The following is a 57,671-nucleotide window of genomic DNA, read 5'->3' as shown; positions in this document are numbered from 1 at the left end:
AAGGGCTTATTTTACAACAATCTATGGCCACATTATTGGCAGCCTCTAAGCATGGCATATTAACCTGTCACGAAGATGTGTTACTGCATGACACTTATTTGTATGCATTAGAATCTCATGCGTTGCCTAGTCCGCTAAGTTACCAGCTACGCGATAGTTTAGGACGATATTTTCCTATTGCAGCCGATGGTGAGATTGATGAATGCCCTGTTAAAGATGGCATTATTTTCAATCATTTTGATAGTTCATTTGAAAGTGCGTTATTTCAAAGTGGTAGCCAAATTGCGATTTGCACTGAAACCCCAGGGCAACAAGAGTTTGATCAACGTGTTCTGGCTAATAGAGATGTAATGGCTTTATTTATCAATCACTTTGTTAATGAAAATAGTCAATAACCTCATCTGTGCTAATAAATGCCTATCAAGGACTAACACATTTTTTCCCCAAGGTTTGTGTGGAAATATGCAGCTACACTCATAGTAAATAATATACGTGAAGTTTATCGATGTAGGTTCAGTATGGCATTTACTCACCGACACGCAGCATTCTTTCGAAATAAAAAAGTCCTTGTAGCTCAGCCGCCCCATCCCTGGGTCGGATGGTCGGCTCGCAAATCACCATAATGAACCTTTCGAGTATTTTCTTAACCTGCTAGTTTTAAAGATTGAGTAGAATAAGATTATTTTTAAAACACTGACTTGGTTTTGCCCCTTTTCTTGTTAGCTTATTTACTCATACATAAGCTGTTAATATGATTCTGCTTTAGATTTTCTTATGTCGGACTACTGTCCATTTCTATGCATTTGTTGGAAAGTACTGTCAGCTCAGATCGACGAAGCTACTAAAAGTTCCTTTAATCTCGATTTAGGCAACAATACTGTTCTAGTGTTTAAGTTTCACCACAGGTATTAAGACAAATAGCGTTTAACCGATTTCATCAGCTTTTGAAATGATAGACACTCTAAGTGAGATGACTGCGGGCAGGTCGCTACATGGTTAAGGCTATCTCGTACCGCTTTCAGCCGTTTAATCTGAATATCAATATCTAAGGCTTTTTGCGTAAGTAAAGTGCGGTCGATGGCTAATTCATCGGATTCATCAAACATCGTTGAGATTTCATTTAACGATAATCCCGCAATGCGTCCAAGTGAAATGATATTCAATTTATTTAAAACTTTTGGGGCATATTGACGTCTCAGCCCTTTTCTACCAATAGATCGAATAAGTCCGAGTTTTTCATAATATCTCAGTGTTGAAGGGGCTAACCCAGATTCACGAGAGACTTCTGCAATATCCATAAAATTCGCCATTGACTTAAAGTCGACTTCAAGTTGTACCATGTCTGCCAATATAACAAACTCAAGAAAAAACACAAAGTGGAGGACTGAATGGAAACTTTTATTTGGCTACAAGCAATTTTGGTTGGTATTGGTGCTACGTTAATCATGGATGCATGGGCTTGGTTGCAAAAAAACATATTTAGCACTCCATCACTTGACTATGCACTTGTGGCTCGTTGGGTAGCTTTAATTCCTAGAGGACAGTTGGTACACCGACCTATTATGGCTACACCAGCTGTCAGGGGAGAAAAGCTTTTAGGTTGGATATTACATTACTTGATAGGTATTGTTTTTGCGTTGATTCATGTATTTATCTTGGGAGAAGCGTGGCTAACTGATCCAAGTATGACTCCTGCTTTACTCACTGGTGTTGTGACTATGGTGTTTCCTTTTTGCATCATCCAACCTTGTCTTGGTTTTGGGGTTGCAGCAAGTAAAATGCCGTCACCGTGGAAAGCGCGGTGGTTAAGTTTATTGGCACACAGCGTCTACGGAGTTGGCCTGTTTGGGGCTGCTTTAGTCTTGAAGTACTTAATTTAGTCTCTGTTCTGCAATAAGAGCCTGTTTTTCAAGTCGAGTAATGTTAATGCTCAGGTTTCTTCATGCTTGTTCTATGAATAAATCTCACAGTGTCGTTATCGGATGGGCAACAAGGATGTTGCTCACTTCCTTTATGAAATTTGCAATACTAAACCTTATCTGATGCCTGACGAATAGAACAAAAAATCTAACAAGGTATTGTCCAGAAACGAGTTTACTCTTGTTATTGTGTGACTTTTCTCGATTCATCAATGAAGCTTAATCGAAGAAACAAAAATTCAGGTGCAGATGAGCCAACGAGTATCCAAAACAAGGATGTTTTGGTTAAGCCCACATGGACGTGCTTGCGGCGTCTCGCTGGATCATCTGCACTTGTAGTCAATCTCAAACCTATGAGGATTTAATTGGAACTGTCCAGAAATGAGCTAACTTTTTGTGTTCATCGTTTTCCACAGCCATCAATGAAGCTTAATCGAAGAAACAAAAATTCAGGTGCTGATAAGCCAGCGAGTATCCAAAACAGGGCGAATTTTCACTAAGTGAAATATTTTTGAGCAAGAGGCATGGATGTTATTGGTTTGGTTAAGCCCACATGGATGCTGATTTTAAAACCAAAATCCGCCGTCTCGCTGGATCATTTGCACTTGAAGTCTATCTAACACCAATAAAATTTAATTGAGTTTAGGTTAAATAAATCAGCCCCATCATTGATGGGGCTGTAATTAATTAAATCGACATTATCTGACCATGTGGGATCGGCTGATTAACTCGCTTTAATATCATCCGCCTTACCTGTTTTAGGTAATGGGAGCACTTTTAACGGCTGATAAGGACTTTGTATTAGCTGCTCTTTTAAATAGCTGATGGCTTTTTCTAATTGCGCATCTTCACCTTGATAGGTTGCATGGGGTAAGTTGTTCACCTCAATATCAGGTTCAACCCCATGGGCTTCAACTACCCAACGACCGTCCATTGCATATTGTGGATACTCAGCAACCCTTGCCATACCATTATCAGTAACGCTGTTACGACCGGATAACCACACTCCTGCACCTGCAGTTTGCTTACCAATTAATGGCGCGATACCTAGGGCTTTAATTCCCGCAGAGAAAGTTTCACCATCTGAGTAAGTCATTTGGTCAGCCAGTACCACCAGTTGTCCGCGGAAAGTTTGCTGCATATTGGTGCTAGCGCTACCGTGGGTTGGTTTCCAAAATGCCCACGCTTTACGCAGTAATTTCTCAATAATCCAACTGTCAATATTACCGCCTCTATTGCGGCGAACATCGATGATTAATCCTGGTTTGTCGTAGTTGGTGTAAAACTCACGCGCAAAACTTTCGATATCGCCCGCGCCCATAGCGTATAAATGCAAATAACCAAACTCACCCTTTGATGATTCGGTAACTTTAGCTTGATTATGTTGCACCCAATCTAAATAACGCAATGTGGCATCAGTGTTAGTGTCGGTAGGTAACACCACGGTTTTATGTTGATTTCTGCCACGCTCTAGGGTTAATAACACTTGTTTGTTGGCTTGGTTACGCAATAGCTGTGTTACATCACCTAAATTTGCCACTGGCTTACCATTAATGGCTTTAATGATGTCACCCACTTGGGCATCAACTTCAATACGGGCTAATGGTGAAGCCTGGCTCGGTAACTCAGGATCATTTTGATAAATATGGGCTATCTCAACGCCTTTGGAACTCAGATTTAACCGTGCACCGAGTGACGCCGATTTTGCCGCATCTGCATCTTGCGCTATATCGCCACCGCGAACTTGCGAGTGTAGCGAGTTCAGCTCGCCCATCATTTGTTCAAATATATCGTTTAGCTCGTTACGTTCGGTGACCCTTTGCAGTAAAGGTTGATACTTAGCCTTAGTCGCTTGCCAATCGAGTCCGCGCATTTGGGTATCAAAAAATTGATCTCGGTGCATTAACCACGCATCTTCAAATATTTGCTGCCATTCTTGCATAGGTGAAATGCGTAATTGCCATTGATTTGTTTTGACCTTCGCCTGACTCACATCTGCAGGTAACTTCTCACCCGCTGCAACAATCAATAACTCTTTCGGATTGGCTTGTTTGCGCAGTAAAATAGTGGATTGATCATCAGCTAGAGTAAAGTCAGCGACATCTTCAGCAAATACGTCCACTTTTGGCGCGACATTATCGAACTTAATCCACTTTAAAGCGCTTTTATCATTCACACTATCAATAACATACAGACCTGATTTTGATTGTTGTAAACGGCTGTAATTGCCTGACTCAACAGGCACTTGCCATAGTCGTTGCGCCAAGCCTTGCCATTCAAGTTTTATGTCGGCTGTTTCAACTTTATCCTCATCATCTTTGTCATTTTGTACTGATAACTCGGTTGTTTTAGCAAACGGAAATAGTGCTTTTTTATTTAACGCTAGGGCAAAAACCTGGGTGCGTTTATCAAACACCGGGCCCATGTTTCTGTCGCCCCAAGGTGAACTTGGCGTGGCATTGAAATCACGATTAGATAAAAAGTACAGCCAGTTGCCATCTAAACTGAAGCTTGGTGAGAATGATTCATATTTATCAGAGGTCAGTGTTTGCGCTTTAGATTCATTAACTGAATACAGCACGACTTGCGGGCGTTGTTTACCGATTTCGGCTTTAGTTAATGCGATATATTCGCTGTCTGGTGACCAGACAATATCTTGATATGGCCCTAGACCTTCGCCATTGACGGCGATTTTGCTATTTTTACTCGTGGTTAAATCAAGTAGCCACACATTGCCCATATAATCGTCATGGGCCAAATATCGACCACTCGGTGACAGCTTTAAACTAGTACGTAGCGTATTGCCATCTTTAGTCAGCTGCTTTGCACCCTCGCTGCCATCGGCTGGGAATTGCCATATTTCTTGTTCACCAGAAGCATCACTTATGCCGTATACCCATTTACCATTTTTACTCAGTAATGCATCACGTACTCGACTCTCTGGTGCCGACGCTATTTGAATTAAACGACGATCATCTTTATTGGCTATAGCAACATGGCTACGAGCCGTTATCACCACTTGATCGCCTTTAGGGCTTAAGCTGGTTGAGGTAGCGTAATCCATTGGATCATTAACCCAGTGCTCACGTCGATGGGGAAAGTCACTGCTTAATTCAACATCCACAACCGAGTCTTTATTACTGGCGAGATCAAATAATTTGATGTCTGCACCCTGCTGAAAAACCACTTTACCTTGATGTAATTTAGCATCTCTGACCTGCCAATCGGTATATTGGCTATGTTGCTTAATGTCGCCTCCGGTTAATGACATAGACCAAATATTATCATTACCCGATGCATCACTAATAAAATAAACTCTGTCCTGCCACAACATGGGTTGACGTACTGACCCTTCATGTTGGGTGGTTAACTGCTGTGCTTCTTTGTCTTGGCCTAAACCAAAACGCCAAATTTCACCTTTGGCGCCGCCACGATACACTTTGGCATTATCACCACTGGCCTGCAGACCAAATTGGGTAAAATAAACATATTCGCCTTTAGCATCAATCACCCCTTCTATCGCATCGGCAAGCGGTAAATTAGTTACCGTTAACGTATCAGGATTAATGGTTTTTAATACCCAGAAGTTTGCTGGACCAAAGGCATTGTCTGTGGAATACAGGATCTCACCTGTGGCTGTCCAGCCTTGTAGTCTTATCCGCGAGTTTTCAAAGCTGACCCGCTTGGCCACGCCACCGGCCATAGGCATAACATACACTTCTGTTGCACCTTCGTAGTTAGCGCTAAATGCAATCCATTGTCCATCTTGGGAAATACTGGCATCGGTTTCTTCCGCCGCTTGAGTGGTTAACCGACTGGCGACTTGGCTATTAAGCTGGGTTTTCCATAAATCCCCTTCAGCGGTAAACACTAAGGTATTGTCATGTAATGCGGGGGCGCGATAATAACCATTACTGGCTTGCACCACTGATGAGAACGCACTAACACAACCTAGGGCAATCATGCAGCTTAATACTGAGCGACGAAGTTTCATTAAGGGTTTATTCCATATTATTTTTGTTAGCAGACAAGTTACCAGAATGTGACTTTTTTAAAAGCCTAAAAATGTAACTAATGGCAACAGATTAATCGCCTTTATTGCGGTGTCTTCATAACGCTAGACTACTTATTTTGAAGAGAGGAAGCTCAATGGAAATGATATTAAGTGGCAAAGGTATCAGTTGACGTGAAGTGCTGTGATAAATATCACCGCTAAAATAGGCTCTAAGAGACATGTGTCCCATAGAGACTATTTAGTTTGATTTATAAAACATCACTTTACAGTTAATTGCTGCTTAATCTTGTTGTAATCTTCATGTAGTGGATGATTAAGATTATTCAACTCAGGAAACCGTTGCTCCATCGTTAACATGTAGCGCTCAGCTTGTGACAATTTTTTTAATTTAACCAACTCAGTTAACCTTAGCATCGCTTTATCAGCGGTATCTAAGGTGATCATACCTGAGTCTTTTAAATATTGATTATTAGCAACTTGGGTAAGTTCACTGTGTTCTGATGGTTTGAGTTCCGACATCATTTTTTGCTGACGACTTTGCTCAACTTGCTCAACCACTTTAGCGGTTTCATTCGCTTGTTCAGCTTGCTGCGATAAACTTGTTTGCGACGATCCTTTACTGCTAAATCTATCATCTGCGCTATGAGTGTCGACGATGTTTTGCTCTTGGGCGAATGACGACAATTGAGGTGCTGTAGACATAGGTGCTGCTGAGGTATTAGGTGCAGTCGAGTTAGGTGATGACATGGGCGCAGACTTAAGCGCGGCAGAGGCTGTTATGTCATTAGCTTGGTTATCAGCCACTGGCATATCCAATGATAACGCCTCAAAATCTGATGAGTTTAGACCGGATGGATTAAGCTCTAATGAATTATAGTGCTGCTTCATCGGCATCATCATAAACAAGCCTGCCACCAGCACCACTGATGCTGCGGAAGACAGTTGCCAACGATATTGTCGCCAACCTTTTATGCTTACAACATTCGTTTCGTCCTGGTTTTGAACCGCTAGCGCTAGTGCCGCAGACTGACTTAAGCTTAATTCGGTTTGTGCTTGGGCTAAAATCGCTTCATCTAGTTGCGCTGATGGCTGCGGTTTGGGGCCTTGATGGTATAGCTTAGCGATTTCATCTTGTAAGGCTAAAAATGTTTCATCATGTTGTTGAGTCATCTTTATACCGCCTGTAATTTTTGAGTGACACAAGATTTAATACTTTGATAAGCATAGCGAATACGACTTTTAGTTGCTTCCACTGTCACTTGCGCAATATCGCTAATAACAGATGCGGTCAGGCCTAATTCGACATTAAGTAAAAAGGCTTCTTTTTGTACTGCAGGTAACAAATCAATACAGGCTTGTAATAATCTAGCTTGCTGTTGTTGCTGCAATTGGATATCAGGTTCTACATTTGACGCAGCGTTAAAGCTGTCCATGGTTTGATCTTCTGCCAACTCTTGCGTGTCATCCAAGGGCTTTACCGCGCGAACGTGATCGATAATTAAGTTATGGGCAATTTTATATAGCCAGGTGGTGAATTTAGCACTGACCTGATAATTTACCGCCGCTTTTATTACCTTGCCCCACACCTCTTGATATAAATCTTCCGCCAAGACGTTATCGTAAAGCTGACGCACAAAGTAACGATATAGCGGTCCTTTATGTTTGGTATAAAGGGCCTCAAATGCTTTTATATCGCCCGACTGGTAAGCTAACATCAATTGCTCATCGCTTTGCGCATTAACAAGATTTACGTCTAACTCAAGGGTTTCACTATTATTTGCTGTCATGCACACTCTCTTAAAAATCCGTTTGTTTACCCATAGGCTAGAGGTTAAGTGCCACCAGCCTAGGGGTAATAGTGTTAATTGGTTTGCATCGTTTTCGGCACTGAGCGAGTTACTGCAGGAGAAAGCGCTGATGAATACTCAGTTGGCTGTACCTTGTCATAAAAGCCTCCTTGTTGCCCGACCCCCTGTTCAACGAGCAATTTAGCCGAACGCATTAATTGAACAAACTCATGCCGATAGCCAAATCTATCTTCGCCTAATCCCGTTTGAGCGAGTGTTATCAACTTATCATAATCAGTATTATGCACATAATGATTATGGTTGAGTAATTGCCCAAATCCCGCTACTGCGGCGGCAAACCTGAAATCATCACTGGTTTGTTGAATGCCTTTAACTTCGATGTCGGCATAAATAGGTTGGCTGATTAACAGGCTGTCATTTGCAGCGAGTTTGCCCCCTGAAAAAGGTTTGTAACGCAGTTTTAAAAATGCTATTTCGTTACGGGTAAATGGCTTACCCACCTCCCCTAAACTCGGCTCACGATTTTGCTTATAGCGTAATGGCTCATGCATCAAACTTTCACTGTCGTTATAGCGTAGCTCGTAAATAGCTGTCACATTATGGCCTGCGCCAATTTCGCCGGCATCGACTTTATCATTATTAAAATCTTGACGTTGTAACTGGCGGTTCTCATACCCGATTAAACGGTATTCCGACACGATGGCGGGATTAAACTCGACTTGAATTTTAACATCAGATGCGATGATATCTAACGTTTGCGATAATTTATCATGTAACACTTTACGCGCTTCATTGAGGTTATCAATATAGGCATACTGACCATTAGCTTGATTAGCCAGTTGCTCTAATAAAACATCGTTAAACTGGGCAGATTGTGAGCCTAAGCCAAACCCTAATGTGGTTAAACCAATACCCTTATTTCGTTGTTGGCTGACGTAGTTTATCAAATCTTCTTGGCTGGTCATGCCGAGATTAAAGTCACCATCGGTTGCCAGTAACACCTGATTAATACCTTGTTCAATAAAATGCTGCGCCGCTAAGTCATAAGCGAGTGCCAACCCTTTACCACCATTGGTGCCGCCACCAGCTTGAAGGTTATTTAACGCCTGTTTTATCTGCTGGGTATTATTGCCTTCTGCGCCACTAAGCACTTGGTGTACGCCATTGGCATATACCACAATAGAGACTTTATCTTGCGCGGTTAATGATTGGGTTAACAGCAATAAGGCTTGTTGTAATAACGGTAATTTATCCGCTGCAGACATTGAGCCTGAAACATCGATTAAAAAGACTAAATTTTTAGCTTTTATTTGATCCGCGGCTAGCTTAAATCCTTGAATGCCTATGCGCAGAAGCTTTGCATCTTGGTTATACGGCGAGGGAGCTAATTCGGTATTAATGCTAAAAGGCGCTTCATTTATAGTTGGTATGGGATAGTCATAATCAAAGTAGTTCAGTAATTCTTCGACACGAACACTGTTCTTTAGCGGTAATATTGCACGGTTTATTTGCTGTCTCATGGTGGTATAACTTGCAGTATCAACATCAATTGAAAAAGTCGATATGGGCGTTTCTGCGGTGACCATATTGCCATTTTGCACATAGGCGGCAAAATTTCCGATGGCACCGATGCGATTTTCATTCGACACTAGATGATATTTGTCATTCGCGTTTTGATGAGTAAGTACCGATGATTTAACCCAATCTGATTTAGCCTGACGTTCAGCAATATCTGTGCTGGTTTGCGCTAACGAATAAGTAATCCCTTTACTGTCGTTAGGCATTTTTTGTTGCACGTTTATTCGCTTATCAATCTGCCCTGCTTCAAGTGGCATAGATTCTGATGAAATACCTTCAGGCCCAACAGATTCGGATTCAAGTTTTTGCTGACAGCCCACTAATCCTAAAGCACCGATGAGCAATAAGCCCATTTGCCATTTTGCTTGGGAATAACAGTGCTGTTGCGAAAGTAGATGCTGTGACTGGTTATATCTTGAGAGTCGTAATGAAGTAAAAATAGTCATGGTAAAACCCTTATTTGAATACGCTTGTGTTTTATAACGTAATCAAAACTAAAAAGGGTTTTTCTAAATAACCTAAACACATTATGGCTGCAGTAATTTATCCAATTCAGGCTTGAGTAAAGCTTTCTCATCATCAAAATTTTGAAGATGTTCTTCAATAAAAGCCTGTTTAAAAGCCGGCGTCGCCATAATTAAATCTATATTTGCGATCAACTTTTCACCCGCAGCTGTTTTTGAACAAGCCATATAGCCAAAGTTTGGTCGCATCACACCTTTAATCGGAATAGCTTGAAAATCAAAGTTCAGCCCCTGTAAATCCTGAATTAAACTGGCCTCTTTTGAGTACTCAATAACACCAACTACCCGCTCTTTTGTGAGCATTTCTAAAAGTTTAAGCGTCGAGCCCATGCCACTACGAAAATAAAAAAGACTCAGGATGGGCCAATAATATTGGGTTAATCGCTTCACCATATGAGCGTGATGTCACTACACCTATTTGACCTTTTAAACTTGGGGGTAAATTGGCTAAATCGATTTGTTGTGGAAATTGTGCCGCATACTTTTTTAACACAATTAATCTTAGCGGTGGAAATATACTGATCGGTTTTTGGCTAAAATAAGCCACTTGCTCACGTTCAGTTGATTTAAACTTGTTATACATGCATGCATTGCCAAGCTTATTTAAATCACTCCAAGAGCGAGTATAACTCGCCTGCTGTTGATCGAAATGAAATAGATTTTGGTTATGTTGCAATAAAATAGCAAACATTCCCATCGGTTGCTCTTGGGCTAAATCGTTTTGATTACTGTCAATTTCAGCTAATAAAATTCCCTGTAACGGACTAGCTTGGATTGATTGTAGTAAGGAGGGAAATATCGGGATCAATAACACCAGCTTTAGGCTTAAGCATAGACGCTTAATCATTTTAGCCGTCAATAGAGACTCTTTTTTAAAGATTGAATAGCTCACATAATACTCCTGCAAAACAGTCGTTAACGTCTATCCATTTTTAAATTAATAATCCTTTACAGCGGTGTTTTTGCTTTAACTTTAATTATTCAGGTTGCCCAAAGATACTGATTAACTCAGAAGTTAACAGTGATTTGTCATCTATAGATGCAAAATCATTATGAATAGAGATTAGCTCATTTTGGAAAGGTTTTCTACTCATCGCCTGATCAATCGCATCAATGAGTTGTTTACCATATTCTGTTTTAGAACAGACAATATAACCTGGTGAGGGTTTATCTATTCCTTTTATAGCAATGCTTATAAAATCGAAGTTAATCTTATTCTCAGTAATATGAGTATTAACAGAATCAGCATACTCGATAAATCCATCAATTCTATTAAGCGCTAACATGTCCACGAGTTTGCCAACTGAATTAGCCCCATCACGAAAAAATAATAACTCTTTTTGAGCCGAAATCTGTATGTCGAGCATTTTGCCATAAGAGCGACTTTTAGCCACCGCATAACGCATATATTGCTGCGGCTCAATAGTCGATAAATCAAAGCCTGCTGAATATTTATCGGCATCAGCTGCACGCACAATTAGTCTTAATGGTGGGTATAGGGTAATAGGATATTGGCTATAATAAGCAATTTTTTGCCGTTTTTCGGTTTTGACTTTGTTATACATACAGGCATTGTCAATTTTAGTGATCTCTAACCAACCGCGGGGCATACTCATTTGTTGAAAAGAAAAGGCAATATTTTGTGAGCTGTTTTGTTTCAATAGGGCCAACACAGCCATAGGTTTCATTTGCGTCACATCAATAGCGTTTTCAGAAAACTCACCTAACATTGCAGCTTTCAGTTCAGCGTCATCAGCAAATGAGTTTGATAAAAGCAGTCCAAATACGACTCCACCAGCAAACAAACTTGATGCCGTTTTTATGAATGAAGATTTAATTAATGAGTGTTTGATAGTCAAAGTTCAGCTCTAAATTAGTGATTATAGTCAGTCAATATAAAGTTAAACTACTGATAAATTTAACTCGTTTTTTAAATTATTCTATGATGATTATATTTCGGCATACACCATTCCATTATTGCCAAACGGAATCCTTGATCCACAAATAACAATATAACACCTTTTGGGTATCATTTTAGTAACAAAGCCGGATAACTCACACTTTTTTGATCTTTATCATTTTTATGAGCAAGCGGTTCAAACCTCACTCTATAGAGTTTTCTATTTTACAAACTAAGTGTTAGCCGCACGAAACACTAAACAGCAGCGAAACAAAAGTCATCATGCTATTATCTGTCCCCTTTTTTATCGCCTTAATATTAATGCTGTAATCACTTCGCCACTAACTGGGTAATGATGAGCTAAATATACCAATAAATAGTACATTAAGGAGTAAACATGCAAGCCCTTGTTGCTGTAGTTATGGGTTCTAAAAGTGATTGGCCAACGATGGAAGCTGCGGCTGAAATTATGGATAAACTCCAAGTGCCTTATCATGTTGAAGTGGTTTCAGCTCACCGTACTCCAGACAAGCTGATGGACTTTGCCAGTACAGCTGTCGACAAAGGTTACAAAGTCATTATTGGCGGCGCGGGTGGCGCGGCGCATTTACCTGGCATGATAGCTTCAAAAACACGTTTACCTGTTCTGGGTGTCCCGGTGCAAAGTAAAGCATTATCAGGCATGGACAGTTTATTATCTATCGTACAAATGCCAAAAGGTATTGCCGTAGGTACTTTGGCAATTGGTACAGCGGGCGCATTTAATGCAGGCTTATTAGCCAGCCAAATCCTTGCAATAACCGACAGTGAGCTTGCTGCTCGACTTGAGGCGTTTCGTGAAGAACAAACTCGCATGATTTTAGACAATCCTGATCCGAGAGAAGCGTAATGAGCCAACAACATACTGTTTGGGTGTTAGGTGATGGTCAATTGGGTGCAATGCTCAGTCATGCAGGTCAGCCTCTAGCGATAGATGTTCGCCCGGTTGACATCATGGCGCCAACAGGCGACACCTTACCCATTGATGCATCACACATCATTACCGCTGAACGTGAACAATGGCCAGAATCAAGCACTAGCTTACAACTCAGTACTCATGCGCACTTCATCAATGGCCCTGTATTTGGGCGCCTAGCCGATCGTTTCACTCAAAAAAGTCTGTTAGATGAACTCAAGGTAGCCACATCACCTTGGCAGCTAGTTGACGATAAAGTACAAGCCGACGACTTACATCAAGCCTATGGCGATCGTGTGTTACTAAAGCGTCGCACCGGTGGTTATGACGGTAAAGGTCAACATTGGTTAAAACAAGCTGAAGCGACCAGCATTCCGAATGACTGGCGCAATGAAGCCATTGCCGAGCAAGCGATTAATTTTGACGAAGAAGTGTCTTTAGTCGGCGTGCGAACTCAAGATGGCCGCTGTTTATTTTACCCTTTGACATTAAACTTGCATCAAGACGGTATTTTAATGGCGTCAATTGCGCCATTAGCTCGTCTTAGCCATTTGCAAGATGAAGCTGAAAGCATGCTTTCAACTATCATGAATGGCCTTGAGTATGTCGGTGTTATGGCCATGGAATGTTTCCGTATCGGCGAACATTTACTGGTAAATGAACTGGCTCCACGGGTGCATAATTCAGGGCATTGGACTCAAACGGGTTGTCATATCAATCAGTTTGAATTGCATTTACGTGCTCTATGTAACTTGCCCACTCATACCCCACAAGTAAACTTCCAGTGTGTAATGGTGAACTTAATTGGCATTGAAAAAGACGACCGCTGGTTAAGCCTGCCTAACGCTGAACTTTTTTGGTATAACAAAGAAGTTCGCCCAGGTCGTAAAGTGGGTCATTTGAATCTATCAATACATAATACTGCAGCGTTAAATGAAACCATAAACCAATTAAAATTATGGATGCCAACGCAATATCAAGCACCACTTGATTGGATATTGGCTGAGTTTGCTTAAGGTTTATTAAACCTCAGTGAAATACAAGAAGGAGCCTAGGCTCCTTTTTTTATGTTTGATCATTTGTGGTCTGGCGTCGCTGCAATTTAATCACACGGCGTCTAAGTGATATTTCAGTCTATTTTTATTTTTAATCTGATAAAGATATGGATCACATAAATGATACGTTGTAACATAACTCAAAATTACTTCGAGATCATTAACCGTGCTTCAACAACAAAAACTGCCTGTGACGGTACTTTCTGGTTTTCTGGGTGCAGGTAAAACCACCCTGCTTAGCCATATTCTGAATAATCGTGACGGTAAAAAAGTCGCCGTTATCGTCAATGATATGAGTGAAATTAATATTGATGCAGCCACAGTCAATAATGATATATCGCTTAATAGAAGCGATGAAAAGCTGATCGAAATGAGCAATGGCTGTATCTGTTGTACATTACGTGAAGATCTTCTGATCGAGATAAGTCAATTAGCTAAAGAAGGTCGATTTGATTACCTAGTCATTGAATCAACAGGCATATCTGAGCCATTACCTATTGCCGAAACCTTTACTTTTGCAGATGAAAATGGCGTATCGCTGTCAGATATTGCTACGTTAGACACTATGGTTACCGTTGTGGATGCGGTGAATTTTTTACGCGACTATGAGGAAGCGCAAGATATACAAGAAACAGGGCAATCACTTGGGGATGAAGATGAAAGAAGCGTTGCTGATTTACTTATAGATCAAGTCGAATTTGCTAATGTTATTTTGATCAGTAAAACAGATTTAGTTGAATCACCCGAACTAGAAAAACTTATCGCGATCCTCAAAGCCTTAAACACCACAGCTAAGATTATTCCCATGTCAGAGGGGAAAATTGATACTAGCCTGGTTCTTAACACCGGCTTATTTAACTTTGAACAAGCCCAATTAGCCCCAGGCTGGCTTAAAGAGATGCGTGGAGAACACATTCCTGAAACAGAAGAGTACGGCATAAGTAGTTGCAACTTTCAGGCGCGTCGTCCATTTCATCCCGACAGATTTCATCAGTTTATTCACAATACTGAACCGTTTGGAAAACTACTCAGATCCAAAGGCTACTTTTGGTTAGCGTCACAACCAGAATTTGTCGGTCAATGGAATCAAGCTGGAGGAATTGCACGATATGCTATTTCAGGAATGTTTTGGAAAGCAGTACCAAAAGAAGATTGGCCCACTGATGAGGAGTCTCTCATGGAAATACAAAAACAATGGCTTGAACCTTTTGGTGACATGCGTCAGGAACTAGTCTTTATTGGTCAAAAATTAGATAAAACTGCCATGATACAAGCATTAAATGACTGCCTGCTAACTGATGATGAATTGCTAAAAGGCCAAGATGATTGGGTGACACTCAATGATCCCTTCCCACAATGGGGAGATGATCAATGAGTCAGTTAGAAGCTGTACACCAAGAAAAAATTCATAGCACTCTCTCTCGGCGCTCAGTAAAAGGAGATGACTTAGCTATTTTTACAGATATTTACCAACCAGAAACGAATATCGTGATTTGGCAACGTAGCATATCTGAAGCCTTATCTTTAACCGTCAGAACATTTGTTAATGCCAGTACCACAAAGCAAACAATATTGGCCGTAACGCCACAAGATACCCAACAAAAACTCTACGATATATTTGGTCAAACCGATGCGGTTACTTTGATCAGTCATGACATTTCTCAGCTAGTAGATATGTTTTGTTGTTTATTTGATCAAAAGCGTGTCGGATTAAGGCTAACCATTTTAGACCATGCCATGTGTCCTCGATTTCATGTCGATCGTATCCCTTGCAGATTAGTCACCACGTACCAAGGCATAGCGACTCAGTGGCTTGAGCATAAAGATGTAGTAAGAGGCAAACTAGGTGCGGGTAACCAAGGTCATACTGATGAAAACTCAGGACTATTTGATCATCAAAACAAAATTCAACACTTAAACACCGGTGATGTGGCATTACTAAAAGGTGAGCTTTGGGATGAACATCAAGGGGCAGGATTAGTTCATCGCTCCCCACCATTAGCGGTTGGTGAATCTCGTTTACTGTTAACTATCGACTTCATTAATTAAGGTTTGCGGGTCTTTTAAAGCCAACTTCACAGCAATTTGCTGCAAGGCATTCGCTTAGAAGACTCGCCATCGTTTGCAAGAACATAGCAAGGGAATCATCGCCAAATGAAACACAGCAGTATTAGCATGATTAAGCGTTATTGGCGTAACACCATCATACTGATAATAGTGACTTGCTCACCCGCCAGTTACGCTAATCTTGATGCCCATGTCCATGGATTAGCACAAGTCACGATAGCGATAGAAGACCAGACGATTGAAATTGAAATAAGCGCTCCAGCGGCGGATTTAGTTGGTTTTGAACATGTGGCAAAAACGGAGAGTGACATAAAGTCCGTTGCGGATTTAGCAACAAAACTGGCTAAAGATGCCGATTTATTTGTGCTTAAAGCCGGAAATTGTAAACTTGTAAATAGCACTATCAATACCTCAAGCATGACAAACCAAAACCAAAACAGTGGCGTGACAGATAAGGTAAATAAGCCATCACATAATGACGGCCATAGTGAGGTTATTGCTCACTATCATTATCACTGTAAAAAAATAGAAAATTTATCCACTATTACTGTTACAGTATTTGAAAAATTCCCTAGTGTTGAAAAAATACAGGCTATGTGGGTTACCAGCACTCAACAAGGTGCTATCACCCTAAACATTAAAACAACATTATTAGTTTGAGATAAAAATGGTACATAACCTAGACGTCATTATAAAACATGCTGAACAAAACTGTAAAAGTCATGGTGCGCGATTAACTATCAAAAGAAAACAAGTATTGGCTTCATTAGTTCAATCCGAAAAAGCGCTGTCTGCATATGACTTAATCGAATTATACCTCACCAATTTTGGCGAAAAAATCCCCGCCATGTCCGTGTATCGCATACTGGATTTCTTAGAGAATGAGAACCTAGTCCATAAGCTCAATTTGGCCAATAAATATGTCGCGTGCTCGCACATTACCTGTAGCCATGATCATGGTGTTCCGCAGTTTTTGATTTGTAGTTCATGTAATCAGGTAAAAGAAATCACCATAAATAAATCAACTATCGCCGAACTTAAAAGTAATGTTGAGCAGGCCGGTTTTCACTTAGTTACCCCTCAATTAGAAATGAACTGTATATGTCATACCTGTTTATCAACAGCGGCTTAGCCCGATAGTGAGATAGCCCTCTTAACGAGTAAAGCAAAGTGTTTTACTCATATCTGCTGTATTTACAAACCGTTCACAGGATATAACAATGAAAGTCGTTCAAAAAATAACAGACCAGTTTTCAATTGGTTTGTCGCTATTATGCGCTGTACATTGTTTATTCTTACCATTATTACTGGTACTACTGCCAGGATTAGGGGCACTGCAACTCGACAATGAAGCCTTTCATTTATGGATACTCATCGCCGTTATTCCCATTAGCCTAATTGCATTGTCTTTAGGGTGTAAAAAACATAACAGTTTCAGATTGTTGATACTAGGCAGCACAGGGCTTATGTTACTTTTATTTGCTGCGATTTGGGGACATGAGTTAGTGGGAGATACTGGCGAAAAAGTACTGACATTAATTGGCTCCAGCCTTGTGGCTATTGCGCATTTTGTCAATTTAACCCGCTGTAAACGTAATCAATCACTGTGTAATAATGCCTAATGCCCGCTAAAGTCGCGTAATAAGGCTAATTTGCGTTAAGTCTGGATATTTTGTATCGGTGTACAAACATGATAAAGCTTGATCAACGTCTAATTCGATTTTGGACATTTTCGAGTTACGAAGTTCCGACAACGTTAAACTTTCAGATAGATTTTTCTATGTGAAAATTATTTGTTTACTAAAAATCTATGGCCAATTTTACTAAGCCAATACAACCTTTTACTCCATTAACTTGGTGAAAGTCTTATTAGGCGGGATATGACAACATGACAATTATCATATATTAAGTGTATAGCATTGCTGTTCCAACCAACGACCAAACGCTGTTATATCAGTCCTGTTAGAATTTAACTCACTATAGACAAAGTAAAAGTTATCACCAGTTTTCAATTCATGCATAGGAATTCTGACAAAATTCTGTTTATGAGATTGATCTACCGTCATATAGTTATTAATAAGCGTAATACCTAAATTGTAACGTGCCGCTTCTGCCGCGAATAGCACATGGCTAAATTGATTAACTTTTAGATCACTAGGTAGCTCAAACCCACCGGCTTTACACCATCGTAACCAATCATCGGCGATGTTTTGATTTGTGTCAGAATATCGCACAGACAATATCGGATGTTGCCACAATGCCTCAGGGAGTGGCTTATCTCTTATTTTTTCCCAAAGCTTTTGACCGCAAACAGGAAATAGCTTTTCAGTAAATAACAATTTACTTACAAAGTGACGTTTTGGTGGATTTACGGTAATAAAACAATCTGCGAATTGGTCATTAAAATCCGGCTGATCTGTGACCATATCTAAGGTTATTTCTATCTCTGGATACTGTTTACGGAAATCTTCTAATCGAGGGATTAACCAATTGACGGCTACTGAACTATAAAGTGCTAAACGAATATACCCAGGTTTACCGTGTCGAATAATCTGACTGGCATTAGACAGAATAGCTAGTGATTGACTGACTTCGGTGAAGTAACGCTCTCCAACTTCGGTTAATGAAACTGTCCGGCCTTGCCTGTAAAACATGGCTTCACCAAGATACTCCTCAAGCATTCGTACTTGATGACTCACCGCACTTTGAGTCACATTAAGACTTTCTGCTGCTTTTGAAAAACTATTAAGCCTAGCAACTGACTCAAAACATTGTACTGCGCGCAATGGTGGCAACTTCATTATTATCTCAGCTAATACTAAGTAATTTTATATCATTATACGTCATATCATTATATGAATATACTTCCTACTTAAGCACCTGATTTGCGTAATGGTATTTAATTTTTTACATTTTTAGAATAAATCGAGGGAAAAAATGCCGAAGATGAGTGTTGGGTTTGGAATGTTTTTATTGATTTTAGGAAATATTGTCGCCGTCATTTCGGATGCTTTAATAAAAAGCCTGCCGACTGGGGCTGCAGTGTATCAATTTGTTCTATTTAGACAATTAACAGCAGTATTGATGCTTTTGCCATTTTGCTTATTCAATACAAAAATCAAATTATTTAGTCATTTAAAATGGCACTTTGTACGTGGCCATGTTTGGTTATTTGGTGCCATATTCATGGTATTGTCTCTTCAAGCTCTACCTCTGGCAACTGTTAATGCAATTTTTTATACTGCCCCATTACTTATGTTACCGTTGGGTTTTTTATTTTATAGAGACACGTTAACCACCCCTACTATAACCGTATCGATAGCAGGGTTTATCGGCATTCTCGTCGTTGTACAACCGACACAAATTAGTTTGGCGGCTGTATTTGCACTTATAGTCGCGGTAACAATGGCTACAAATAATCTATTGGTTCGTAAACTTCCTCAGCACCACACTGTCGCTCAGACTTTATTCTTGACCAATCTAATGGGAATACCTTTTGCCTTTAGTTTAGCAATTTGGGAACACCAACCTTTGGATTGGTACCCGCTATTAACAGCGGCAAGCTCAAATTTATTCATTTTGATTTATGCAGGTATATGCGTCTTGGTATACCGAACAGTTGAAGCACATAAAATTTCTAGCGCTGAATATACTGGCTTATTAGGTGCCGTAATAGTGGGCATCATGTGGTTTGATGAAGTTCCTGATTTAAGTTTTGTGATAGGTTCAGCATTAATCATCTTACCTTTAGTTTGGTTAGCGACACTTGAATCTGTTAAGTATAAGAAGGAGGTTTGAATAAAGTAATCAAATTATTTCAAATTAAACGTCAAAACAGGCCTTAAAAACACATCAGATTGATGTGCAATGTTAACAATAAGTGAAGATAATTATGACTGATACTAAATTAGTGTTTAAAGATTACTGTGATTTATGTTTTGAAGAGTGCATTGCATTATTTGATAAAAATTGTCCCGAATTTTTCGCAAATAATGAAAGACAGGATTATGTTGAGTTCCTCGAAAAGCAGGGAAAAACTTATAAAGTTGGACAAATTGAAAGTGAAATCGTGGCCGTTTTTGGCTTGAATATCGACGAAAAAAATAACAGAGCAAATATTACATGGATCATGACTTGCCCATCAGTGCATGGGAAAGGTCTTGGTTCTCAAATGGTATCTTATGCAAAAAAAATCGCAGTTGATAATAATGTTACCCACATCGACATCGCAGCCAGTCATCTTTCGGCTGCCTTTTTTGAAAAATTTGGTGCAAAAAAGACGACTGAAATTAAAGATGGCTGGGGACCTAATATGCACAGAGTTGATATGGTGCTACCACTGCTCTAATGTCTAGTTATTAATTAGTTGGGTCAGAGTAATTAGTTGGGTGAATTAGTTGGGTCAGAGTAAACTTTAAAAAGGGACTGATGGGCACATGTTATTGAATGGCTTTTTCTTCCCTAAATGGCGTGCTCGATGATTATGTTCGAGGTTACCCAACTTTGTCCTTAAGTTTGATACTTTAATCTCCTTTATGCCTTTAATTCAATGTTTTACTTTGTTTTTATTGGTTTGGTTACTGAAGCCCACAACTTCAATCTAACCAATTGCCTGCCGCAGGCCTATGTGCAGATGATCCAGCGAGACGCCGGCTCTTGGTTTTAAAATCAGCATCCATGTGGGCTTAACCAAACCAATAACATCCATGTTAAACAGCCAGTTTGGCATCCATGCCTCTCGCTCAGAAATGTTTCACTTAGTGAAACTTCGCCCTGTTTTGGATACTCGCTGGCTCATCTGCACCCGAAATTTTCACATCTTCGATTTAACTTCATTTGTAACAATTCCATAAGAAAAGCTGGGATGTCCATTTTGAATTGAGGTCATCGAGACTCTTTATTCCGAGAACCCGTGAGCTTGGCATGGATGCCACGCTAGCTTTCGTTGGGCCATGGACGGCCAATCGGAAGCGTTAGGATATTTTTTATATTAGGTGACAATGGCCGACGCTGGATACAGATGAAGTTTAAAGCTGAATCGATCCCCATCGAAAATTATGCGCTTTTCAGCATTTTTCGTCTGGGGCGCTGAGGGTTTCCAAAGGGGCGCAAGCGTTTTGCCCCTTTGGTCTGGTGTGGGCGAAGCGCCACGACGTTGACTTTTTTCAAACTGGCAAACAAATTGAGCTTTTATCAACACAGTATTTAAGCGTCCGCTATTCGCTTTATGGCCTATCAATAAAAAAGATAGGCCATCAAATTATCAATAGATTACACGCAGACTCGCCCAAGTACTTGTTCTAGTTTATCTGAGGTTTTACTTTGAATTTGCGCACTTTCGACAACTACTTTTAACCCTTGGGACACTTCTTGGCTAAGGCGCGATATTTCATTGGCGCGCTGATTAATACTTTCAGTAGAGGACTGCTGGCCTTGAATACTGTAAGTCATATTACTGGCTACACTATCTAGCAAGCCATAAGCCTGTTCGATATCTTTAAATGCGCGGGTAACACGTTGACACTGTTCGACACTTCCATGGCTAATACGCTGACTTTCACTGATGCCATTCACGGCATTTTTAGCTTTGGTTTGTAACTGCTCAACAATAATTTGTATTTCGACCGTTGACTCTTGAGTACGGTGTGCAAGTGCTCTTACTTCATCAGCAACTACCGCAAAGCCTCGCCCTTGCTCACCAGCACGTGCTGCTTCAATGGCGGCATTTAATGCCAGTAAGTTAGTTTGCTCGGCAATACTTTTGATCACCTCAAGTACATTACCAATCTTTAAACTGTCTTGATTCAATAAACTGACATCATTGACCATACTCTCAATTCCGCTAGCTAAAGCGGTCATTGCCGTTTGATTTTCAATGGCATCTTTATTACCGATTTGCAGTAATTGGTGTACTTCTGCTGACGTTGACTTTAACTCGTTTGCATTAGAGGATAATTCAGTAGCGGTATGGGTAATTTCTTGCAGTGATAAGGTTATTTGTTGGTTTTCATGTACGCTTTTATCAACCGAACCTTCCGCTTGGTGCATTTGTTCGGTTAATACTTTAGCACCTTGTTTGAACGCTTTGGCATCGACTCGAATAACATCTAATATCACTTTCAAGCCTTCAACAAACTGGCTTAAGTCATTGGTGATCAATGCCAGTTCGTCAGCTTCATTATCTTTAAGCGGCCCTGCTGGCGCTTTTTCTGTATTAACCACCAGCTGTAAATATTGATGTAATTTAGCCAAACGTGCTTGTAAGTAATACTCCATTGACCATAATCCGATAGCCAGCTGACACACCAGCAATCCAATCAGTAAGCTTAATATCGTAGTCTTAGTTATTTCAGCGTCCAAAAAGCTAATAATGATTAAAAAAGGCACTATTGTTAATAAAATAGGCGCTAATAACTTACGGTGTATCGATTTTTGGAATGTCGTATTCATATTATTTTCCGATTATCTTGTTATTATTCTGCAATCTGGAGGGGCTGTGTTATCAATAATATTGGTGTTATTCATCATAAGGTAAATGCATTGTTAACAAGCTAGTTACATTGTATCGGCAAACAAGGGTGAAGTTAAACTAATAAACCCCAGCTCGGGATAATAAATCCATATCAAACAGATCTTTGCCCGCTAACTGCGTTGAATTCATTTGCAATAGCTCGCTATTGACGCATAAATTCGCCTTGTTAACAGCGCAATGCTCAAGTTTGAGGATAAACAGTTGAATTTTGGCTACTTCAATACCGTTTATTCATCTCTTAACCCGAGCTGAGGTTAATAAAATGTCATAAAAAAATACCACCTAATTGGTGATATTTTTTGATTGTTTTAACAACAAAAATCGGGTCAAGTTAGCCAAAGAAAAGTCGCCATAACCATGATGAATCAAGATCATCCTTACATGTTTGATATTGCTGAGCATAGCGCCTGGCGCGATCATCAACTTTTTGAGCAACGGGTGTTAACCATTTTTTGGCTTTATATGAACCACGTTTATAACCGCCCCAGCCTTCGTGATAATTGAGATACTGATTTTTCGCATCCCATTTAGACACGCCATTAATCTTATTGGTTTTATAAATAAACCAGCCCATGAAATCCATCGCATCATCAAAGTCGCTGCGGCTAGACCAGGAATTCCCAGTTTCTCGCACATAATCATCCCAGGTCATGGTTTTAGCCTGCGCATAACCGTAGGCATCGCTGGCACGCCCGGTAGGAATAAAGCCCAAAAAGTACTCCATGGGTGGAGCGGCGTTATGCTTGAATGAACTTTCTTGGTACATCATGGCTAAAGGAACATGCACAGGCACGCCCCACTTTTCACGGGTATCTACCGCAGCTTCATACCATGAACGATGTTGTTTAAAAATGGAGCAAAGGTTTTCAGGTTCAGCAGGAGGAGAGGTCGCACAACCGGATAATACAATTACACTACACAAACTGACCATGTATAAAAACGGTTTCATAGCACCTCAATTAGCTCACTTAATAAAAATTAAGTGTCACATCTATGGCTTGCTAATGCAATTTATGGTTTGAGATTTAGCTCACACTCAAAGAATTCTTGCTTAAATACCACGGGTTGCCAGAAGTCTTTATTACTACCAACGTAAATTTTGTCGGTATTCATTTGAGCGGCAATATGGTAACGCTGATCCGTTTCAACATTCACAGTTAAAGTTTTTGGACCTCGCGCGGACAGTGACACTTTTAGCTCAGGTGAGTTAATTAATTCCACTACCGTAAATTGATGCTCACCCGTTTGCAGCAAGTAATTAGGGCGAGAAATAACAGGCTCCCCATCTAAGTGGGTCACAATAGTGCGATAAAGGTACTGGGTTGCATCAGGTTTTATATAAGCAGACACAGTGCCACATTCAAGGCCATTGTCAGACGATGCACAACCAGACAGCAACATAATCGTTGCTGTTAGGCTGAGGAACACCCCTGATTGTAGGTTCAATCGTTTTACTGCACCCATCAGACTTTATCGCCCTTCATTATGCTTTACAGCCACTATACAACTCTGGCGAAGCAACTTCTTTAAAATATTCTTGCAGGAAAATATCAAAATTAGGCATAGATTCAGATTCTATCTGCAGCTGTTTGTCTAATGATGATTCTGCCTCATCTTTATATTGCTGCTCAATTTCATGACTTAATGGATAAGTGCATAAAAAATCATGGTAATTATTAGCGAGTTGTTTAACCCAGTCGCCATGATCCACATTTTTAGTGATAATTTCATTAAGGACACGGCCAGAAAGTGTTTGGCTAGGATCTTCAATCGCACCAGCCCAATGGCTTAATGCGTTTTGATAACTGTAGCCATGCTCACCGTCTAATAAAGTGGCGAGTCGAGACAAGTCAGCAAACAAATCGGTTAGCCACACTTTAATATCAATATCCTGGCCATTTTGCTTAAGCATTAGTCCAGGCTTACGTCCTTCTAACACTACAGCTTTTAGGTTTGCCGCAATTTCTTTCTCGCCTTGATCATCGGTCAGTGCTGACGGTGACAATAAGCAATACAGTAAGAATAAATCTAAAAAGCGTACTTGAGTGGCATCAATACCAACCGGGCTAAATGGATTAACATCCAGTGCTCGCACTTCAATATATTCAACCCCTGCACGCATCAGAGCCTGTGAAGGTTTTTCGCCCGATTTTGTCACGCGTTTAGCACGAATAGGCGAGTAAAATTCATTCTCAATTTGCAAAATATTATGGTTTAGCTGACGGTATTCTCCGTCCACATTAACGCCAATTTGTTCAAACTTTTTCGATGGCATTTTTATCGCAGCTTGTACGCCAGAAAGATACTCAGGTAATGTGTTATAACTGATATTTAGCGTGTCTTGCTCTTTATTGGTGTAGCCTAAATCACTCATGCGCAATGATGTTGCATAAGGTAAATAAAGCGTGCCTTTACCGGTTTTTTTAAAATCAAAATCAACGGTTTGATCTTTTACAAACGATGAACATAAGGCTGGAGTCGAGCCAAATAAATACGGTAATACCCACACTAAACGGCGATAGTTTCGAATTAAACCAAAATAAGATTCAGATATAAACTCACAGCGACTTAATGAATCTGAACGCATATGAGGATTATTAGACAATTTACTGTCAAATAAACGTTGCCATAATTCTGTTGATACCGAAAAGTTAAAATGCACCCCAGAAATTATTTGCATCAACGCACCATAACGATGAGTTAAGCCTTTTCTATACAGGGTTTTCATCAGGCCGTTGTTTGACACGCCATATTGCGCCACCGGAATATTTTTCACGCCGCCAACATAACAAGGCATGCTCACTGGCCATAATTTTTGACCATTTAAGTTCCGCACTGTGTAAGCATGGGTTTGCGTTAACTCTTCAAGCAACTCATCGATGTTATTGTGCACAGGGGTAATAAACTCAAGCAAAGCTTCACTGTAGTCAGTGGTTATTCTTGAATGTGTTAATGCAGAGCCCAAAGCTTGTGGGTGTAAATCTTGTGCCAACTGGCCGTTACCTTCGATACGTAAAGCTTCACGCTCAATACCACGGAGCATACCGAGTAAGGCTTCGCGCCCTTCGCTGTCGCCAAGTTGGTCGACAATTTCATTGAAAGATTTCAATATTCTATTCTCTATTGATTAATTCGCGTGATTAAATACGATTGATACCATTAGACCCGATGATACCCGAGATTATTACCAAATTGGCAAAAAAACTGTAAACAAAAACGGCAACAGAAATTCTGCCGCCGTTTTATCTGTTATTAATACTGATATTGGGGTAAATCAGATCAATTCAAGTCAGCTAGATTAAGCAATTAATTTACTATTTCAATTGGATAACCTAATGGCGCAAGTTGTGCCTCAATGACCTTTTTATCGCCAACCACTAATATCACCATAGTATTGATATCAAGTAGCGATTTAGCAAGTGAGTTTAATTCAGCGGTCGTCACGGAATTAATAATCTTAGTTTGCTGGGCGGTAAAATGATGGTCAAGCTGATAGCGCTGAATTTTACGAATAAACCCTGCCTTTTGATAAGGTGTTTCAAAGTCCAACGCTTGCCCTTGAGTAATAGAGTTGCGTAAAAATGCCAATTCAGCGTCATTCATACCTGATTGTTGATAGGTTTGAATTTCATTAATAAACTCGCTAATAGCGGCCCCTGTTACATCGCTTCGCACACTGGCGGTAGCAATAAACTCACCAGTGTCTTTCTGGCCATTAAAGCTGGTTCTGGCGCCATAGGTGTAACCTTTATCTTCGCGTAGATTTAAATTTATCCGGCTATTGAATGCGCCGCCTAACGGGTAATTCATCAAATTAGCTTTAAAGTAATCACCAGTCACATCATAGGTTAACGCACGCTTACCAATATTGATCACCGACTGCGCCGCATCTGGCTTATCGATAATATAAATGGTTGCAGGTTTCGCATGCACACGTTTATCAATAGGTGACAGCGCACTGGCATTACCCGCCCACTGACTAAATCCATTAAGCATAGGCATTACATCAGCTTTAGCTAAATCAGACACCAACACCATTTGCGCATTACCCGCGGTAAACTGCTGTTGATAAAAAGCTTTTACATCATCAAGCGTTAATGCAGATACCGTTGCGACTGTGCCTAAATCGCTACTGCCCATGGCATTATTATTGCCATACAGCAAAGCAGAAAAACCATTACTGGCCAGAAAACTCGGGTTAGTCATTGCTTGCTGTAGACTTTGTAATTGCTGTTGTTTAACCCGTTCAAAGTCTGCACTAACAAAACCGGGGTGGAATAAACGCTCTTCAACAATACTTAAGGTTGCAGCAAGATTTTTAGACAAACTAGACACTTGCACATAGGTTTGTGATTCACCTGCGCTAACACTGACACTTGAGCCTAACATTTCTAATGCTTGCGCTAATTCTTCAGTTGAACGCTTATTGCTTGATTCATTCATCATAGCCGCAGTTAGCTTGGCTAGTCCGGCTTTCTCAACAGACACAGTACGATGGCCGCCCTCAAGATAAATCACTAGCTCAACTGTTGGTGTTTCTTCATTTTCAGTACCCATCACCTCAATACCATTACTTAAAGACGCAGACCAAAGTGTCGGCACAGTAAGTTGTCGCGCATCACCCGTTGCAGGCATTAAGGTGCGATCGAAGCTTGATACTACTGGTTTAATATCAACCAGTCCCGTCACAGCATCCTCTGCAATGGCTAAGCTTTTGGGCGCAAAATTATCTGCTTTGGCAATTAATTGTGATTGGCCTTCAGGCACGACACTCATGACCACTTTGGGTTTATCTTTGATGTACTGATTAAATACCCGCATAACATCTGCTTTAGTCACACTGTTATAACGGGCTAAATCCTTAGCAACCCGATTAGGATCACCATAGAAGGTTTCATTTGAAGCTAAAGTCGACACCTTGCCAGCGACGCTTTGCAACCCAAAAATAGTACTGGCTTCAAACTGTACTTTAACCTTTTGTAAGTCTTCGTCAGTCACACCGCGTTGTTCAAACTCGGCAATAGACTCATTAATTTTAGCTTCTAATGTGTCTAATTTACCGCCATTGGCAGGGTTTGCTAGGGCATATAAGGTGAATTGACACATTAACTCCTGGCAGGGATGGCTAACCGAGGATTGTACTGCAAAGCCATCTTTTACCAGATTTTTATATAATAATGACGTTTGACCGCCGCCGATAATATTGGCCAGCAAATCTAATGCGGCTTCATCAGGATGACCTGCATACACTGTCGGCATACCCACATACAGCAAGGGCAGATGCACTTTATCTTCCATTGAAAGATAACGGGTTTTATCTAAGGTCACCGTAGTTTTAGCGGCAGCATCTACTTTAGGGCCAGAGGGAATCTCACCAAAATATTGACTAATCCAGGCTAAGGTTTGCGCTTCATCAAAATCACCACCAATGGTTAATGTGGCATTATTAGGCCCATACCAGCGCTGAAAAAAGTGCTTAACATCATCAACAGTGGCACGCTCAAGATCGTCTGGCCAGCCAATTACTGGCCATGAATAAGGATGTCCTTCAGGATAAAGGGCTTGTGCAAAGCGTTCACCTAGACGACCGTAGGGGCGGTTATCAATCCGCTGTGCCCGTTCATTTTTAACGGTCTCACGTTGTACTTCAAATTTTTCACTAGTTAAAGCAGGTAATAAGAATCCCATTCTGTCGGACTCTAACCAGAGCATTTTTTCTAACTGATTTTTGGGCACAGTTTCAAAATAATTAGTTCTATCGGAATTGGTTGTACCATTTAGTGTACCGCCCGCTTCGGTAACCACTTTAAAGTGTTGTTCATCCGCCACATTTTGTGAGCCCTGGAACATCATATGTTCAAATAAATGGGCAAAACCACTGCGTCCGGCTAATTCCCGTGCAGAGCCCACATGATAGGTTACGTCAACGTGTACAAGGGGATCTGATGTGTCTTGATGCAAAATCACCGTTAGCCCATTTGCGAGCTGATATTTTTTGTAAGGAATGCCAATGTTACTGTCAGCGATAGTAACCGCTTCAACTAGATTAACGCCTGCTGGTAAGCTTGTTTGCTGTGCGATTAGCTTAATGTCATCATTAACATTGTCTGCTGCACATCCGGTAATTGCCGCACTAATCGCGACCGCAAGTATCCACTTTTTCAAAAAACACACTCCTTGAGCTTACATAACTGCATTATCAAATTGCTGCCATAAATATAAAAACAATTAAACTATAGCGTACTGTTTTACCGATAAAAATCATTACTGTTGAGCTTACCACTGGTAATTTTAACCACCCAGCAATTAAGCATAAAATATCACCAATAAGCGGTAGCCAGGACAAGAGTAACGCCCATACGCCAAAACGTTCAAACCATCCCAGTGATCGCTGATAGTACTTATTATCAAAATCAGCTGGTGATTTTGCAAATCGTCCCGCTCGGCCTAAATAATAACTCGTGACGGCACCTAAGGTATTGCCCAAACTGGCAACAATCAATAAACCTAACCAAGGGTCACTGTTTTGCTGTAACAAACCAATAAGTAAAACTTCTGATCCCCCCGGTAACAAGGTGGCAGCTAAAAAAGCTCCAGAAAACATCAGCCATAACTCAGTCAAAATATACCCTTATGATTTTAAAATACTTTTTAATTTATAAACGCTTTATTTTAAAAGTTATTGCACAGTAAAAAACTTATAATTATATTAACATTGATATATATAATTATAAGTTATATCAAATTGACGTTGTTTGTCTTTATTTGCCTCTCTAGAATGCCATTAAATTTGATTCATCTGTCTAGAATGGGTAACTTACACCGCTGGTTCAAACCGCAATAGACGGATGAATTATGCATAACCGCCCATTCATCTTATCAATGCGCCTAACAATGACCATAAAATGAGAACCTCGATGATTTTAGACACCTTTAAACGTATTCCATTTTGGCAAAAAGTTCTCGCAGGCTTCATCTTGGGCACTCTTGCAGGTATCGCTTTGGGCGAATCAGCAATTGTGCTTAAGCCTCTTGGTGACCTATTTATTAGCGCGATCAAAATGTTGGTCGCCCCACTAGTCTTTTGCGCCATTGTGGTCAGCATTACCTCTTTAGGCAATCAAACCAACTTAAAGCGCTTAAGCTTGAAAACCTTAGGCCTATTTATGCTGACGGGCACGATAGCTTCATTTATTGGTTTAGCGGTTGGCAGCTTAATCGACATGGGTGGTTCACTTGAATTAGCCACTACCGAAGTGCGTGAACGTGACATTCCCGGATTTGCCCAAGTATTACTCAATATGATCCCGGTTAATCCATTTGCCTCTTTAGCGGAAGGCAAAGTGTTACAGATAATTGTGTTTGCAGCCTTAGTCGGTATTGCAATTAATGCCGTCGGTGAAAAAGCTGAACCATTGAAGAAGGTCATGGAAGCCAGTGCTGAAGTGATGTTTCAATTGACGCGCATGGTATTAAAACTGACCCCGATTGGTGTGTTTGGCTTAATGGCTTGGGTTGTAGGCGAATACGGTTTAAGTACTCTTTTACCGTTAGGTAAATTTATTATTGCCATTTATATTGCCGCATTAATTCACATTATTTTTGTTTATGGTGGGTTAATTAAATTTGCCGCCGGTTTAAGCCCGGTAAAGTTTTTCCGCAAAGCCATGCCGGCTCAACTAGTGGCATTTAGTACCGCATCTAGCTTTGGTACTCTACCTGCTAGTACACGTTGTACTGAAGCAATGGGCGTATCAAAACGTTACAGTGCCTTTGTACTGCCCTTAGGCGCGACCATGAACATGGACGGTTGTGGTGGTATTTACCCTGCTATTGCCGCTATCTTTATTGCTCAAATCTACGGTATCCCCTTAGATATGACTGATTACATGCTGATTGCCGTTACCGCCACCGTTGCCTCTGTAGGTACCGCTGGCGTACCCGGCAGTGCAATGGTGATGTTAACTGTTACCTTAGGCGTTATCGGCTTGCCCCTTGAAGGCATTGCATTTATTGCCGCCATTGATCGCATTATTGATATGATCCGCACCGCGACTAATGTCACCGGTGACATGATGACCGCGGTTGTTATAGGCAAAAGTGAAGGCCAATTAGACATTGAACAGTTCAACTCTGAAGACATACTTCATGAACAGAAAATAGCTTAACCAGCGTTGAAAGGACTTATGTTTGATTGAGTACCTTTAAGTCTGTTGATGCTAAAGCAATAAATGCCAATATCACGTTAATGATATTGGCATTTTTTATCGCCTATCCCGCAGTCTAATTCGGTTCATAATAGGGTTATTCTGCATGCGGTCTTTTTACATAACCTCATCTACAATAACGTCAAAATCTTATACTCAGGTAACAAAAAAACCAAAAATATCCTGCTAACATATTTATTTTTACAATAAGAGTCTTTGTTGCAAGGTGTTCGCTGAGTAAGAAAATGCGTATTTCATACTTACGCAGCATTCTTGTATAAAGCACAAAACAGTTTATCTAGAGCATATAAATGCAATATTAATATCATTAAACTGTCACGCAAGTTAACTAAATTGTCCGCTTTATATTACAGAATTCTATTAGGACGTTAGTTTATGAAGCGATTTACTCAAGGTAAAGCAACACTTTTAGTATCTGCAATTATGACCACAATGTTATTAACAGCATGCAATGGTGATGACGGGCAAACAGGTGCAGCGGGGACTAATGGCGCAAACGGAACTGATGGCAGTATAGGATTATCAGCATTAGTCGCGGTAACCCCCATTACGGCAGGTCATGCGCAATGCCCCTTTGGTGGACAACAAATTGAAACCGGATTAGACGCCAACAGTAATGGCGTACTGGAGTCTAGTGAAGTTGATAGCCTACAAACTCAAGTGATTTGTAATAACAACCTAAATACCCTGAGTGTTGATTTAGTCGGCCGTTATCAATCAGGTGTCTATGGACTTAGCGCCGCTGAAATCGTTGACTATCACTCGGCTAGCCAAAGCGCATTTGTGGTCAATGCCCAAAGTGGCAAGGTTGATGTGTTAGATTTATCACAATTGACTCAAACACCCGTTGAAGCTGAAGCTGGTTTCAGTTTAAATAATATCACCAAAAAAACTGAATTGAATATCAGCGGCGATACAGGGTTAACTCTATTAGGTGCAGTTAACAGTGTCAGTGTGTCGGGTAATTTATTAGCCACGGCCGTTGAACGTGCTGATTCATTAGGTAATGCGACTCAAGGCAATGGTATTGTTGCCTTTTATCAATTATCAGGCAGTGAATTACCTGTCTACTTATCGTTTGTTGAAGTGGGTGCGTTACCTGACAATGTCGCTTTCACGCCTGATGGTAGTGTGTTGTTAGTTGCTAATGAAGGTGAGCCGAACAGCGCTTATGATGTCGATCCTGAAGGGTCTATTGGGCTTATTGCCATCACCAATGGTGTACCGGCAACATCGGCTACCATGATTGATTTTAAAGATTTTAACCTAGGTGGTTTACGTCATGCTGAACTTAGCCCATTAATTAAAATCAATGGTCCAGGAGCTAGCGTAGCGCAAGACTTTGAACCTGAGTATATTTCAGTCTCTCCAGACAATCAATATGCTTATGTTAGTTTACAAGAAAACAATGCCATTGCGGTGATTGATATCAAGGCGACAAAGGTAAAAAATATTATCGCATTAGGCCTTAAGAATTTTGGCTTAGATACCAATAAAATAGACGCTAGTGATAAAGACGATGCGATAAACTTACAAGCTTACACTGGTGTTTATGGCATGTATCAGCCAGATACGATTGCCAGTTATCGCTGGAACAATGCTGACTTTATCGTGACAGCCAACGAAGGCGATGCTCGAGATTATGCAGGGTTTTCTGAAGAAGCTCGCGCTGCGGACCTAAGTTTAGACCCTAACCAGCCACAGTTTGCCACCGCACAAGATAAAACCCAACTGGGACGTTTAAAAGTAACCACCAGTATGGGCGATGACAATAATGACGGGTTAATTGATAAAATTGTTGCCTATGGTGGTCGTTCATTTTCAATTTGGACAGCTGATGGTCAACAAGTATTTGACAGTGCTGGTGACTTTGAGCGTATTACTGCAGTGTTATTAGGGATGAACTTTAATAATAACAACGATGAAAACAAAGGTGACAGCCGCAGTGACGATAAAGGACCAGAGCCAGAAGCTCTCGCTATAGGTCAGATTGGTTCAAATACTTATGCATTTATTGGTTTAGAACGCACTTCTGGATTTATGATTTACGACATCAGCAATCCTTTTGCTGTGTCATTCATAGATTACGTTCATAATCGTAACTTTGATGCTGATTTTGCCATTGATACCGACACTGGTGAAGTTGAAGGTGATGCATCAATGGCCGGTGATTTAGGTCCTGAAGGGATGAAATTTATTGCTAGCCAAAACAGCCCAACAGGAGTGCCACTACTACTTATTGGTAATGAAGTCAGCGGCACAACTGCAGTATATCAATTACGATTACAGTAAGGTCATTGCCTCACTCAAGTAGATCCTAAATATATAAGGTTTACTTATCGCTACATAATACAAAACGCCAAGCATAATTTGCTTGGCGTTTTGTATTTATCCCTATTTTATAGAGATCGGCTATTAAATTTAAATTTCAACAAAAATAGTTACTGGATTATTCGTCATCTAGTGACATAGCTTCTTTTATTTCATCACTACCAAAACCTTTACGGAATAAATACGCATACGCTTTCGACTTTTCTTTGTAATCCGATAAGTTATAACGTTTTTTAGCTAGCTGATCTTTACAGCTTTGATAGAAATCAACCTCTTCAGTTAAGGTTAACTGGTAAAGGGTTTCTTCAAAATCAGTCACGTCAATCAATCGCTGTTTAAGTTCCTGCAAGATAAGTGTTTTACCTTTGCCCTTGTTAAATAGCTTGATGATTTCTGTTGTTAAATCAACTTTGTCAGCTTTTATCGCCAGCTTACTGCGCAATGTGTCACTTTCAGGGTGGTGGGATAATGCATGATCAATTTCTGCGCGTGAAAATCCTTTTGTAGTCATCTGGGTATAGACTTTTTCTTTACTGGTGCCATTAAAGTTATCAAATCTATTAAGTAGTCTAGACGTGGCCATTTCAAAGGTATCGACCTGTTGCTCGTGCATTACTTGCTCTATTGCTGTTTCAATGTCTGTTGCTGATAGACCGCGCAGTTGTAGTTTGCGCCTTATTGCGCCTGCACCTAGCTCACTGCTAAAGGCCGACTGGCAATAACGTACAGCGAAGTCGAAGTCATTTTTTAAATAACCACTTTCTACTAGTCTAGCCAGTACGATATCAATCCATTGTTGATTATCAGTTTTACGCGCTAGCTTGGTGCGAATTTCATTAATAGTGAAGTCTTGCTGACCAAGATGCCAGTAAGCACTGTTAAAGACATTATCGATAGTTTTGGCTTGACGTAATGGGGCACGCTGCATAGAAATGGGTCTTTAAGTAACAAGTAATCTCAAACAGTGTAGCAGTTATGGCTAATGATGATTAAGCAAAAAATAAGGCCAGTACATGATGTACTGGCCTTATTTTAATAATATCGACACAGATTTCTAAACGCTACTTTAATGTGTAGATATATAACTTTAAAACGATATTAGCCTAATACCGCTAACAAGACCCCTGCAGCAACGGCACTGCCTAACACACCAGCCACATTCGGGCCCATAGCATGCATCAACAAGAAGTTTTGATGATTAGCTTCCAAGCCAACCTTGTTAACCACTCGGGCCGCCATAGGCACGGCTGACACACCTGCTGCGCCAATTAATGGGTTAACCTTACCGCCAGATAACTTACACATTAACTTAGCCATCAACACGCCTGTAGCGGTACCAATAGAAAATGCCACTGCACCTAGAAGTAAAATGCCTAAGGTTTCAATTCGTAGAAATTGATCAGCTGACAGTTTAGATCCCACAGCTAACCCTAAGAAGATAGTGACAATATTGATAAGTTCGTTTTGTGATGTTTTAGATAGACGGTCAACTACACCCGATTCACGCATCAAATTACCCAAACAGAACATACCTACAAGTGGCGTGGCGGCAGGTAAAAACAAAATGGTTAACCCAACTACCATTAACGGGAAAATAATTTTTTCACGCTTACTGACTTCGCGAAGCTGCTCCATTTTAATGCTACGTTCAGCAGGAGTAGTTAACAACCTCATAATAGGCGGTTGAATTAAAGGCACTAACGCCATGTACGAATATGCAGCTACCGCAATTGCGCCTAACAAATCTGGCGCGAGCTTGGAGGCCAAAAAGATAGCTGTGGGGCCATCTGCGCCACCAATAATGGCAATAGCAGCCGCATCTTGCATAGTAAACTCAAAACCTGGCACCCAATTTAATGCTATCGCACCCAACAATGTGGCAAAGATACCAAACTGTGCTGCGGCCCCTAAAAGTAACGTTTTAGGGTTAGCAATTAAGGCTCCAAAATCGGTCATAGCGCCAACGCCCATAAAGATCAATAACGGAAAAACTCCCGTTTCAATTCCAATATGGTAAGCGTACCAAAGTAAACCACCTTCGTCGGTAAAGCCTGCATTGGGAATGTTGGCTAAAATGGCGCCAAAGCCGATAGGCAATAATAACAAAGGCTCAAAGCCACGTGCGATGGCAAGATAAAGTAATAAACACCCTACGCCCATCATTAATACTTGCCCACCGGTGAAATGAGCAATACCTGTTTCGCCCCAAAAGGCCATTAATCCTTCCATAATGTCCTCTTACGCCAAATCTAATAATGCTGAGCCAACCGTGACACTGTCGCCTTGCTTAACCGCAAGATTAGTGACCACACCGTCTTCGTTCGCACGCACTTCAGTTTCCATTTTCATAGCTTCAAGAATGATAACCACTTCACCGGCTTTAATCGCTTGACCATTAGCCACAAGCACTTTAAATATATTACCCGATAGTGGCGCTGTCATACTGTATTTAACTGCACCAGTAGGCGCTGAGACGACTTGAGTAGGGGTAGCAGCATTAGAAGTAGCCACAGGCACTATTTGACTGATCTCACCCCCTGGCTTACCTGAACAACAAAACTTTGACCTTCTACATTAACGGTATAGGTTTCAGGGCCTTTTTCTTTATCCACTTTAACCACTAAATCATCTGCTGAGGGCACAGGTTCAAAGGCATCAGGGTTACCCCGATTTTGTAGAAACTTAAGACCAATTTGATTAAATAAAGCATAGGTCATTACATCGTCGTCAGACTCAGCTGCCAAAGTAAAACCTTCTTCTTGGGCTTTAGCAGCAAGCTCTGTTCGGAGCTTATCAAGTTCAGGGGCGATTAAATCAGCTGGACGACAAGTGATAGCTTTTGCTCCATTTAACACACGAGCTTGTAGCTCAGCATTAACCGGAGCAGGTGTCGCGCCATATTCACCTTTTAACACACCTTCGGTTTCTTTAGTCATCGATTTGTATCGTTCACCCATCAACACATTGATAACCGATTGAGAGCCAACAATTTGTGATGTTGGTGTCACTAAAGGTAAGAAACCTAAGTCTGCACGTACCCGTGGGATCTCAGCTAACACGGCATCCATCTTATCTGCAGCGCCTTGCTCTTTTAGCTGATTTTCCATGTTAGTTAACATGCCACCTGGCACTTGGGCGCGTAAAATACGTGAATCAATTCCCTTAAGTGCACCCTCAAAACGAACGTACTTTTTACGTACTTCACGGAAATAAGCGGCTATCTCTTCCAAGAGCACCATATCGTAACCAGTGGCCCTATCGGTATCTTCTACCATGGCCACTAACGTTTCGGTTGCGCTGTGGCCGTAGGTTTGGCTCATTGAAGAGATTGCAGTATCAAGCACATCAACACCCGCCTCGATGGCCTTTTGGTATGTCGCTGTGCTAAGACCTGTTGTCGCATGACAATGCATCGATACCATTAAGTCAGTTTGCGACTTTAAGCGGCTAATTAAGTCATAAGCTTGCATCGGCTTAAGTAAGCCAGCCATATCTTTAATACATAATGAATCCGCGCCCATGTCTTCTAAGCGCTTAGCCATATCAACCCAAGTATCCAGGGTATGTACTGGGCTAGTCGTAAATGAAATCGTTCCCTGCGCGTGGCCACCTACATTTTTAACCGCTTTAACGGCGGTTTCTAAGTTACGCACATCATTCATGGCATCAAAAATACGGAATACATCTACACCATTGGTATGAGCACGCTCAACAAAACGGGTAACAACATCATCAGCATAATGACGATACCCTAATAAATTTTGTCCACGTAACAACATTTGCTGTGGCGTGTTTGGCATGGCCTTTTTGAGTTCACGAATGCGATCCCACGGGTCTTCGCCTAAATAGCGAATACATGAATCGAAAGTAGCGCCACCCCATGATTCTAATGACCAATAACCCACTTTATCCAGCAAAGGAGCAATGGGTAACATGTCATCAATACGTAAGCGTGTTGCAAGTAGAGATTGGTGGGCGTCACGCAGGACGACATCGGTGAGTAATAACGGCTTGCTCATAAAAGCTCCCAAAATAAATCTTACGCGCGATATTGATGAATCGCAGAAGTAATAGCGGCGACTAACTTAGGATTTAATCCTGTCGTTGATCCTGTGTTGATCTTTGGCTCTGGTGTTGGCTCAATAGGAACTGGACTGTATTTAGCCACTATTCCAATGCCGACAATTAAAATACTCAAGAAAATGAACACTAAGCCCATTCCCATCACCATAATGCCAAGCGCATCAACTAATTGTTGGCTGATCGATGCCATAGTCCCTCACTGTAATAAATACGACAAATGTGTTCCATTGGGTAACATGCCAAGCTTTGACATGCGTATTAAGGCATGATGACTCGCGGCCTCGTTATTTCGCATTCTTTTATTCAAAACCATTTTCAGAATAAATATTCAATTAATACTTAACCAGCTAATCAAGCCAACTTTAACAGAAACTGAATTCATATCCATTTTAACGACTTCTTATGTTACAAAATATACACAAATCATAACAAAATCACTATCCAACTGTAAAATGGTCTTACCATAAATAATTACCAAAAATAGAAACAAATACGAATTTGATAATAAAAGCAGCTGTTAACTAAGAATTACATAATAAATCTCACTTCCCCTCTGGCACACAAGAGTGTTACATCATTGTTAATCAAACTAAACAGGCAACCACCAACGATTTACCGCCACTTATTTTCTCCAATCTTGATCGTTGAATAAAAATTTACTAAACATAAAAATAAAGTCACTACTTTGTGATGGCGTTCATTATTTCTAGTGATCAAAGATGATAAGTAGATTGAAAGATCACCAGAATGTCTATCGAAGATGAATATGGATGATTAGACGCAGCTAAATGGAATGATTAGAAATCGAAGGCAAAAAAAAACCTGCTAATTAATAGCAGGTTTTTTTAATGTGGTGCGCGTGGGAGGAGTCGAACCTCCGACCGCCTGGTTCGTAGCCAGGTACTCTATCCAGCTGAGCTACACGCGCAAAATCTTACTTAGTACTTAATGCCATCATTACATCAGATTAAAGTGCAGTGCACTATAACATCAATGAATGAATGGCGGAGAAGGAGGGATTCGAACCCTCGATGGGAGTTAAAGCCCATACTCCCTTAGCAGGGGAGCGCCTTCGGCCACTCGGCCACCTCTCCGTCAAATATGGTGCGCGTGGGAGGAGTCGAACCTCCGACCGCCTGGTTCGTAGCCAGGTACTCTATCCAGCTGAGCTACACGCGCAAATTTTTTCTATACAGTCTTTCTATTTTGAATGGTGCGGATGGAAGGAGTCGAACCTTCGACCGCCTGGTTCGTAGCCAGGTACTCTATCCAGCTGAGCTACATCCGCATTCAAAATCACAACAATAGAAATGGTGCGGATGGAAGGAGTCGAACCTTCGACCGCCTGGTTCGTAGCCAGGTACTCTATCCAGCTGAGCTACATCCGCATCGATTTAACTATTGTAAGAAATGGCGGAGAAGGAGGGATTCGAACCCTCGATGGGAGTTAAAGCCCATACTCCCTTAGCAGGGGAGCGCCTTCGGCCACTCGGCCACCTCTCCGTTTTCTTGGCGCACATATTACTGTTTGCCGAAAATAAGTCAAACCCTTTTTCCAAACCACTAACCATTTGAACTGTTTTTAAGCACATTGAGGGGTTTAACAGCAAATAAGACTCCAAATGCTCTACTTATTAAGTGAATAAATAATATTAGCTAAATAAAATACTTTCTCACCTATTACAATATTTGCAGTCAAGCTAAACAAAACTTTACCGCGTGTAAAAACAAAAAAGTCAGCAAATGCTGACTTAGTCGTTTCAATATCTAACAAAAACTGCTTAGAAGTTACCGCCATCAGATGAGTCTGACTTTTCAGATTGGATCCGTTGGTAAATCTCTTCACGGTGAACAGATACTTCTTTGGGTGCATTGACACCAATACGTACTTGGTTACCCTTAACACCTAATACTGTGACAGTGACTTCATCACCAATCATCAATGTTTCGCCTACACGACGAGTCAAAATTAGCATATTGGTTACTCCTTTAGTTCACACTGCATAACACGCTTTGTCCGTAATATGCGTTATTATAGGGTTTGCTCAGTAAAAGTCATAGTAACTTCAAATACAAAGTTTGACTATTAAGCATATATAATTCAAAAATTAACAAATGAGCTAATACCAACATAAAAGTGCATCGACATTAGATCATACAAAATGACAATTACGATAAATAGTTAACAAACCCGTTATGCACGACATATTAAACCATTTTCGAACCAACTTAAGCGTTAAGTTAACCGCGCTGTGATAGTGACCAGCAGCAAAACTGTGTTAACTATGCCAAAAGTGTCAATGACACTCAAGCCTTAAAGTGTAATAACCCTGCTTTAAGACTTGATTTAAGTATTATTTTTCGTTCACGGCTATTGTTTAGCCTAAGCGTTCAGTCAACCAAGGTAACACTAAAGCTAATGCGGCATCTAAGTTCTCAGGCTGAGTGCCACCCGCTTGTGCCATATCTGGGCGTCCACCGCCTTTACCGCCGACTTGCTGAGCAATCATAGCCACCAACTCACCGGCTTTAATTTGCTTGGTTAAATCATTACTGACACCCGCAATCAAATTAACTTTACCTTCTGTGGCAACACCTAATACGATAACGGCAGACTTTAACTTTTGCTTAAGCTCATCTTGCAAACCACGTAATGATCCAGCATCAACACCTTCAAGCTTTTTCACTAGGACTTTAATACCATTTATCTCAATAGCATCACCTGCTAAATCAGCACTTGCTGCAGCGGCAAGCTTATCTTTCATTTGCGATAAATCTTTTTCAAGCTGTTTCACTTTATCTAGCTGCGCTTTTAATTTAGTGATAACAGAAGCACTGTCTGACTTAAGTAACGCAGCGGCTTCTTCTAACTGGGCCTGTTGATCTGCCACATACGCCAATGCAGCAGCACCTGTAACAGCTTCAATACGACGCACACCTGCTGCAATGCCGCTCTCAGAGGTTAATTTAAATAAACCAATGTCACCCGTACGACCTACGTGCGTACCGCCACATAACTCAATAGAGAAGTCACCCATGGTAACAACACGCACTTGTGCATCATACTTCTCGCCAAATAACGCCATTGCACCTTTTTCTTTGGCTTCATCTATACACATTTCTTGGGTATTTAATTGATGATTTAGACGAATTTGAGTATTAACTAACTCCTCAATCTCTTTAATTTCAGCCGGCTTGACACCTTCAAAATGTGAGAAGTCAAAACGTAGACGCTCAGGATTAACTAAGGAGCCTTTTTGAGTCACATGACTGCCTAATACTTGACGAAGTGCAGCATGAAGTAAGTGAGTCACTGAATGGTTAAGTTCAGTGCTTTGACGCAGTTTTTTATCCACTAATGCCGTTAACTTAGCGCCTACTTTTATACTGCCCTGAGTCAGTTTTCCCTGATGGCCAGTTGCCTGGCCAAATTTCTGTGTATCATGGACCTCAAAGCTAACGCCTTGTGTACTTAGCACACCTTGGTCACCAACTTGTCCACCAGACTCTGCGTAGAAAGGTGTGTTATCGAGTACCAGCACAGCTTCCTGACCAGCTGTTACTTCGCTCACTTCATTACCATCAACGTACAAAGCAACTACGGTCGCATCACCGGTTAAGCCTTGATAACCACAAAATGCGGTTTGCTTATCAATAATCAATTGCTTGTTGTAATCAGTACCAAAGTTACCAGCAGCTTGCGCACGGCTTCGTTGCTCAGCCATTGCCGCTTCAAAACCAACTTCATCAACAGTAATATCACGTTCGCGGCATACGTCTGCGGTTAAATCCACAGGGAAGCCGTAGGTATCGTAAAGTTTAAATGCGGTGTCTCCATCAAGCACTTTGCCTGATAAGCTATTAAGCGCGTTATCAAGTAGCCCTAAACCACGCTCTAACGTGCGGGCAAATTGCTCTTCTTCAGCTTTTAGGGCTTTTTCAACAATTGCTTGCATTGCAGCTAAGCCTTTAGCTGCATCACCCATAACGTTGATTAAGGTAGGCACAAGCTTATAGAAAAACGCATCCGTAGCGCCAAGCTTATTACCATGACGTACTGCGCGGCGAATAATACGACGCAGTACATAACCACGGCCTTCATTAGAAGGTAAAACACCATCCGCAATCAGGAAAGAGCAAGAACGAATATGATCAGCTATTACGCGTAATGATTTATTTTCTAAATCAGTAACGTTAATTATTTCAGCTGTTTTAGCAATAAGTTGCTTAAAGATATCAATTTCATAATTTGAATGTACTCCCTGCATGATAGCTGCAATACGCTCAATTCCCATGCCGGTATCTACCGACGGCTTAGGCAAAGGTAACATCTCACCGTCTGCTTGACGGTTATATTGCATAAATACGATGTTCCAAATCTCGATAAAACGATCGCCATCTTCTTCAGGTGAACCAGGACGTCCGCCCCAAATATGATCGCCATGGTCATAGAAAATTTCAGAACATGGACCACAAGGACCGGTATCACCCATTTGCCAGAAATTATCCGACGCATAAGCCCCACCTTTGTTATCGCCGATGCGGATAATATTCTCAGCAGCTACGCCAATTTTGTTGTTCCACAGTTCAAACGCTTCATCATCGGTTTCATAAATGGTCACGCATAAACGATCTTTTGGTAGTTTCAATGTTTCAGTTAAAAAGGTCCACGCAAAACGGATCGCTTCTTCTTTGAAGTAATCACCAAAACTAAAATTACCTAGCATTTCAAAAAAAGTATGGTGACGTGCGGTATAACCCACGTTATCTAAATCATTATGCTTACCACCGGCTCGAACACAGCGCTGTGATGTCGTCGCACGAGTGTAGCTGCGTTTATCCATCCCCAAGAACACATCTTTAAATTGGTTCATGCCGGCATTGGTAAATAGCAGTGTTGGGTCGTTAGTTGGAACTAGCGAACTACTGTCTAAAACTTGATGTCCGTTATCTTCAAAGTACTTTAAAAAAGCACTTCTTAACTCTGCAGTGGTCTGAAACATGGATGCGTCCTGATATAGAGAATACAAAAGTGTCTAGCTTGCTATACAAGCCAGTAAATGAGGGCATTATATACTGAATTTACGCAAAAATGCGAGATGAGTAAGGCGATTATCATCTGAACAATATTCGATTAGCTTATCGCAAAATATGAGTGCTGTGGCATAAGATTAACAATCTTCTCAATTAGCTATCAATCTGAATATAGGTGCGTAAACACTCGCTTTAAGGTAATTTGTAGTTAAACAGTCCTTCATATATTACAGCTAGTATTACATCTAGGCTTTAACTTAGGGTTTGTTATGCAAACCAGAATGTTTTAAAAGGAAAAGTAATGAAGTTTAGCTTTAATGGCGAAGATGCCAGCCAAATTTTTGTCGGCGCATTTGCGCTTGCGGTACCGATTTCGTTTTCAGAGGAAGCGTGGCGATTAGGTGAAACACTCCCTTTTTTCAATTTATTAATGCTTTTTTTATTATCGGTTATTTTTCTAGGGCTATATACCTATCAAAGTGTCTTTCAAAATAATATTAGCTCAAGAAAATTAGTGTTTATTTTCCGTATTGTCATCGCTTACCTAATGACAGCATTAGTGGTTGCATTAGTGCTATTTTGTTTAGACAAATTACCCTTTTGGGTAGATCCATTAACATCGCTAAAACGGATAATAGTTATTACTATGCCTGCATCGATGGGCGCGATTGTAGTGGACAGTTTTGATAAAGAATAATCTTGTATAGGATGAACTGGAGACAATGTTATTTGGTTTGTTATTGTTCTGCGGTTAACATTTTAAGCTACTAAAATTTAATATATTCAATTAATTGAGTTGATAACAGGTGGAACTAGTCGGTATAGCAAGGATAACAACAGAGTGTTTTTAACTGAAGCATAAAAAAGTCGCGATACGTAAAATACGCACCACGACTTAAATAAATTAATTAGCAGCTAAAACAAAGCTAGCTTAAAAAACTTCACCAGTTTCTAAATCAATATTTTCATCTGTAGATGATGCTGCTGCGGTACCTGTTCCAGAACCAAGCAACATTTCACGTAATGTCTTATCAATCTCTTGTGCAATCGCTGGATTTTCGGTTAAGAATTTACCGGCATTAGCACGGCCTTGACCAATTTTTTCGCCTTTATAACTGTACCAAGCACCCGCTTTATCAACAAGCTTATGTGCAACACCTAAGTCCACGAGTTCACCAGTACGGTTAATACCTTGACCGTAAAGGATTTGGAATTCAGCTTGCTTAAATGGTGCTGCAATTTTGTTTTTAACCACTTTAACACGGGTTTCGTTACCGACGACTTCATCACCATCTTTAATCGCGCCAGTGCGGCGAATATCTAAACGAACTGAAGCATAAAACTTAAGTGCATTACCACCGGTTGTCGTTTCAGGGCTACCAAACATTACCCCAATTTTCATACGAATTTGGTTAATAAAAATAAGTAAAGTATTTGACTGCTTAAGGTTACCAGCCAGCTTACGCATAGCTTGGCTCATCATACGAGCCGCTAAGCCCATATGCGAATCACCAATTTCACCTTCAATTTCAGCTTTTGGTGTTAACGCAGCAACAGAATCGACAACAATAACATCTACCGCACCTGAGCGAGTTAAAGCATCACATATTTCTAATGCTTGTTCACCTGTATCTGGCTGTGAACATAATAAGTTATCAATATCTACGCCTAGTTTTTTTGCATAAATAGGATCAAGTGCATGCTCAGCATCAATAAAGGCACATGTTTTACCTTCACGTTGTGCTGCGGCAATAACTTCTAGGGTCAGTGTTGTTTTACCTGATGATTCTGGGCCGTATATTTCAACAATACGCCCCATTGGTAGTCCACCTGCGCCCAACGCGATGTCCAATGAAAGTGAGCCGGTAGAAATAGTTTCTACATCCATGGTGCGGTCTTCGCCCAACTTCATGATAGAGCCTTTACCGAATTGCTTTTCAATTTGGCTTAACACTGCGGCAAGTGCTTTCTCTTTATTTGGATCAACCTTCATTTTCAAACCCCTTCCAGGCAATAACTTTGTTCACAATTAATGGTAAAATTGCTGTGTATAATTTAGTTTGTAAGTGTCGTTAATATCGTCACTCATCTCAATATGTTGTTCAGTATACTGTATAGTCATACAGTATCAAGCCCTGAGGTTACTTTTTTTTATTTCTTAATAAAATCATAAATTTAGTAATTTCACGTCAATATAATGAATTTGTATTTCTCCAACAGGGGCAAATTTTGTTAAGATTAGCCGCAATAAAAATCCCATGCTAATTCCCCGAATGCTTAATGAATTACCACAGATGAACAAAAAGAGTATTACACTGCCCATGACTGAAATTGTTAGCTTAGATTTAGAAAAACATACTCCGATGATGCGTCAATATTTGACCATGAAAGCCGCTCATCCTGACATGTTGTTGTTCTATAGAATGGGGGATTTCTATGAACTATTTTATGATGATGCTAAAAAAGCCTCTGAAATGCTTGGTATTTCTTTAACTGCACGGGGTAAAAGCGGTGGTGACCCGATCCCAATGGCTGGCCTGCCTTACCATGCGGTAGAGGGCTATTTGGCTAAGTTAGTACAAATAGGTCAATCGGTCGCTATTTGTGAGCAAATTGGCGATCCCGCGACTTCAAAAGGCCCAGTTGATCGCCAAGTTGTCCGTATCGTCACCCCGGGAACATTGACAGATGAAGCCTTATTACAAGAGCGTCAGGATAATTTATTAGCCGCGCTTTACCAGGGTAAAGTCGGTTACGGCTTTGCCACATTAGATATCTCTTCTGGCCGTTTTGTTATTTCAGAATTAGATTCAAGAGAAGCACTAGAAGCAGAGATCCAACGTACACGACCAGCGGAATTACTTTATAGTGAAGACTTCACTGACATGATACTAATCAATCACTTAAAAGGAATTCGCCGTAGGCCTGAATGGGAGTTTGATTACGACACCTGTGTCAATTTATTATTAACTCAATTTGGCACGAAAGACTTGCATGGCTTTGGCATCAACGATGCTCGTTTAGCACTACAAGCGGCCGGCTGTTTAATGCAATATGTTAAAGACACTCAAAAAACAGCATTGCCACATATCAATTCAATTGTACGTTTTAATCAAGCTGACTCGATTATTTTAGATGCTGCCACCAGACGAAACCTAGAACTAACCCAGAATCTTTCAGGCGGACGTGAAAACACGCTTTCATGGGTATTAGATAATACGGCAACCCCCATGGGGAGTCGCATGCTACAACGTTGGATCCACCAACCACTGCGCGATCGTAAACTGATAACCCAACGCCATAATGCGGTGCAAGAATTAATCGAACAGGATTTGTACCCTGTTTTACATGAACAACTGAAATCGCTTGGCGATATAGAACGAATAATGGCACGTTTGGCATTAAGAAGTGCCCGCCCACGTGACTTTGCTCGACTTAAACAAGCATTAGGCTTATTGCCAGAAATTAAACAAACACTGCAAATCTGCCAACAGCCACAGATGACTAATTTGGCTACTCTATTAGGTGAGTTTCCAAATGAACATGATTTACTGACACGGGCAATTATTGATAACCCACCGGTATTAATCCGGGATGGCGGCGTAATCAAAGATGGTTATAACACTGAGTTAGACGAATGGCGTAGATTAAGTGAAGGAGCCACTGATTACCTGGCTGAAATGGAAGCACGCGAGAAACAGCAAACTGGTATAAATACTTTGAAGGTTGGTTATAACCGCGTTCATGGCTATTACATTGAAGTGAGTCGACTACAAGCAGATCGTGTTCCTATTCATTATCAACGCCGACAAACATTAAAAGGTACAGAGCGTTACATCACCCCCGAGCTTAAAGAACACGAAGAAAAAGTACTTTCAAGCCAAGGCAAAGCGCTCGCATTAGAAAAACGTCTTTGGGAAGAGCTGTTTGACCTACTGCTACCTAAACTTCATGAGCTACAACAATTTGCCAACGCGGCTGCCGAACTTGATGTAATCAGTAACTTTGCAGAACGAGCTGAAACCTTATCCTATCATTGCCCTACAATGACCAATGATATTGGAATTACTATTAAAGCAGGACGCCATCCTGTGGTCGAAAAGGTCAGTCAAAAACCCTTTATTGCCAACCCTGTAAATCTATCACCTGCGCGAAAAATGCTGATTGTGACCGGACCTAACATGGGCGGTAAATCAACCTATATGCGTCAAGTCGCGCTAATCACCTTGATGGCTCATATCGGTTGTTTTGTGCCTGCACAAAGTGCACAAATCGGTCATGTGGATCGTATTTTCACTCGTATCGGTGCCTCTGATGATCTTGCATCAGGGCGGTCAACTTTTATGGTTGAAATGACCGAAACGGCTAATATTCTTCATAATGCCAGCAAGCAAAGTTTAGTATTAATGGATGAAATTGGTCGGGGGACATCGACTTATGATGGTTTATCTCTAGCCTGGTCAGCTGCTGAATATCTTGCCCAAAAAGTGGGGGCTCTGACCTTATTTGCAACTCATTATTTTGAGCTAACACAATTGCCAGAATTAATCGATGGCGTGGTTAATGTCCATTTGGATGCCATTGAACATCAAGATACGATCGCCTTTATGCATGCTGTACAAGATGGTGCAGCGAGTAAAAGTTACGGTCTGCAGGTTGCAGCTTTAGCAGGTATTCCTCAGCAGGTGATCAGTGCTGCTAAACATAAACTGCATCAATTAGAAAGTCGCGATGATAAAACGGATATTAATCTTAATACATCGGCACAAATGAGCTTAGGTATGCCACAAATTGATTACTCCCCTCTGGCTGAGAAGTTAGCATTTATTAATCCAGACGAGTTAACCCCCAAACAAGCGCTAGATTATTTATATCAATTAAAGCAATTAGCTAAGTCTATATAAAACTAAAACGCCATATGAAATATCATATGGCGTTTTGAGATATTATCACTCTCTGCAAACAAATTAATCTTGAAAAAGCGCTTCAACTGACAGGCCTTGCTGACCTAATATATCCTTAAGACGTTTTAATGCTTCAACTTGAATTTGGCGCACTCTTTCCCGGGTTAAGCCAATTTCAGCACCGACATTTTCAAGCGTTGATGGCTCGTAGCCTAATAAACCAAATCGACGGGCAAGTACTTCACGCTGTTTGGTATTTAATTCGTTTAACCAACCCACTATAGAATTAGATAAATCTTCATCTTGAACGCGGTGATCAGGCCCTACGGAGTCATCATCGGCAATCACATCGAGTAAGGCACTATCATTGTCACCACCAATGGGCATATCTACTGAGGTGATACGCTCATTGAGCTTAAGCATTCTGCTTACATCACCGGTAGAGACATCTAATTTTTCAGCGATTTCTTCAGCGGTTGGCTCATGATCTAATTTTTGCGCAAGTTGTCTAGCGGTACGAAGGTAAACATTTAATTCTTTTACAACATGAATAGGTAAGCGAATAGTGCGCGTTTGATTCATGATGGCACGCTCGATGGTCTGACGGATCCACCAAGTCGCATAAGTTGAAAAACGGAAACCACGTTCAGGATCAAATTTTTCAACCGCTCGGATCAGTCCTAGGTTACCTTCTTCAATCAGGTCAAGTAAGGCTAAACCGCGATTATTATATCTTCGGGCGATTTTAACGACGAGACGAAGATTACTTTCGATCATTCGGTTACGAGATTTTGCGCAACCCTTGAGGGCTTTACGTGAAAAGAATACTTCTTCCTCTGCGGTAAGCAGTGGCGAAAAACCAATTTCACCTAAATATAATTGAGTGGCATCTAAATTTTTGTGTAAGTCATCTTGGACTTTTTCTTCAATGTCTAATTGTTGAACTAACGTATCAGTAGTTACAACGTCTTGTGGTTCTTTAGCTTGATCAACAGATTGTTCTGCTATGGCAGTACTTTTTTTCTGGCTCATAATTGCTCTCCCAAACCTTAATTGTGATGTTTAAAATCTACACTTGATCATCCTCCGTTATTTATGTGACTAAACAATTATTGCTTAGGTAGATATCGTAATGGGTTTACTGACTTACCATGATGGCGAATTTCAAAATGTAGCATCACTTGGTTTGCCCCGGTACTGCCCATTTTTGCAACTGTTTGGCCTGCGCTAACATATTGCTTTTCTTTAACCAGAATCCTGTCGGCGTGTGCATAGGCACTTAGATATTCATCGTTATGTTTGATAATCACTAAGTTTCCGTATCCACGTAACGCATCTCCTGCGTAAACGACTCTCCCATCTGCCGCAGCTTGTATAATATCGCCACGGTTTCCTGCAATCTTTATTCCTTGATTGCCTTGCTCGCTAGAAGAGAAATAACCTACTATTTTTCCTTTTACGGGCCAGTACCACTTCTGCACCTTACTGGGTAAATCTGCTATCAGTGAACTTTCAGTTTGGTTAATTTTATGTTGGGTAGTTGTTACAGAATACGCAGGCTTAGCTTTGTGATCAAGATCTTTTTTCACTGTTGTCACATTTACTGTTTGACCAGGTTCTATGCGGGTTTGCTGTCGATCAAAATTAGAATCTTTACTCAAATTCGGACCTGAGTAAGGTAATGTTGCAGCCTGAGATGTTACAACTGATGTATTATAGTTATTATTTTTTGCCATACTATTTACTGACAAATTCGTTAATTCAATCTTCTGGCCTGGGTAAATAGTATAAGGCATCTTAAGATTGTTCAGTCTTGCGACTTCGGTGAAATTACGCCCCGCACCCCAAGAGATAGAGTAAAGAGTGTCACCTTTTTTAACTATATAGGCAGAATTGCCCAATGAACCGCGATCATATTTGGGGTTATAAGTATTAGATGAAATATTTTCAACTGGCGCAGGCTGACTCGCCTGAAAGCTACATCCAGATACAATTATCGATAATACGAAAAGTCGAAGCAAAAGCGAACACATCAAATACAATCCTTTAAGCTGAATAGCACAAAGATAAACTTATGCTAGATCGCCATTAACTAATGGCACAAATTTGACCGCTTCAATCACTTGAGATGTAAATTCATCCCCAAGGCGGGTTATTTTCAGCAATTGTTGGGTATCGTCACCAACAGGAATAATTAATACTCCTCCTTCTGCAAGTTGCTCTAATAACGCTTGCGGCACACTCGCGGCGGCGGCAGTCACCATAATGCCATTAAATGGACCGCGATTACTCCATCCTTTCCAACCATCACCATACTTAAAAGAAACGTTATGAAGATCTAACTTTTTTAATCTTTGCCTTGCTTGAATTTGCAAAGACTTAATACGTTCTATGGTACAAAGCTCTGGCACTAACTGCGCTAACACCGCGGCTTGATAACCTGAGCCTGTGCCGATCTCTAACACTCGTTGTGGTTTGGTCTGCAATAATAGCTCGGTCATTCTTGCGACAATATAAGGCTGTGATATTGTTTGGCCTTGCCCGATAGGTAAAGCGGTATTCTCATAAGCTTTATGCGCAAGTGCGTTATCAAGAAATAATTCTCGTGGTGTATTGGCTACAGCATCAAGTATTGCTGGTGACTTAATCCCCGAATCAGCCAGTTTTTTAGCTAAATTTACTGCTCGCGCAGATGAAACTCCTGTCATATTTTCGTTACCCAGTCAGCTAACTTTGTTAATTGATTATAAGCCGTTAAATCAACAGTCAATGGTGTGATCGAAACGTATCCATCGGCAACAGCACCAAAATCGGTTCCCTCACCAGAATCTTGCTCAGCGCCGACTGGGCCAAGCCAATATATATCCTTGCCTGCAGGGTCTTGGGTTTTAACCATTCCTTCGGCTTTATGGCGGGCGCCAAGACGGGTGACTTTAATGCCCTTAATTTGCTCAAGCGGTAAATCAGGTACATTTACATTTAAAATTTGATTAGATTCAATAGGATGCGTGAGTAAATTTTTAACTATTCTGGCAGCATAATCAGCAGCGCTTTGATAATGCTGCAAATTTTTACCTACTAATGAAATGGCAATTGCGGGTAGTCCTAAAAAACGGCCTTCCATCGCCGCTGCAACGGTGCCTGAATATAAAGTATCATCTCCCATATTCGCACCGGCATTAATGCCCGATACGACAATATCAGGTTCAACTTTGCATAATTGCCTAATGGCTAAATGGACACAATCAGTTGGTGTACCATTAACTGAAACATACCCATTAACTAACTCATTTATTCTTAATGGGTTAGTTAAGGTTAACGAATTACTTGCACCGGAACAATTTCTGTCGGGAGCCACAGTTAACACCTTTGCGAACGCGTTAAGCGCATCACTTAATGCAATTATTCCAGGTGCATTAACACCATCGTCGTTACTGACAAGAATATTGATCATTTGAGTTGATTCATCCATTTAGTCATTAAGCATACGAGATGGCTTGCGCTTGCTGATCTGCAACCATGTTTTTCCACTGTTCATCTTTGATATCTTGGTAGTCGACTAACTCACGTAATACCGATGTAGCATAGCTTCCGGCAGGTAACATAAACTCAATAGTGCAAACATCACCATCAACCCGTAATTTCATTGCCTGCGGCTTTAATAATAACAAGCGCCGCTCTTGGCTCAGGCCAGCGTTTTCAAGCCCGTGTAAATCATCCGCGAAAGCTTCTATCGCTTCAGCTTCCATAACGGCGGCGTCAGTTAAAGCAAGCGGCTGCCCTCGGCCCCATAATGGGACTGAAAAACCAATATCCTCTTCCTCTAAACGTTTCAGTAGTAATTCATCCCACTGCTCGGCGACAAAATAACTCTTGCTGCCCGCTAACATGACGCAATCTCCAGCTAAAGGCTTGAGCAGATGATGCTGAAGACGGTAAGAGGCAACCTGATTAAATATGTATGATCGCACCGCAGATAAGTACATGCTTTTCTTCGATCTATCGTGCACTTTACGCGCACCCGACAGCATTTGCCTACCTTGATCTAAATTTTTACCATTATGACCAAAGCGTTGCTCGCCAAAATAATTAGGCACTCCAAGGGCTGCAATTTGATTAAACCTTTGTTGCAGGGCGTCGATGTTAGTCACATTACGCAGCGTTAGGGTAAAACGATTACCCAGTAGGGCACCAATACGCAGTTTTTTACCGTGACGCGCACTGGATAAAATAGTCAGTTGATCACTGTTAAGCTGTTGCCAATCGGGTGTTTCTTTTCCAGGAATACGAATACCAAACCACTGTTCAGTTTGGGCATTTTTGTCTTTTTGACCCGCATAAGTAACTTCTTTTGGATGAACTTTAGCAAATTTCGCCAGCACTTCAGCCACATGCCCAGTATTGAGGCCATCTTTGCGAATATGCAGCATATGGTGCTCACCCTCACCAGTAGGTGAAAAAGGGAGAATCTCCTCTACGATGAAATCACTATTATGAGTACGTAAGTCAGCGGTACTGGTTGGTATTCCATATAAATAATACAGCTCAGTTATCATTTTTATTATTCCTATTTCTGTATCATTAATACAACAGATTCAACAGCTATGCCTTCTTTACGTCCAGTAAAACCTAACTTTTCTGTGGTAGTTGCTTTGACGTTAATATCGTCGATGGGTGTTTGTAAATCGAGTGCTAAACACTGTCGAATAGCTTCGACATGAGGCGCCATTTTCGGGGCCTGTGCAATCACAGTCACGTCCAAGTTACCGATTTTGTAACCCTTTTTCAACGCTAACTCATAACAATGACGAAGCAATACACGGCTATCGGCACCTGCATACTCGGCATCGGTATCGGGAAAGTGTTTGCCTATATCACCCAATGCCATCGCCCCTAAAATAGCATCACTGACAGCATGTAAAATTACATCGCCATCTGAATGTGCAATAAGACCTGTTTCATATGGCACAATCACACCACCAAGAATAAGTGGCTTATCTGCACCAAATTTATGCACATCAAAACCATGACCAATACGCATTTTCATTTTGTTATCCTGTCTATTCTGATATTGATTGCTGCTGCAGAAAAAGTTGAGCCAGCTGTAAATCATCGGGATGAGTAATTTTGATATTATCAAATCGTCCCGGTACTAAACCCGGCCAAATACCAGCCCATTCCATGGCACTTGCTTCATCTGTAATTGTGGCTTTAGCCTGCAATGCGTGCTTAAGGTTTTGTTTTAAGGTTAATACTGGAAACAACTGCGGTGTTAATGCATGCCATAATTGAACCCTGTCGACAGTGTGTTGAATAGTACCATCAGCATTTGAGCGCTTCATCGTATCTCTTACCGGCGCGGCTAAAATTGCCCCTTGCGGGAACTCATCTATGGCATTAATTAGCTTATCAATATCTTTGTGAGTGATACACGGCCTTGCAGCATCGTGGACTAATGCCCATGCATCAACATCCGCTTCCTCAAGTGCGGCTAATACCGAATCAGCACGCTCTCCGCCGCCAAGCACTTGCACCAACTTAGGATCTAATGCTTGAGGTAAACTTGCGAAAAAAGTGTCTTGAGGATGTAAAGCGACAATCACTTTATCAATGGCTGGATGAGATAATAAGCGCGTTAAAGTGTGCGCCAAAATGGTTTGATCACCTAAGGTTAAATATTGCTTAGGAATATCTGCCCCCATGCGGCTGCCGATACCAGCAGCAGGTACAATTGCTACAATATGAGTAATAGGAGTTGTCATGAAATTATTGACCCAAACTATTTCGATCGCGTAATTCAGCAGCAACTACGCGATAAAAAGTTTCACCTTCTTTTACAAGGCCTAATTCGTTACGAGCGCGTTCTTCAATCGCTTCAGTGCCACTTTTAAGATCGATAATTTCCGCTTTAAGAATTTGATTTCGAGCAATCAACTTGGCGTTGCTATCTTGTTGTGCTTGAATTTGTGTTTGAAGCAGAAAATATTCAGATAAGTTATTCTCGCCCATCCATAATCTTAATTGGAGTAGCGCTAACAAAGCCGTTAGTGCGAATAAAAGTTTCTTCATGGTAGCTAAGCAAATTATCCGAAATGATGAATAAGCTTATGATACAACAAAAAAGGCCACCGAGTGGTGGCCTTTTTAATCAACAAAGCAAAATATTAACCTTGGCCTTTAACTTCTTTAAGACCGTTATAAGGTGCTTTTGAACCTAGCGCTTCTTCGATGCGCAGTAATTGGTTATATTTGGCAACACGATCACTACGGCTTAGTGAACCTGTTTTGATTTGTCCAGCGGCTGTGCCCACAGCAAGATCGGCAATTGTTGAATCTTCTGTCTCGCCACTGCGGTGAGAGATAACAACAGTAAAACCAGCATCTTTAGCCATTTTGATTGCAGCTAACGTCTCAGTCAAAGAACCAATTTGGTTAAACTTGATCAAGATTGAGTTAGCAATACCATTGTCGATACCGCGCTTAAGGATCTTAGTATTGGTGACGAATAAATCGTCACCCACTAATTGGATTTTATCGCCCATTAATTTAGTTTGGTGAGCAAAGCCTTCCCAGTCAGACTCGTCTAAACCATCTTCAATAGATACGATTGGGTAACGTTCAGTAAGGCCTTGTAAGAAGAAGTTAAATTCTTCAGAAGTAAATTTCTTACCTTCACCTTTAAGATCGTAAATATTAGCTTCTTTGTCGTAGAATTCAGATGCCGCACAATCCATCGCTAAAGTGATATCTTTACCTAACTCATAACCTGCGTTGGCAACTGCTTCTTTGATTGCAACAAGGGCGGCTTCATTTGACTCAAGGTTTGGTGCAAAACCACCTTCATCACCTACCGCAGTTGAATGACCAGCCGCTTTTAATACTTTAGCTAGGCTGTGGAATACTTCTGCGCCCATACGTAAACCTTCACGGAAGGTCGCAGCGCCAACAGGCTGGATCATAAACTCTTGGATATCAACGCTGTTATCAGCATGTTCGCCACCATTGATGATGTTCATCATAGGCAGTGGCATAGAATAAACACCAGGAGTACCGTTTAAATCAGCAATGTGAGCATATAAAGGAACACCTTTAGCGGCTGCAGCCGCTTTTGCGACTGCTAAAGAAACAGCTAAAATAGCGTTTGCGCCAAATTTTGCTTTATTTTCAGTACCATCTAAGTCAATCATAATTTGGTCAAGCTGAGCTTGAGCCAATGCATCTTTGCCTTTAAGTGCTTGTGCAATTGGACCATTAACAGCAGCAACTGCTTTTAATACACCTTTGCCTAAGTAACGAGATTTGTCACCGTCACGCAGTTCTAATGCTTCACGGCTACCCGTAGAGGCACCAGATGGCGCAGCGGCCATACCAATAAAACCGCCTTCTAAATGCACTTCGGCTTCAACAGTTGGATTACCGCGTGAATCCATGATTTCGCGACCGATGACGTTAATAATGTTAGCCATAATACCCTCGTAAATAATGTCAGTAATACTGAAAGTTTTAAATAAAATAAAAAATTAACACCAATAAAAACCCGGTTAAGCTTCAATTAACAACTTATTATTGGTATTAACTTTCAATTTGGTAATTTAAATCCGTGAACACTAGGATAAATCTAATTCGGTTCAGCGGCAACTATCAATTTTGTCACAAGTCGATCTAGCGCATATTGTGTGCAAATAAATAGTATAAAAAAAGCCGCTGATGTTATGTCAGCGGCTTATAGATATTAGTTTAAATCTTTTTTCTGATAAGCAAAGGAAGCAGCAATAAAGCCTTCGAATAATGGATGCCCATCACGAGGTGTTGAGGTAAATTCAGGATGGAATTGACCAGCAACAAACCAAGGATGATCTGGTAATTCAATCATTTCAACTAACTTACGGTCAGAAGACAGTCCACTAAATACTAAACCTGCTTTCTCTAAACGCTCAACGTAATTGTTATTCACTTCATAACGATGACGATGACGTTCTACACAAGAAACACCTTTGTAGGCTTCGGCAGCTTTCGATCCTTCAAGTAAATGACAAAGTTGTGCACCTAAACGCATGGTGCCGCCTAAATCAGATTCTTCATGACGTTGCTCTACATCACCGTCTTCATTGATCCATTCGGTAATTAAACCAACAACAGGATAAGGTGTATTCTTGTTGAACTCAGTCGAATGTGCATCAGCAAGATTAGCCACATTGCGGGCAAATTCAATTAACGCAACTTGCATGCCTAAACAAATACCAAAATAAGGTAGATTATTTTCACGTGCATACTGCGCCGCTAAAATTTTACCTTCAATACCACGTTCACCAAATCCACCAGGAACAAGAATGCCATCTAAGCCTTGTAGTACTTCAGTGCCTTTAGCTTCAACGGTTTGTGAATCAATATACTTAATATTGACACAAACACGCGTTTTAAGACCGGCATGCTTAAGTGCTTCATTAACAGACTTATAAGCATCAGGTAATTCAGTGTACTTACCAACCATACCAATAGTTACTTCACCATTTGGATTAGCTTCTTGGTAAATAACGTTTTCCCACTCAGATAAATCAGCATCAGCACATTCAATATTGAAACGTTTTATCACAATATCATCTAAGCCTTGTGAACGTAACAGTGCTGGAATTTTGTAAATACTATCAACGTCTTTTAATGAAATAACCGCACGTTCTTCCACATTACAGAATAACGAAATTTTCGCTTTTTCGTTGGCAGGAACAGCACGATCGCCACGACAAATAAGTACGTCAGGGGCAATACCAATTGAGCGTAATTCTTTAACAGAATGCTGAGTTGGCTTAGTTTTAATTTCACCTGCAGCGCCTAAGAATGGCACTAAGGTTAAATGGATAAATAAGGTACGCTCACGTCCAAGTTCTGCACCTAATTGACGGATAGACTCAAGAAACGGTAATGATTCGATATCACCTACTGTGCCGCCAATTTCAACAATCGCAACATCATGACCTTCGCCACCAGCAATCACTTTTTCTTTAATCGCATTAGTAATATGAGGAATAACCTGAATGGTTGCCCCTAAATAATCACCGCGGCGCTCTTTGCGAAGTACTTCTTCGTAAATACTGCCAGTGGTGAAGTTATTACGACGATTCATTTTTGTACGAATGAAGCGTTCATAATGACCTAAGTCTAAGTCAGTTTCCGCACCATCTTCAGTCACGAACACTTCACCGTGCTGAGTCGGGCTCATTGTACCCGGATCAACGTTGATGTATGGGTCCAGTTTCATAATGGTTACACTGAGGCCGCGGGCCTCTAAAATTGCCGCTAATGATGCTGCTGCAATGCCTTTACCTAGTGATGAAACAACGCCACCAGTAACGAAGATATACCTTGTAGTCATGCTGAACCTGAGAAAATGTGTTGGAAAAAATACGTGCTTGTAAGAAAGCACTAGGACGGGGAGGTATTGTACCAAAGCAAGGACGATTCGACAAATCAAAACAGTGATCATTTAGACGATAAACACTCAGGCTGTTGATTCGCCTGAGTGAAAAATAAAGAATTAACGCTTTTCTTGCTGCTTTACTTGATTCCAGTACAAATCTAGCTGCTCAAGGCTATGGGCATCAAATTTTTTCCCGCTTTGTAGTACACAATCTTCAACTCCCCGAAAACGACGCTCAAATTTGCTATTGGCTTGTCTTAGCGCTTGTTCAGGATCAACATTTAAATGACGTGCTAAATTGACTACCGCAAATAATAAATCACCGACCTCATCCAGCACTCTGGGCTGATAGCGCTCAGGATCGGTATCAAGTAATTTAGCTTCAACTAACACTTCATCTATTTCTTCGTATATCTTTGCCACCACAGGGGGAAGTTCGGGCCAGTCAAAACCGACTTTAGCCACCCTTTGTTGAATTTTTGCTGCTCGTTTTAATGCAGGAAAAGCATGGGGAATATCATCTAATAACGACAATTGCTGTTTATCGGCGCGCTCTTGCGCTTTAATCGCTTCCCAGCTGTGTTTCACTTGAGTCGCTGTTTGCACTGCTGAGGTGTCTTTATTACTGAAAATATGTGGATGTCTGCGAACGAGTTTAGTGCAGATTCGGTCGATTACGGTCGCAAAGTCAAACCTACCTTGTTCAGTTGCTAGTTGGCAATAAAACACCACCTGAAACAATAAATCGCCCAACTCATCGGGTAATTCATCCCATGCGGTTCGCTCAATGGCATCTGCAACTTCATAGGCTTCTTCTAAGGTAAACGGCACTATAGTGTGAAAGTCTTGCGCTAAGTCCCAAGGGCAACCCGTTTTAGGATCGCGCAGTTTTTTCATTATATTAAGTAAGGGTTGAATATCCACTTGAGGTGTTACATCCATTCTGGTTTCACTCACTTATAAAAATTTTCATCGACTCTATTAAGGCAATCACGTTTTTATCAAATAGAAAGTCTACTTACAACCAAAGCGATCTACGCTTGAAACAAACAACGGATTCAAAATCCGTTGTTTCTATCAGTCAATGTTAATACTCAGGAGATAGCAAAAGACTAGCTTATAAGCGTCTTGATTCTATCACACCCTCGACTTGAGACAGTTTAGACTGCACCCGCGACAAGTCATCAACATTATAAAGCTCTAACTCCAGCTCAACTGTTGCGGTTTGCGTTTTCACATCAGAGGTTGAACTCATCGCCATTACGTTAGATTTTTCAGCGGCGAGCACTGCTGTTAAATCCCGTAACAATCCACTGCGATCAT

The 57,671-nt window shown here is 40.9% G+C and carries 48 protein-coding genes, 6 tRNA genes and 1 pseudogene (2 of these 55 only partly in view); 15 read left to right on the top strand and 40 right to left on the bottom strand.

All coding sequences use genetic code 11. The annotated features are described in order from the left end of the window. Positions 1-395: the end of a M14 family metallopeptidase gene (locus tag ACRWQN_RS07350; RefSeq protein ID WP_434940333.1), read on the top strand. The gene continues 442 nt to the left of window position 1, outside the view; only the last 395 of its 837 coding nucleotides appear in the window; its start codon lies off the left edge, out of view; it ends in the stop codon at positions 393-395. A gap of 513 nt (positions 396-908) precedes the next feature. Here ACRWQN_RS07350 and ACRWQN_RS07345 read toward each other — a convergent pair. Beyond that, the gene (locus tag ACRWQN_RS07345) at positions 909-1,298 is read right to left on the bottom strand and encodes a helix-turn-helix domain-containing protein (RefSeq protein WP_335667261.1); all 390 of its coding nucleotides are present in this window, start codon (positions 1,296-1,298) and stop codon (positions 909-911) included. A gap of 90 nt (positions 1,299-1,388) precedes the next feature. Here ACRWQN_RS07345 and ACRWQN_RS07340 point away from each other — a divergent pair, with 90 nt between their 5' ends. Beyond that, positions 1,389-1,880, top strand: a complete 492-nt coding sequence (locus tag ACRWQN_RS07340; protein WP_434940332.1) for a DUF2938 domain-containing protein — start codon at positions 1,389-1,391, stop codon at positions 1,878-1,880. A 763-nt stretch (positions 1,881-2,643) separates the two neighbouring features. Here the strand turns inward: ACRWQN_RS07340 and ACRWQN_RS07335 are convergent. The 7 genes from ACRWQN_RS07335 to ACRWQN_RS07305 form a co-directional block, all read right to left on the bottom strand. Continuing rightward, positions 2,644-5,913, bottom strand: a complete 3,270-nt coding sequence (locus tag ACRWQN_RS07335; RefSeq protein ID WP_434940331.1) for a S41 family peptidase — start codon at positions 5,911-5,913, stop codon at positions 2,644-2,646. A 279-nt stretch (positions 5,914-6,192) separates the two neighbouring features. Then, positions 6,193-7,104 carry a hypothetical protein gene (locus ACRWQN_RS07330; RefSeq protein ID WP_434940330.1) on the bottom strand — a complete coding sequence of 304 codons (912 nt, stop codon included), beginning with the start codon at positions 7,102-7,104 and terminating at the stop codon, positions 6,193-6,195. A 2-nt stretch (positions 7,105-7,106) separates the two neighbouring features. Next, positions 7,107-7,721 (bottom strand): sigma-70 family RNA polymerase sigma factor, encoded by a 615-nt coding sequence (locus tag ACRWQN_RS07325; RefSeq protein ID WP_434940329.1) that lies wholly within the window; start codon positions 7,719-7,721, stop codon positions 7,107-7,109. A gap of 74 nt (positions 7,722-7,795) precedes the next feature. Next, positions 7,796-9,766: a vWA domain-containing protein gene (locus ACRWQN_RS07320; RefSeq protein ID WP_434940328.1), complete on the bottom strand. Its 1,971-nt coding sequence runs from the start codon at positions 9,764-9,766 to the stop codon at positions 7,796-7,798. An 81-nt stretch (positions 9,767-9,847) separates the two neighbouring features. Next, the gene (locus ACRWQN_RS07315) at positions 9,848-10,237 is read right to left on the bottom strand and encodes a hypothetical protein (RefSeq protein WP_434940327.1); all 390 of its coding nucleotides are present in this window, start codon (positions 10,235-10,237) and stop codon (positions 9,848-9,850) included. Next, the gene (locus ACRWQN_RS07310) at positions 10,179-10,736 is read right to left on the bottom strand and encodes a hypothetical protein (RefSeq protein WP_434940326.1); all 558 of its coding nucleotides are present in this window, start codon (positions 10,734-10,736) and stop codon (positions 10,179-10,181) included. Before ACRWQN_RS07310 ends, ACRWQN_RS07315 begins: the two co-directional genes overlap by 59 nt. An 85-nt stretch (positions 10,737-10,821) precedes the next feature. Beyond that, positions 10,822-11,703: a hypothetical protein gene (locus tag ACRWQN_RS07305; protein WP_434940325.1), complete on the bottom strand. Its 882-nt coding sequence runs from the start codon at positions 11,701-11,703 to the stop codon at positions 10,822-10,824. Between the two features lie 438 nt (positions 11,704-12,141). Here ACRWQN_RS07305 and purE point away from each other — a divergent pair, with 438 nt between their 5' ends. From purE to ACRWQN_RS07270, 7 genes are all read left to right on the top strand, one after another. Continuing rightward, positions 12,142-12,633: a 5-(carboxyamino)imidazole ribonucleotide mutase gene (purE, locus tag ACRWQN_RS07300; RefSeq protein ID WP_226410624.1), complete on the top strand. Its 492-nt coding sequence runs from the start codon at positions 12,142-12,144 to the stop codon at positions 12,631-12,633. Continuing rightward, a complete protein-coding gene (gene purK / locus ACRWQN_RS07295; protein WP_434940324.1) occupies positions 12,633-13,715 on the top strand; it encodes a 5-(carboxyamino)imidazole ribonucleotide synthase in 1,083 nt (360 codons plus the stop codon). The genes purE and purK overlap by 1 nt, the downstream gene beginning before the upstream one ends. 205 nt (positions 13,716-13,920) lie before the next feature. Further along, positions 13,921-15,129 (top strand): zinc metallochaperone GTPase ZigA, encoded by a 1,209-nt coding sequence (gene zigA, locus ACRWQN_RS07290; protein WP_434940323.1) that lies wholly within the window; start codon positions 13,921-13,923, stop codon positions 15,127-15,129. Beyond that, a complete protein-coding gene (locus ACRWQN_RS07285; protein WP_434940322.1) occupies positions 15,126-15,803 on the top strand; it encodes a DUF1826 domain-containing protein in 678 nt (225 codons plus the stop codon). The genes zigA and ACRWQN_RS07285 overlap by 4 nt, the downstream gene beginning before the upstream one ends. 105 nt (positions 15,804-15,908) lie before the next feature. Then, on the top strand, positions 15,909-16,481 hold the full coding sequence (locus ACRWQN_RS07280) for a DUF2796 domain-containing protein (RefSeq protein WP_434940321.1): 573 nt from the start codon (positions 15,909-15,911) through the stop codon (positions 16,479-16,481). Positions 16,482-16,488: 7 nt separating this feature from the next. Continuing rightward, entirely contained in the window at positions 16,489-16,953 is a 465-nt protein-coding gene (locus ACRWQN_RS07275; protein WP_434940320.1) for a Fur family transcriptional regulator, read from the top strand. Between the two features lie 88 nt (positions 16,954-17,041). Then, positions 17,042-17,443: a MerC domain-containing protein gene (locus ACRWQN_RS07270; protein ID WP_434940319.1), complete on the top strand. Its 402-nt coding sequence runs from the start codon at positions 17,042-17,044 to the stop codon at positions 17,441-17,443. Positions 17,444-17,719: 276 nt separating this feature from the next. On the opposite strand, the gene ACRWQN_RS07265 is transcribed toward ACRWQN_RS07270, so the two are convergent. Further along, entirely contained in the window at positions 17,720-18,622 is a 903-nt protein-coding gene (locus ACRWQN_RS07265; RefSeq protein WP_434940318.1) for a LysR substrate-binding domain-containing protein, read from the bottom strand. Between the two features lie 136 nt (positions 18,623-18,758). Between ACRWQN_RS07265 and ACRWQN_RS07260 the strand changes: the two genes are divergently transcribed. Then, positions 18,759-19,619 (top strand): DMT family transporter, encoded by an 861-nt coding sequence (locus ACRWQN_RS07260; protein ID WP_434940317.1) that lies wholly within the window; start codon positions 18,759-18,761, stop codon positions 19,617-19,619. Between the two features lie 94 nt (positions 19,620-19,713). Next, the gene (locus ACRWQN_RS07255) at positions 19,714-20,169 is read left to right on the top strand and encodes a GNAT family N-acetyltransferase (protein WP_434940316.1); all 456 of its coding nucleotides are present in this window, start codon (positions 19,714-19,716) and stop codon (positions 20,167-20,169) included. Between the two features lie 923 nt (positions 20,170-21,092). Here the strand turns inward: ACRWQN_RS07255 and ACRWQN_RS07250 are convergent. From ACRWQN_RS07250 to ACRWQN_RS07225, 6 genes are all read right to left on the bottom strand, one after another. Further along, positions 21,093-22,271, bottom strand: a complete 1,179-nt coding sequence (locus tag ACRWQN_RS07250) for a methyl-accepting chemotaxis protein (protein ID WP_434940315.1) — start codon at positions 22,269-22,271, stop codon at positions 21,093-21,095. Positions 22,272-22,684: 413 nt separating this feature from the next. Further along, positions 22,685-23,302, bottom strand: a complete 618-nt coding sequence (locus tag ACRWQN_RS07245; protein WP_434930241.1) for a hypothetical protein — start codon at positions 23,300-23,302, stop codon at positions 22,685-22,687. Positions 23,303-23,364: 62 nt separating this feature from the next. After that, complete coding sequence (locus ACRWQN_RS07240) at positions 23,365-23,817, bottom strand: hypothetical protein (RefSeq protein WP_434940314.1); 453 nt, start codon at positions 23,815-23,817, stop codon at positions 23,365-23,367. A gap of 19 nt (positions 23,818-23,836) precedes the next feature. Further along, complete coding sequence (gshA, locus tag ACRWQN_RS07235) at positions 23,837-25,462, bottom strand: glutamate--cysteine ligase (protein ID WP_434940313.1); 1,626 nt, start codon at positions 25,460-25,462, stop codon at positions 23,837-23,839. 197 nt (positions 25,463-25,659) lie between these two features. Beyond that, entirely contained in the window at positions 25,660-28,518 is a 2,859-nt protein-coding gene (locus tag ACRWQN_RS07230) for a M16 family metallopeptidase (RefSeq protein ID WP_434940312.1), read from the bottom strand. A 34-nt stretch (positions 28,519-28,552) separates the two neighbouring features. Next, a complete protein-coding gene (locus tag ACRWQN_RS07225; protein ID WP_434928612.1) occupies positions 28,553-28,975 on the bottom strand; it encodes a YqaA family protein in 423 nt (140 codons plus the stop codon). Between the two features lie 295 nt (positions 28,976-29,270). Here ACRWQN_RS07225 and ACRWQN_RS07220 point away from each other — a divergent pair, with 295 nt between their 5' ends. Further along, a complete protein-coding gene (locus ACRWQN_RS07220; RefSeq protein WP_434940610.1) occupies positions 29,271-30,521 on the top strand; it encodes a dicarboxylate/amino acid:cation symporter in 1,251 nt (416 codons plus the stop codon). 435 nt (positions 30,522-30,956) lie between these two features. Beyond that, positions 30,957-32,873 carry a choice-of-anchor I family protein gene (locus ACRWQN_RS07215; protein ID WP_434940311.1) on the top strand — a complete coding sequence of 639 codons (1,917 nt, stop codon included), beginning with the start codon at positions 30,957-30,959 and terminating at the stop codon, positions 32,871-32,873. Positions 32,874-33,030: 157 nt separating this feature from the next. Here ACRWQN_RS07215 and ACRWQN_RS07210 read toward each other — a convergent pair whose 3' ends face one another. The 12 genes and pseudogenes from ACRWQN_RS07210 to alaS form a co-directional block, all read right to left on the bottom strand. Further along, on the bottom strand, positions 33,031-33,840 hold the full coding sequence (locus tag ACRWQN_RS07210) for a RecX family transcriptional regulator (RefSeq protein WP_434940310.1): 810 nt from the start codon (positions 33,838-33,840) through the stop codon (positions 33,031-33,033). Between the two features lie 170 nt (positions 33,841-34,010). Continuing rightward, entirely contained in the window at positions 34,011-35,141 is a 1,131-nt protein-coding gene (locus ACRWQN_RS07205) for a sodium ion-translocating decarboxylase subunit beta (RefSeq protein ID WP_434928608.1), read from the bottom strand. Positions 35,142-35,150: 9 nt separating this feature from the next. Further along, positions 35,151-36,931: pseudogene (gene oadA, locus ACRWQN_RS07200) on the bottom strand (sodium-extruding oxaloacetate decarboxylase subunit alpha). Positions 36,932-36,951: 20 nt separating this feature from the next. Then, a complete protein-coding gene (locus ACRWQN_RS07195) occupies positions 36,952-37,185 on the bottom strand; it encodes an OadG family transporter subunit (RefSeq protein WP_226410644.1) in 234 nt (77 codons plus the stop codon). Positions 37,186-37,846: 661 nt separating this feature from the next. After that, positions 37,847-37,923: transfer RNA gene (locus tag ACRWQN_RS07190), tRNA-Arg, on the bottom strand. 74 nt (positions 37,924-37,997) lie between these two features. Further along, positions 37,998-38,089, bottom strand: a tRNA-Ser gene (locus ACRWQN_RS07185). Between the two features lie 8 nt (positions 38,090-38,097). Next, positions 38,098-38,174: transfer RNA gene (locus ACRWQN_RS07180), tRNA-Arg, on the bottom strand. A 32-nt stretch (positions 38,175-38,206) separates the two neighbouring features. After that, a tRNA-Arg gene (locus ACRWQN_RS07175) sits at positions 38,207-38,283 on the bottom strand. A 23-nt stretch (positions 38,284-38,306) separates the two neighbouring features. Beyond that, positions 38,307-38,383 (bottom strand) — tRNA-Arg (locus tag ACRWQN_RS07170). A 23-nt stretch (positions 38,384-38,406) separates the two neighbouring features. Continuing rightward, a tRNA-Ser gene (locus tag ACRWQN_RS07165) sits at positions 38,407-38,498 on the bottom strand. A 278-nt stretch (positions 38,499-38,776) separates the two neighbouring features. Next, positions 38,777-38,971: a carbon storage regulator CsrA gene (csrA, locus tag ACRWQN_RS07160; RefSeq protein WP_434928607.1), complete on the bottom strand. Its 195-nt coding sequence runs from the start codon at positions 38,969-38,971 to the stop codon at positions 38,777-38,779. 402 nt (positions 38,972-39,373) lie between these two features. After that, positions 39,374-41,998: an alanine--tRNA ligase gene (gene alaS / locus ACRWQN_RS07155; RefSeq protein WP_434940309.1), complete on the bottom strand. Its 2,625-nt coding sequence runs from the start codon at positions 41,996-41,998 to the stop codon at positions 39,374-39,376. 332 nt (positions 41,999-42,330) lie between these two features. On the opposite strand from alaS, the gene ACRWQN_RS07150 reads away from it, so the two are divergent. Next, the gene (locus tag ACRWQN_RS07150; protein WP_226410647.1) at positions 42,331-42,726 is read left to right on the top strand and encodes a DUF2391 family protein; all 396 of its coding nucleotides are present in this window, start codon (positions 42,331-42,333) and stop codon (positions 42,724-42,726) included. Between the two features lie 234 nt (positions 42,727-42,960). On the opposite strand, the gene recA is transcribed toward ACRWQN_RS07150, so the two are convergent. Continuing rightward, a complete protein-coding gene (recA, locus tag ACRWQN_RS07145) occupies positions 42,961-44,022 on the bottom strand; it encodes a recombinase RecA (protein WP_434928605.1) in 1,062 nt (353 codons plus the stop codon). Between the two features lie 328 nt (positions 44,023-44,350). Between recA and mutS the strand changes: the two genes are divergently transcribed. Beyond that, a complete protein-coding gene (gene mutS / locus ACRWQN_RS07140; RefSeq protein ID WP_434940609.1) occupies positions 44,351-46,933 on the top strand; it encodes a DNA mismatch repair protein MutS in 2,583 nt (860 codons plus the stop codon). 63 nt (positions 46,934-46,996) lie between these two features. Here the strand turns inward: mutS and rpoS are convergent, their stop codons facing one another. The 12 genes from rpoS to relA form a co-directional block, all read right to left on the bottom strand. Beyond that, positions 46,997-47,965: an RNA polymerase sigma factor RpoS gene (gene rpoS, locus ACRWQN_RS07135; RefSeq protein WP_434928603.1), complete on the bottom strand. Its 969-nt coding sequence runs from the start codon at positions 47,963-47,965 to the stop codon at positions 46,997-46,999. Between the two features lie 77 nt (positions 47,966-48,042). After that, the gene (locus ACRWQN_RS07130) at positions 48,043-48,966 is read right to left on the bottom strand and encodes a peptidoglycan DD-metalloendopeptidase family protein (protein WP_434940308.1); all 924 of its coding nucleotides are present in this window, start codon (positions 48,964-48,966) and stop codon (positions 48,043-48,045) included. A gap of 39 nt (positions 48,967-49,005) precedes the next feature. After that, complete coding sequence (locus ACRWQN_RS07125) at positions 49,006-49,641, bottom strand: protein-L-isoaspartate(D-aspartate) O-methyltransferase (protein WP_434940307.1); 636 nt, start codon at positions 49,639-49,641, stop codon at positions 49,006-49,008. Beyond that, on the bottom strand, positions 49,638-50,387 hold the full coding sequence (surE, locus tag ACRWQN_RS07120; protein ID WP_434928966.1) for a 5'/3'-nucleotidase SurE: 750 nt from the start codon (positions 50,385-50,387) through the stop codon (positions 49,638-49,640). Before surE ends, ACRWQN_RS07125 begins: the two co-directional genes overlap by 4 nt. Before the next feature lie 25 nt (positions 50,388-50,412). Beyond that, positions 50,413-51,486: a tRNA pseudouridine(13) synthase TruD gene (gene truD, locus ACRWQN_RS07115; RefSeq protein WP_434940608.1), complete on the bottom strand. Its 1,074-nt coding sequence runs from the start codon at positions 51,484-51,486 to the stop codon at positions 50,413-50,415. Between the two features lie 14 nt (positions 51,487-51,500). Continuing rightward, positions 51,501-51,980, bottom strand: coding sequence for a 2-C-methyl-D-erythritol 2,4-cyclodiphosphate synthase (ispF, locus tag ACRWQN_RS07110; RefSeq protein ID WP_434940306.1), 480 nt, complete (start codon positions 51,978-51,980; stop codon positions 51,501-51,503). 13 nt (positions 51,981-51,993) lie between these two features. Further along, positions 51,994-52,695: a 2-C-methyl-D-erythritol 4-phosphate cytidylyltransferase gene (ispD, locus tag ACRWQN_RS07105; protein WP_434940305.1), complete on the bottom strand. Its 702-nt coding sequence runs from the start codon at positions 52,693-52,695 to the stop codon at positions 51,994-51,996. 4 nt (positions 52,696-52,699) lie between these two features. After that, a complete protein-coding gene (ftsB, locus tag ACRWQN_RS07100) occupies positions 52,700-53,002 on the bottom strand; it encodes a cell division protein FtsB (protein ID WP_434928598.1) in 303 nt (100 codons plus the stop codon). Positions 53,003-53,097: 95 nt separating this feature from the next. Then, entirely contained in the window at positions 53,098-54,399 is a 1,302-nt protein-coding gene (gene eno / locus ACRWQN_RS07095) for a phosphopyruvate hydratase (protein WP_434930252.1), read from the bottom strand. 266 nt (positions 54,400-54,665) lie between these two features. Beyond that, the gene (locus ACRWQN_RS07090; RefSeq protein ID WP_434928596.1) at positions 54,666-56,303 is read right to left on the bottom strand and encodes a CTP synthase; all 1,638 of its coding nucleotides are present in this window, start codon (positions 56,301-56,303) and stop codon (positions 54,666-54,668) included. Positions 56,304-56,465: 162 nt separating this feature from the next. Beyond that, complete coding sequence (gene mazG, locus ACRWQN_RS07085; protein WP_434940304.1) at positions 56,466-57,290, bottom strand: nucleoside triphosphate pyrophosphohydrolase; 825 nt, start codon at positions 57,288-57,290, stop codon at positions 56,466-56,468. Positions 57,291-57,465: 175 nt separating this feature from the next. After that, on the bottom strand, positions 57,466-57,671 hold the 3' portion of the coding sequence (gene relA, locus ACRWQN_RS07080; protein WP_434940303.1) for a GTP diphosphokinase. The gene runs 1,999 nt beyond the window's last position; 206 of the gene's 2,205 nt are visible here — the last part of the coding sequence; the start codon falls outside the window, past its right edge — the gene reads right to left on this strand; it ends in the stop codon at positions 57,466-57,468.

Source organism: Shewanella sp. HL-SH8 (assembly GCF_051165765.1).
In the GTDB taxonomy this organism is placed as follows: Bacteria; Pseudomonadota; Gammaproteobacteria; order Enterobacterales; family Shewanellaceae; genus Shewanella; species Shewanella glacialimarina.
The sequence above is the reverse complement of the archived record's forward strand: the minus strand, read 5'-3'. Positions and strand labels throughout refer to the sequence as shown.

What these genes read in the sequence shown, in the direction of transcription:
- ACRWQN_RS07345 (WP_335667261.1), bottom strand. Translation starts at nt 1,298, where the DNA reads ATGGATATTGCAGAAGTCTCTCGTGAATCTGGGTTAGCCCCTTCAACA.
- ACRWQN_RS07340 (WP_434940332.1), top strand. Translation starts at nt 1,389, where the DNA reads ATGGAAACTTTTATTTGGCTACAAGCAATTTTGGTTGGTATTGGTGCT.
- ACRWQN_RS07335 (WP_434940331.1), bottom strand. Translation starts at nt 5,913, where the DNA reads ATGAAACTTCGTCGCTCAGTATTAAGCTGCATGATTGCCCTAGGTTGT.
- ACRWQN_RS07330 (WP_434940330.1), bottom strand. Translation starts at nt 7,104, where the DNA reads ATGACTCAACAACATGATGAAACATTTTTAGCCTTACAAGATGAAATC.
- ACRWQN_RS07325 (WP_434940329.1), bottom strand. Translation starts at nt 7,721, where the DNA reads ATGACAGCAAATAATAGTGAAACCCTTGAGTTAGACGTAAATCTTGTT.
- ACRWQN_RS07320 (WP_434940328.1), bottom strand. Translation starts at nt 9,766, where the DNA reads ATGACTATTTTTACTTCATTACGACTCTCAAGATATAACCAGTCACAG.
- ACRWQN_RS07315 (WP_434940327.1), bottom strand. Translation starts at nt 10,237, where the DNA reads ATGGTGAAGCGATTAACCCAATATTATTGGCCCATCCTGAGTCTTTTT.
- purE (WP_226410624.1), top strand. Translation starts at nt 12,142, where the DNA reads ATGCAAGCCCTTGTTGCTGTAGTTATGGGTTCTAAAAGTGATTGGCCA.
- purK (WP_434940324.1), top strand. Translation starts at nt 12,633, where the DNA reads ATGAGCCAACAACATACTGTTTGGGTGTTAGGTGATGGTCAATTGGGT.
- ACRWQN_RS07285 (WP_434940322.1), top strand. Translation starts at nt 15,126, where the DNA reads ATGAGTCAGTTAGAAGCTGTACACCAAGAAAAAATTCATAGCACTCTC.
- ACRWQN_RS07280 (WP_434940321.1), top strand. Translation starts at nt 15,909, where the DNA reads ATGAAACACAGCAGTATTAGCATGATTAAGCGTTATTGGCGTAACACC.
- ACRWQN_RS07275 (WP_434940320.1), top strand. Translation starts at nt 16,489, where the DNA reads ATGGTACATAACCTAGACGTCATTATAAAACATGCTGAACAAAACTGT.
- ACRWQN_RS07270 (WP_434940319.1), top strand. Translation starts at nt 17,042, where the DNA reads ATGAAAGTCGTTCAAAAAATAACAGACCAGTTTTCAATTGGTTTGTCG.
- ACRWQN_RS07265 (WP_434940318.1), bottom strand. Translation starts at nt 18,622, where the DNA reads ATGAAGTTGCCACCATTGCGCGCAGTACAATGTTTTGAGTCAGTTGCT.
- ACRWQN_RS07260 (WP_434940317.1), top strand. Translation starts at nt 18,759, where the DNA reads ATGCCGAAGATGAGTGTTGGGTTTGGAATGTTTTTATTGATTTTAGGA.
- ACRWQN_RS07255 (WP_434940316.1), top strand. Translation starts at nt 19,714, where the DNA reads ATGACTGATACTAAATTAGTGTTTAAAGATTACTGTGATTTATGTTTT.
- ACRWQN_RS07250 (WP_434940315.1), bottom strand. Translation starts at nt 22,271, where the DNA reads ATGAATACGACATTCCAAAAATCGATACACCGTAAGTTATTAGCGCCT.
- ACRWQN_RS07245 (WP_434930241.1), bottom strand. Translation starts at nt 23,302, where the DNA reads ATGAAACCGTTTTTATACATGGTCAGTTTGTGTAGTGTAATTGTATTA.
- ACRWQN_RS07240 (WP_434940314.1), bottom strand. Translation starts at nt 23,817, where the DNA reads ATGGGTGCAGTAAAACGATTGAACCTACAATCAGGGGTGTTCCTCAGC.
- ACRWQN_RS07220 (WP_434940610.1), top strand. Translation starts at nt 29,271, where the DNA reads ATGATTTTAGACACCTTTAAACGTATTCCATTTTGGCAAAAAGTTCTC.
- ACRWQN_RS07215 (WP_434940311.1), top strand. Translation starts at nt 30,957, where the DNA reads ATGAAGCGATTTACTCAAGGTAAAGCAACACTTTTAGTATCTGCAATT.
- ACRWQN_RS07210 (WP_434940310.1), bottom strand. Translation starts at nt 33,840, where the DNA reads ATGCAGCGTGCCCCATTACGTCAAGCCAAAACTATCGATAATGTCTTT.
- ACRWQN_RS07205 (WP_434928608.1), bottom strand. Translation starts at nt 35,141, where the DNA reads ATGGAAGGATTAATGGCCTTTTGGGGCGAAACAGGTATTGCTCATTTC.
- ACRWQN_RS07195 (WP_226410644.1), bottom strand. Translation starts at nt 37,185, where the DNA reads ATGGCATCGATCAGCCAACAATTAGTTGATGCGCTTGGCATTATGGTG.
- csrA (WP_434928607.1), bottom strand. Translation starts at nt 38,971, where the DNA reads ATGCTAATTTTGACTCGTCGTGTAGGCGAAACATTGATGATTGGTGAT.
- alaS (WP_434940309.1), bottom strand. Translation starts at nt 41,998, where the DNA reads ATGTTTCAGACCACTGCAGAGTTAAGAAGTGCTTTTTTAAAGTACTTT.
- ACRWQN_RS07150 (WP_226410647.1), top strand. Translation starts at nt 42,331, where the DNA reads ATGAAGTTTAGCTTTAATGGCGAAGATGCCAGCCAAATTTTTGTCGGC.
- recA (WP_434928605.1), bottom strand. Translation starts at nt 44,022, where the DNA reads ATGAAGGTTGATCCAAATAAAGAGAAAGCACTTGCCGCAGTGTTAAGC.
- mutS (WP_434940609.1), top strand. Translation starts at nt 44,351, where the DNA reads ATGACTGAAATTGTTAGCTTAGATTTAGAAAAACATACTCCGATGATG.
- rpoS (WP_434928603.1), bottom strand. Translation starts at nt 47,965, where the DNA reads ATGAGCCAGAAAAAAAGTACTGCCATAGCAGAACAATCTGTTGATCAA.
- ACRWQN_RS07130 (WP_434940308.1), bottom strand. Translation starts at nt 48,966, where the DNA reads ATGTGTTCGCTTTTGCTTCGACTTTTCGTATTATCGATAATTGTATCT.
- ACRWQN_RS07125 (WP_434940307.1), bottom strand. Translation starts at nt 49,641, where the DNA reads ATGACAGGAGTTTCATCTGCGCGAGCAGTAAATTTAGCTAAAAAACTG.
- surE (WP_434928966.1), bottom strand. Translation starts at nt 50,387, where the DNA reads ATGATCAATATTCTTGTCAGTAACGACGATGGTGTTAATGCACCTGGA.
- ispF (WP_434940306.1), bottom strand. Translation starts at nt 51,980, where the DNA reads ATGAAAATGCGTATTGGTCATGGTTTTGATGTGCATAAATTTGGTGCA.
- ispD (WP_434940305.1), bottom strand. Translation starts at nt 52,695, where the DNA reads ATGACAACTCCTATTACTCATATTGTAGCAATTGTACCTGCTGCTGGT.
- ftsB (WP_434928598.1), bottom strand. Translation starts at nt 53,002, where the DNA reads ATGAAGAAACTTTTATTCGCACTAACGGCTTTGTTAGCGCTACTCCAA.
- eno (WP_434930252.1), bottom strand. Translation starts at nt 54,399, where the DNA reads ATGGCTAACATTATTAACGTCATCGGTCGCGAAATCATGGATTCACGC.
- ACRWQN_RS07090 (WP_434928596.1), bottom strand. Translation starts at nt 56,303, where the DNA reads ATGACTACAAGGTATATCTTCGTTACTGGTGGCGTTGTTTCATCACTA.
- mazG (WP_434940304.1), bottom strand. Translation starts at nt 57,290, where the DNA reads ATGGATGTAACACCTCAAGTGGATATTCAACCCTTACTTAATATAATG.